Source organism: Nostoc sp. DedQUE09 (assembly GCF_034530915.1).
Taxonomy (GTDB): domain Bacteria; phylum Cyanobacteriota; class Cyanobacteriia; order Cyanobacteriales; family Nostocaceae; genus Nostoc.
In genome coordinates this window covers 1-57,671 of sequence record NZ_JAVRCE010000016.1, presented here as the reverse complement: position 1 = coordinate 57,671, position 57,671 = coordinate 1, and the positions used below count along the sequence as shown (strand labels likewise).

The 57,671-nt window shown below is 40.3% G+C and carries 47 protein-coding genes and 1 pseudogene; 21 read left to right on the top strand and 27 right to left on the bottom strand.

Annotated elements, in window-relative coordinates:
- Positions 1–590: 590 nt before the first annotated feature.
- On the top strand, positions 591–1,013 hold the full coding sequence (locus RMY27_RS12955; protein WP_322663732.1) for a lysozyme inhibitor LprI family protein: 423 nt from the start codon (positions 591–593) through the stop codon (positions 1,011–1,013).
- Between the two features lie 245 nt (positions 1,014–1,258).
- Here the strand turns inward: RMY27_RS12955 and RMY27_RS12950 are convergent, their stop codons facing one another.
- The 5 genes from RMY27_RS12950 to RMY27_RS12930 all read right to left on the bottom strand — a co-directional run bounded on the left by RMY27_RS12950 (position 1,259) and on the right by RMY27_RS12930 (position 5,373).
- On the bottom strand, positions 1,259–1,966 hold the full coding sequence (locus RMY27_RS12950) for an actin-binding WH2 domain-containing protein (protein WP_322663730.1): 708 nt from the start codon (positions 1,964–1,966) through the stop codon (positions 1,259–1,261).
- 42 nt (positions 1,967–2,008) lie between these two features.
- Positions 2,009–2,713, bottom strand: a complete 705-nt coding sequence (locus RMY27_RS12945; RefSeq protein ID WP_322663728.1) for an actin-binding WH2 domain-containing protein — start codon at positions 2,711–2,713, stop codon at positions 2,009–2,011.
- Positions 2,714–2,742: 29 nt separating this feature from the next.
- Positions 2,743–4,284, bottom strand: a complete 1,542-nt coding sequence (locus tag RMY27_RS12940; protein ID WP_322663725.1) for an FAD-binding oxidoreductase — start codon at positions 4,282–4,284, stop codon at positions 2,743–2,745.
- Between the two features lie 323 nt (positions 4,285–4,607).
- The gene (locus RMY27_RS12935) at positions 4,608–5,078 is read right to left on the bottom strand and encodes a hypothetical protein (RefSeq protein WP_322663723.1); all 471 of its coding nucleotides are present in this window, start codon (positions 5,076–5,078) and stop codon (positions 4,608–4,610) included.
- A gap of 22 nt (positions 5,079–5,100) precedes the next feature.
- Entirely contained in the window at positions 5,101–5,373 is a 273-nt protein-coding gene (locus tag RMY27_RS12930) for a pentapeptide repeat-containing protein (protein WP_322663721.1), read from the bottom strand.
- A 197-nt stretch (positions 5,374–5,570) separates the two neighbouring features.
- On the opposite strand from RMY27_RS12930, the gene RMY27_RS12925 reads away from it, so the two are divergent.
- Together RMY27_RS12925 and RMY27_RS12920 are read left to right on the top strand one after the other, a co-directional pair.
- Complete coding sequence (locus RMY27_RS12925) at positions 5,571–5,813, top strand: hypothetical protein (RefSeq protein WP_322663719.1); 243 nt, start codon at positions 5,571–5,573, stop codon at positions 5,811–5,813.
- Positions 5,806–6,066 (top strand): type II toxin-antitoxin system RelE/ParE family toxin, encoded by a 261-nt coding sequence (locus tag RMY27_RS12920; protein ID WP_322663717.1) that lies wholly within the window; start codon positions 5,806–5,808, stop codon positions 6,064–6,066. The genes RMY27_RS12925 and RMY27_RS12920 overlap by 8 nt, the downstream gene beginning before the upstream one ends.
- An 81-nt stretch (positions 6,067–6,147) precedes the next feature.
- Here the strand turns inward: RMY27_RS12920 and RMY27_RS12915 are convergent, their stop codons facing one another.
- The 6 genes from RMY27_RS12915 to RMY27_RS12890 all read right to left on the bottom strand — a co-directional run bounded on the left by RMY27_RS12915 (position 6,148) and on the right by RMY27_RS12890 (position 11,834).
- Positions 6,148–6,735, bottom strand: coding sequence for a Uma2 family endonuclease (locus RMY27_RS12915; protein WP_322663715.1), 588 nt, complete (start codon positions 6,733–6,735; stop codon positions 6,148–6,150).
- Between the two features lie 255 nt (positions 6,736–6,990).
- Positions 6,991–7,923, bottom strand: a complete 933-nt coding sequence (locus RMY27_RS12910) for a polysaccharide deacetylase family protein (protein ID WP_322663713.1) — start codon at positions 7,921–7,923, stop codon at positions 6,991–6,993.
- Positions 7,924–8,382: 459 nt separating this feature from the next.
- Entirely contained in the window at positions 8,383–8,721 is a 339-nt protein-coding gene (locus RMY27_RS12905) for a hypothetical protein (protein ID WP_322663712.1), read from the bottom strand.
- Between the two features lie 266 nt (positions 8,722–8,987).
- Positions 8,988–10,346 carry a Rieske 2Fe-2S domain-containing protein gene (locus RMY27_RS12900; protein WP_322663710.1) on the bottom strand — a complete coding sequence of 453 codons (1,359 nt, stop codon included), beginning with the start codon at positions 10,344–10,346 and terminating at the stop codon, positions 8,988–8,990.
- A 585-nt stretch (positions 10,347–10,931) separates the two neighbouring features.
- Positions 10,932–11,297, bottom strand: a complete 366-nt coding sequence (locus RMY27_RS12895) for a Lin0512 family protein (protein WP_322663708.1) — start codon at positions 11,295–11,297, stop codon at positions 10,932–10,934.
- 168 nt (positions 11,298–11,465) lie between these two features.
- The gene (locus RMY27_RS12890; protein WP_322663706.1) at positions 11,466–11,834 is read right to left on the bottom strand and encodes a Crp/Fnr family transcriptional regulator; all 369 of its coding nucleotides are present in this window, start codon (positions 11,832–11,834) and stop codon (positions 11,466–11,468) included.
- Positions 11,835–12,272: 438 nt separating this feature from the next.
- Here RMY27_RS12890 and ileS point away from each other — a divergent pair, with 438 nt between their 5' ends.
- Together ileS and RMY27_RS12880 are read left to right on the top strand one after the other, a co-directional pair.
- Complete coding sequence (ileS, locus tag RMY27_RS12885) at positions 12,273–15,224, top strand: isoleucine--tRNA ligase (RefSeq protein WP_322663704.1); 2,952 nt, start codon at positions 12,273–12,275, stop codon at positions 15,222–15,224.
- Positions 15,225–15,923: 699 nt separating this feature from the next.
- Complete coding sequence (locus RMY27_RS12880) at positions 15,924–17,075, top strand: histidine decarboxylase (protein WP_322663702.1); 1,152 nt, start codon at positions 15,924–15,926, stop codon at positions 17,073–17,075.
- 74 nt (positions 17,076–17,149) lie between these two features.
- Here the strand turns inward: RMY27_RS12880 and RMY27_RS12875 are convergent, their stop codons facing one another.
- Both RMY27_RS12875 and RMY27_RS12870 read right to left on the bottom strand, forming a co-directional pair.
- Positions 17,150–20,533 (bottom strand): EAL domain-containing protein, encoded by a 3,384-nt coding sequence (locus tag RMY27_RS12875; protein ID WP_322663700.1) that lies wholly within the window; start codon positions 20,531–20,533, stop codon positions 17,150–17,152.
- A gap of 564 nt (positions 20,534–21,097) precedes the next feature.
- On the bottom strand, positions 21,098–21,982 hold the full coding sequence (locus RMY27_RS12870) for a ParA family protein (RefSeq protein ID WP_322663698.1): 885 nt from the start codon (positions 21,980–21,982) through the stop codon (positions 21,098–21,100).
- A gap of 241 nt (positions 21,983–22,223) precedes the next feature.
- Here RMY27_RS12870 and RMY27_RS12865 point away from each other — a divergent pair, with 241 nt between their 5' ends.
- The 4 genes from RMY27_RS12865 (at position 22,224) to RMY27_RS12850 (ending at position 24,177) form a co-directional block, all read left to right on the top strand.
- Entirely contained in the window at positions 22,224–22,364 is a 141-nt protein-coding gene (locus RMY27_RS12865; protein WP_322663694.1) for a hypothetical protein, read from the top strand.
- A 138-nt stretch (positions 22,365–22,502) separates the two neighbouring features.
- Positions 22,503–22,913 carry a 2TM domain-containing protein gene (locus RMY27_RS12860; protein ID WP_322663692.1) on the top strand — a complete coding sequence of 137 codons (411 nt, stop codon included), beginning with the start codon at positions 22,503–22,505 and terminating at the stop codon, positions 22,911–22,913.
- A gap of 340 nt (positions 22,914–23,253) precedes the next feature.
- Positions 23,254–23,577 carry a phasin family protein gene (locus tag RMY27_RS12855; protein WP_094352173.1) on the top strand — a complete coding sequence of 108 codons (324 nt, stop codon included), beginning with the start codon at positions 23,254–23,256 and terminating at the stop codon, positions 23,575–23,577.
- A 78-nt stretch (positions 23,578–23,655) separates the two neighbouring features.
- Positions 23,656–24,177 (top strand): FKBP-type peptidyl-prolyl cis-trans isomerase, encoded by a 522-nt coding sequence (locus tag RMY27_RS12850; protein WP_322663690.1) that lies wholly within the window; start codon positions 23,656–23,658, stop codon positions 24,175–24,177.
- Between the two features lie 54 nt (positions 24,178–24,231).
- Here the strand turns inward: RMY27_RS12850 and dnaB are convergent, their stop codons facing one another.
- The 3 genes from dnaB to gloB all read right to left on the bottom strand — a co-directional run bounded on the left by dnaB (position 24,232) and on the right by gloB (position 28,655).
- The gene (gene dnaB, locus RMY27_RS12845) at positions 24,232–26,829 is read right to left on the bottom strand and encodes a replicative DNA helicase (protein WP_322663688.1); all 2,598 of its coding nucleotides are present in this window, start codon (positions 26,827–26,829) and stop codon (positions 24,232–24,234) included.
- A gap of 146 nt (positions 26,830–26,975) precedes the next feature.
- Positions 26,976–27,434 (bottom strand): 50S ribosomal protein L9, encoded by a 459-nt coding sequence (gene rplI / locus RMY27_RS12840; RefSeq protein WP_094352304.1) that lies wholly within the window; start codon positions 27,432–27,434, stop codon positions 26,976–26,978.
- A gap of 447 nt (positions 27,435–27,881) precedes the next feature.
- The gene (gloB, locus tag RMY27_RS12835) at positions 27,882–28,655 is read right to left on the bottom strand and encodes a hydroxyacylglutathione hydrolase (protein WP_322663686.1); all 774 of its coding nucleotides are present in this window, start codon (positions 28,653–28,655) and stop codon (positions 27,882–27,884) included.
- A 426-nt stretch (positions 28,656–29,081) separates the two neighbouring features.
- On the opposite strand from gloB, the gene RMY27_RS12830 reads away from it, so the two are divergent.
- The 8 genes from RMY27_RS12830 (at position 29,082) to RMY27_RS12795 (ending at position 39,198) form a co-directional block, all read left to right on the top strand.
- A complete protein-coding gene (locus tag RMY27_RS12830) occupies positions 29,082–30,446 on the top strand; it encodes a glycosyltransferase (protein WP_322663684.1) in 1,365 nt (454 codons plus the stop codon).
- 20 nt (positions 30,447–30,466) lie between these two features.
- Positions 30,467–31,639, top strand: a complete 1,173-nt coding sequence (locus RMY27_RS12825) for a glycosyltransferase family 4 protein (RefSeq protein WP_322663682.1) — start codon at positions 30,467–30,469, stop codon at positions 31,637–31,639.
- Between the two features lie 108 nt (positions 31,640–31,747).
- Positions 31,748–33,988: an ATP-binding cassette domain-containing protein gene (locus RMY27_RS12820; RefSeq protein ID WP_322663680.1), complete on the top strand. Its 2,241-nt coding sequence runs from the start codon at positions 31,748–31,750 to the stop codon at positions 33,986–33,988.
- A gap of 67 nt (positions 33,989–34,055) precedes the next feature.
- On the top strand, positions 34,056–35,291 hold the full coding sequence (locus RMY27_RS12815) for a glycosyltransferase (RefSeq protein ID WP_322663678.1): 1,236 nt from the start codon (positions 34,056–34,058) through the stop codon (positions 35,289–35,291).
- 24 nt (positions 35,292–35,315) lie between these two features.
- The gene (locus RMY27_RS12810; protein WP_322663676.1) at positions 35,316–36,275 is read left to right on the top strand and encodes a glycosyltransferase family 10 domain-containing protein; all 960 of its coding nucleotides are present in this window, start codon (positions 35,316–35,318) and stop codon (positions 36,273–36,275) included.
- A 3-nt stretch (positions 36,276–36,278) separates the two neighbouring features.
- Positions 36,279–37,259, top strand: coding sequence for an Npun_R2821/Npun_R2822 family protein (locus RMY27_RS12805; RefSeq protein ID WP_322663674.1), 981 nt, complete (start codon positions 36,279–36,281; stop codon positions 37,257–37,259).
- 3 nt (positions 37,260–37,262) lie between these two features.
- Complete coding sequence (locus RMY27_RS12800) at positions 37,263–38,153, top strand: Npun_R2821/Npun_R2822 family protein (RefSeq protein ID WP_322663672.1); 891 nt, start codon at positions 37,263–37,265, stop codon at positions 38,151–38,153.
- A gap of 16 nt (positions 38,154–38,169) precedes the next feature.
- Positions 38,170–39,198: an Npun_R2821/Npun_R2822 family protein gene (locus RMY27_RS12795; RefSeq protein ID WP_322663670.1), complete on the top strand. Its 1,029-nt coding sequence runs from the start codon at positions 38,170–38,172 to the stop codon at positions 39,196–39,198.
- Between the two features lie 58 nt (positions 39,199–39,256).
- Here the strand turns inward: RMY27_RS12795 and RMY27_RS12790 are convergent, their stop codons facing one another.
- The 3 genes from RMY27_RS12790 to RMY27_RS12780 form a co-directional block, all read right to left on the bottom strand.
- Positions 39,257–39,631, bottom strand: a complete 375-nt coding sequence (locus RMY27_RS12790; protein ID WP_322663667.1) for a hypothetical protein — start codon at positions 39,629–39,631, stop codon at positions 39,257–39,259.
- 26 nt (positions 39,632–39,657) lie between these two features.
- Positions 39,658–41,382: an AarF/ABC1/UbiB kinase family protein gene (locus tag RMY27_RS12785; protein WP_322663665.1), complete on the bottom strand. Its 1,725-nt coding sequence runs from the start codon at positions 41,380–41,382 to the stop codon at positions 39,658–39,660.
- A 483-nt stretch (positions 41,383–41,865) separates the two neighbouring features.
- Positions 41,866–44,487, bottom strand: a complete 2,622-nt coding sequence (locus RMY27_RS12780; RefSeq protein WP_322663663.1) for a M1 family metallopeptidase — start codon at positions 44,485–44,487, stop codon at positions 41,866–41,868.
- 1,085 nt (positions 44,488–45,572) lie between these two features.
- On the opposite strand from RMY27_RS12780, the gene RMY27_RS12775 reads away from it, so the two are divergent.
- On the top strand, positions 45,573–47,249 hold the full coding sequence (locus tag RMY27_RS12775; RefSeq protein WP_322663661.1) for a DUF3352 domain-containing protein: 1,677 nt from the start codon (positions 45,573–45,575) through the stop codon (positions 47,247–47,249).
- 207 nt (positions 47,250–47,456) lie between these two features.
- Here RMY27_RS12775 and mscL read toward each other — a convergent pair whose 3' ends face one another.
- Positions 47,457–47,888 carry a large conductance mechanosensitive channel protein MscL gene (gene mscL / locus RMY27_RS12770; RefSeq protein WP_322663659.1) on the bottom strand — a complete coding sequence of 144 codons (432 nt, stop codon included), beginning with the start codon at positions 47,886–47,888 and terminating at the stop codon, positions 47,457–47,459.
- A 323-nt stretch (positions 47,889–48,211) separates the two neighbouring features.
- On the opposite strand from mscL, the gene RMY27_RS12765 reads away from it, so the two are divergent.
- From RMY27_RS12765 to RMY27_RS12755, 3 genes are read left to right on the top strand one after another with little or no spacing between them, the layout of a single operon-like run.
- Entirely contained in the window at positions 48,212–49,132 is a 921-nt protein-coding gene (locus tag RMY27_RS12765) for a class I SAM-dependent methyltransferase (RefSeq protein ID WP_322663657.1), read from the top strand.
- The gene (locus RMY27_RS12760; RefSeq protein ID WP_322663655.1) at positions 49,125–50,093 is read left to right on the top strand and encodes a PrsW family intramembrane metalloprotease; all 969 of its coding nucleotides are present in this window, start codon (positions 49,125–49,127) and stop codon (positions 50,091–50,093) included. Before RMY27_RS12765 ends, RMY27_RS12760 begins: the two co-directional genes overlap by 8 nt.
- Before the next feature lie 32 nt (positions 50,094–50,125).
- Positions 50,126–50,683: a Uma2 family endonuclease gene (locus tag RMY27_RS12755; protein ID WP_322663653.1), complete on the top strand. Its 558-nt coding sequence runs from the start codon at positions 50,126–50,128 to the stop codon at positions 50,681–50,683.
- A gap of 60 nt (positions 50,684–50,743) precedes the next feature.
- Here RMY27_RS12755 and RMY27_RS12750 read toward each other — a convergent pair whose 3' ends face one another.
- From RMY27_RS12750 to RMY27_RS12720, 7 genes and pseudogenes are all read right to left on the bottom strand, one after another.
- The gene (locus RMY27_RS12750; protein WP_322663651.1) at positions 50,744–51,616 is read right to left on the bottom strand and encodes a 6-carboxytetrahydropterin synthase; all 873 of its coding nucleotides are present in this window, start codon (positions 51,614–51,616) and stop codon (positions 50,744–50,746) included.
- Between the two features lie 154 nt (positions 51,617–51,770).
- Entirely contained in the window at positions 51,771–52,472 is a 702-nt protein-coding gene (locus RMY27_RS12745; protein ID WP_322663649.1) for a J domain-containing protein, read from the bottom strand.
- 15 nt (positions 52,473–52,487) lie between these two features.
- The gene (gene cysK / locus RMY27_RS12740) at positions 52,488–53,450 is read right to left on the bottom strand and encodes a cysteine synthase A (protein WP_322663647.1); all 963 of its coding nucleotides are present in this window, start codon (positions 53,448–53,450) and stop codon (positions 52,488–52,490) included.
- 70 nt (positions 53,451–53,520) lie between these two features.
- The gene (locus tag RMY27_RS12735) at positions 53,521–53,958 is read right to left on the bottom strand and encodes an Rrf2 family transcriptional regulator (protein ID WP_322663645.1); all 438 of its coding nucleotides are present in this window, start codon (positions 53,956–53,958) and stop codon (positions 53,521–53,523) included.
- Positions 53,959–54,293: 335 nt separating this feature from the next.
- A complete protein-coding gene (locus RMY27_RS12730; RefSeq protein ID WP_322663643.1) occupies positions 54,294–56,033 on the bottom strand; it encodes an iron uptake porin in 1,740 nt (579 codons plus the stop codon).
- Between the two features lie 490 nt (positions 56,034–56,523).
- Positions 56,524–56,805 (bottom strand): 4a-hydroxytetrahydrobiopterin dehydratase, encoded by a 282-nt coding sequence (locus tag RMY27_RS12725; RefSeq protein WP_322663641.1) that lies wholly within the window; start codon positions 56,803–56,805, stop codon positions 56,524–56,526.
- A gap of 780 nt (positions 56,806–57,585) precedes the next feature.
- Positions 57,586–57,671 (bottom strand): annotated as a pseudogene (locus tag RMY27_RS12720) (photosystem II protein D2); the annotation flags it as partial.

Here is a 57,671-nt window from a genome sequence, read left to right as displayed (position 1 = left end):
TTTTTGAATTACTTGCTACGCTACACACATAAACAAAATATTTTATTTTTCATTTCGGGAGTTGCTCCTGTTACTCATAATGCCAGCAACAACGGCATACATAGATTTTGGTTTGATGTCGACATTTATCGATTTGCCCAGTCAATGTTTTTTGCGATGTGCTGAAATTGTGCTTTGTTATTGCTTTTGTGAAAAGCAGTTTTCAACAATATAAAGAATACAGTTATTTTAAGGATCAATGCAAGAGTTATATCGGGATTTGACGTATAATAAAAATATTTTAGACACAGATATCATACTTCTAACAAAATGCTTATTTTATTTTATGAAAAAAAATTATCTCTTTTCCTGGATGATGCAATAAGTATATATACTAGCGATCGCTTATTCCCTTCCTTTCGATTTCATGCAGTTGCTGTCTTGTTTTTTTAACCAAAACTCCATCGTGGAAGTGTATTGGTAGCCGGAGTAAAGGAAGATTCGCGCCAACCATGACACTTATTTGTGGAGCATATCACTCCCGACTCTGATTCTAAGTTCGACACCACGTAAAATATCAAATTTCTCTACTTAACAATCAAGATTTTGCTATGCGTCAATTATTACTAGTTTTTTCCAGTATACTAACCCTCAGCAGTTTAAATATTCCTGCGATGGCAATAGCAGGTACAACGCCTGATTTATCTGAGATGCGCTTAGTTCAAAAGCTCAACTGCAATAATCCTCAAACTCAAGCAGCAATTAATGAATGTACGAAGTTGTCTTATCAGAATGCAGATAAAAAACTGAATCAGGTTTATCAACAATTGATATCTACATTAGAAAGACCTAGAAAACAGAAATTGATTGCTGCACAACTAGCATGGATTAAGTTTCGAGATACCAATTGTGAGTTTGAAAGAAGCAGATATGAGGGCGGAAGTATTGGCTCTAGCATTTATTCTGGTTGTTTGGAAGATACTACAAAACTGCGTACCCAACAATTACAAGAATATCTGAAAACTGACCCTTAAGCTCAAAGCAGCCTAGAAGAAGCTTTTAGAGATTCGACTTGTTGCATGAATTTAAAGCCCTCACCCTAAATCCCTCTCCCACGCCTGGGAGAGGGACTTGTAAATTTGCATTTGTGCAAGAGGTTTATTGAGTCAGAGACTCAATGAATGCATTCCTAGACAGCAGCCTGGGAACGAGGAAGGACGAGGAAAGTTTTTAACTACTAGTTGTCACTGGGAACTAGAGTAATTATCTTTTTTTGAGATTAACGCAAACCTAAAATTTCGGAAATCGCCGCTACAATATCCAAATAAAAGTTGCCTTTCACCGCTCGAAATAACTCAAATTTTGAGTCAGGGGCACCAAAAAACGGTCTGAGAAACCATCCTAATTGCATACCAACAAAGGCATAAAGCAATAACCAGGATCTTAAAATAGTGGTGCGGGTTTTTTTACCAACTTCATCTTGTTGAGAAAGTAATTGCATTCCTTCATACAGGAATTTAACGCCAAATACGCCTGTAATGCCAAAAATAAATACATTCAGTAATTTAAAAAATTGATAAGAATCGGGTGTAGTTATTAGAAAAAATAGTGTAACTGGTGCCAAGCTAAATAAAAGTACGCTGATCACTGATACAGATGTGAGTAATACAACGAAATGCTGTAGAATACTGCTGCGAGAACCAAACAAAACATTAAAAAAGAATAATGTCGGGAAACAAATAATCAGTGTAATTAAATAGAATACCGGAAGCTTAATAGCACCAGATAATGCCTGTCCCCAACTGTGCGATGCACCGATAATTGCTCCATAAAGGGCAAAGAAAATAGAACTAGTTACGAACAGAGAACTAATTTTATTTTGTAATCTGACTCCCAAACGAATTTCTTCTAAGAATGATTGGCGATCGCGCAGCAAATTAACCAAAACACCAAATTGTTCTATCCCGCGAGTTTGCTTCTTCAGCATAATTGTATAAGTTGTATATTTTGTGAAATTACTAATGACTAATTAACGGAATCCAAAGAGATAGCTAAGAGATTTAATGACGCTTAAATAGAAATTACCTTCTCTTTCGCGGAATAGTTCAAAGACAGAACCAGGTGTGCCGAAAAACGGTCTGAGAGTCCATCCTAACTGACTGCCTACGAAAGCGTAAAGAAATAGCCAAAATTGTAAAATTTTCTGCCGGGTTTTACTACCTTCATCATCTTGTTCTAAAACTAAACTCGTGGCTTGATATAAAGACGAAACACCAATAAATCCAGTTATGGCAAAGATAAAGACATTTAACAGAATTAAAAACTGGTAATTATTGGTGGTAATTAAGAAAAACAACGTGATAGGAGCAAAGCTAAATAAAAGTACGCTCGTGACTGAAACCGCAGTTAAAACTAATGCTAAATGCTGTGCAAAACTCCGCTTGGAACCAAAAATGATGTTCGCAAAGAACAACGTCGGGATACAAATCAAAAGTGTGATTAAATAAAGTGCTGGGAGTTTAATGGCGGAAGATAAAGCTTGCATCCAGCTATGATATGCACCAATGATTCCGCCATAAGCGGCGATAAATAAGGAACTGCAAACCAGTAGCGAAATGATTTTATTTGGTAATCTCGTACCTTGGCGAATTTCCTCTAGAAATCCTTGGCGATCGCGCAGGAATCCAATCAGCACTGCAAAGTATTTGATTCCTGATGATTTCCGTTCCATCATGTTATCCTCACACCGATAAAATTCTAAGTTTAATCTGAGTAATCACCGCCAGAACCATACTTCCAAGCATCAATCAAACGATGCCAATAATATTGTTGTTCGTTCGGTTGATTCTTAATCCATGTTTCTAGCATTGGACTTAGCGAAAACAAGGCAGTGTATACACCTAAATTACTGTAATGTAACATCCAATCTAACAAACTTGCCAAACCTACTTGCGGAATTATCTTGGCAACTATTCCCGGATGGTATAAACCAGTTTTTAACAGTGTTTGCGTTAGTGCCGAAAATTGCACTATATCTTGTAAAAATGGTTTTAACACTGGCGTACGCAACTGTTGCATTTCTTGAAATACCGCTGAGAGTAATTGGTTAATTTGATCTGGAGCAATTTTTTGATTTACACCCACACTCATCGCCCTTTGAAACAACCAGGTAACAGTCAAACTTGGCTGATAGGGTTGCAGCAGTGTTAACGCTTTTGCAGATAGTTGTTCTGTTTCTAGCGCTTCGGAAATGCCATAAGTTAAACGCTTCAGGTGACGCACCATTGCCCCAAAACCACCAAAACTCAAGGGAGATTGACTACCACTGCTATCTCCTACTGGTAGAATGCGATTCCAAGGGGTTTTTAGCGGACTTTGGCGATAGGTGGGAAAGAAACCAAATAGTGCCCGTTGAAATTTCAGGTTGCTCAACTCCACTCCCTGATATTCTGGAAGAAGACGCAGATATTCCTCAAACATAGCTTCTAAACTCAAACGTTGAGGTTCTGCATCCATGTAGGTAAACAAATAAGTGGTTCTGCCATCTCTAGCTGGGAAGGCTTCCCAGAAGTATTGGCATTGATTCTGCAAGGATGTGAATGATAATAATAAATCGCCTGAGTTATTTTCTGGAAAACCTTGGGCGCAACTTCCGACAACCAAGCACAGCGCATCTGGTTTTTTGCCTTGGCGTGCTTGTTGGGTGATGGGTGACAAATGTCCCATCGCGTCGATTAATAAGCGAGTTTTGAATTGGTTATTTACCATCACACCATCTGGATGAACCACAGCTTCGGTAAAGGGTGTGTTTTCTAATAACTTTCCTCCAGCGGCGAGAAATCGAGTTTTCAAGGTAGCGAGTAGATAAACTGGATCTACGCCGATATTCAAGACATCCTCTACCAAAACTTCTGTACCGCCAGCAAAACTAACTCGCGCTGGGTTATATTGAGTGGCGATCGCACTTGCTAATTCTTCCTCTGTTAGCAAGTTTAATTCCACAAATACATCTAATTCTTTGCGAGAAATATTCCATTCTTGTTCCCTCCCCCGCAAAATTCCCCGTTCCAACAACGCCACCCGCAATCCCTTCACCGCCAAGGCGCAACCAATTAAAATGCCCAAAGTGCCACCGCAGATTAGGACATCGAAATCTACAACGCCTAAAGGCTGTTGACTTTCATTAACTAAGGTTGGTACTGGTGCGGAGTTTTCGCGCACAGATGTTAAGATGCGATCGCCTTGACGCAATCCTCCTAAAACATCGCCGGGTAATTGGGAAAGAATTTCTTCAGTTAAAGACATTTTGGAAAAATTCAACTCTACATTCCAAAACTACCTGACAATGAAGAAAGTAGCTGAATAAAAAGACCTCTCTCTGGTTTTATTACCTAAAAACGTCCGTCTTCGAGTCGGCTACGGTGTACAGATAAGTCTGAAGTAGTTTACGAATCTGGTTTTTACCCCACCCTAACCCTCCCCGTATGTATTGGGGAGGGAACTAGATTTCTTTTTCCCCCAATACATCGGGGGGATTAAGGGGGGTAATTCGACTTTTGTATAGTCGGCAAGGGAGAGAATTGAGCTTTAATTTAAGGCTGCCAGAGGTTTGTCTAACCCACGTTAAATTATCCCAAACCGAATAGTTTTGCGATCGCAGGCAATAATTTATTAGTCGATTCAACCAGAGAAGCAACAGCAGGTAAGCCTGTAAATATGCCTTTCAACATAGTGATGGCTGTTTTTGCCATCTTCTGCTTGGTGGATTCTTGAGGATTTTTACCCGCTTCTGCCAAAGTGTTCACCTGTTCTAGCGCTTCGGCTTTGTCTTCTTCTGACAAATATGTGGATTGGATGATTGCATCTTGCAACTGCGACAATAATTCTTTAATTCCTGGTTTCTCGACATCGGTTGCATCAGGTAACTGATTGAGGGCAATACTCACGTTACCGCTAATGGTTCCTAGATTAGCAATAGAATTATTGCCAGCGATACCGCTAACATTACTGCTGCCTTCAATATTGATGCCGCTGATATCAGACATGTTGGTATTTCCTTGTGTATAAAATTTCGGCTGCTTGAGAGCAGTATCTACCATATTTTCTAAACTAATAATGCGCTTATCTTTTTCTACCAGCAATAATTGCTGACTCTGCGATAAAGCTTTGATTTGATAGGGCGGATAAAACCAATAAGGCTGTTACTGACGCTGCACCAATTGTCCAACGGCGTTGTAGTCCGGCTTTGGCATGGCTGAAGTTTGCACCTGTTAAATTAGCATTGGTGAAGTTTGCCCCTCGGATGTCGGCATAGCTAAAGTTTGCACCCACAAGGTCTTGTCTACCTTTGAAGTTGCGTCCTCGGAGATTTTGACCGGAGAAGTCTAAAGCCATGTTCCACTTTACGGAGGTGAGTAAATTTTACTACACGCTCACCCCTGTAAATTCAGGAATGGTTAAATATATTTGTTAGTTGAGGATAAAAGGTGCAACTTCTAGGCTCAGAAGGTCATCATTGAGCCTCAGAAGTCAATAATATAATAAAGAAGGAAACAAATCGATCATAAATAGTGTTAAGTGTAGAAATAACTATGGAATCAAAGCAAGATGATGTTACTATTCTTCAGGAAGCTGAGAAGCGTTTACGGCGACTCTCTCCAGAAAGGCTGCGGATAGTGAGTGATTTTCTAGCTGATCTAGAAGAAAAAGAAGAAAATGAGGCGACAACGGAACTTTTGAATGTCCCTGGTTTTGAGCAAGCTTTGCATGAAGCTATGCAGGAAGCTGAGGCTGGGGAAGTGGTGTCATTTGACAGTATTCGTCGTCATGTATGAACTGGTACTGACTCGCAAAGCACAGAAGTTTTATCAAGAAGTAGATGCATCACTAGCGGAACGACTAAACCGTTGCTTTGACCAACTGCGGCAGAATGCTTACGAACATCCAAACATCAAGCGGCTGAAAGGTGATTTCGCAGGTCTTTTTCGCTATCGAGTTGGTGTCTGGCGAGTTGTTTATAAAGTGGATGAAGAACAGCAACTAATTACTATTTTACTGATAGCCCATCGGAGCGATGTATATCGGTAAGTGTTTAGTGTATCTCAAGTATTAATGTAGATATAGTCACAGATGTCTTTTACCGATAGCACATCGGTAGTAATTAAAAGTTCACTTCCCCCCTACCAAGACTTGTTCGGCACTCAAATCCAACTGTGGAAAAGTAAAAGAGATAATGCGTTCTTGTCCTCGGAATGCAACAGCATCATAGAACCCTTCTACTAGAGTGCATATTGTTACTATCTCTTGAATTGGGTCAACAATCCAATATTCGGGAATTTCCAGAACAGCATATTCAGAGCGTTTGCTGCGATAGTCTGTGGTTTGTGTAGATTCGCTGACGACTTCTACCACTAATGTGGGGGGAGTTTCATTGAGTTCGATAACAGCTTCTCGATTAGAAAGTGCTTCCCACTGCTGTGTTGGTAATACTACTACATCTGGAATTCGTGAGGTGTCCCAGCGTCCTCCACGTGGCGATCGCACTCCGACAGAAAACTTTTGTGCTGTCCAATTCTGGCCCATTTTGGCACTTTCATCATCAAAGCTTCGTTCTAAAAACTTAGAGATGCCACCGTGCTTGCCAGTGCCAAGGCTCATGGGAATTAATTCTCCATCTACCAATTCATATTGGGTATCCGTGCCATCGTTATACTTAAGATACTCTGCAAAAGTAAATTTTTTTGTGGTTGCAGTCATAGCGATACCTACGGCGGTCACTGAGCTTGTCGAAGTGCGGGCTGCGCCTATGCAATTCTCATCGATGACTCAATACAGTTATTCTACTTGCATTACAGGAAATCTTGGTGATAGCGTTCACTTATGTCATGAAGCGTCAACCAGCCCCATGTATCAATAAAAAGCTTAGTCGTCATAAACTCTTATCCTTTGTGGAGTGAAACAGCCCTGCTTCCCTCTGCGCTCTTAATGATAAGTCTTTAACCGAACACAATATCACTGATGATTAAGCTGTTGGTTTGGATGTTCTTGATTTGTTACTACAGGTGATACTGCTGTCTCCACACTTTCTTCTTGGGCTTGTATTTCTAGTAGTTGGGGAATTGTCACAAATCTATAGCCTTCGGCTTTTAAATCTGCAATCATTTCTGGTAAAGCCTTGACAGATTTGGAACGGTTGCCGCCTCCATCGTGCAGCAGTACAATTGCACCGGGTTTTGCATATTTCAGCACATTTTTGACCAGCCCTGGAACTTGAGGTGAAAGACGTTCAGCATCTCCCGATTGTTCTGACCACATCATGACAGCGTATTTCTCGTTTTTGGCATATTCAGCTAGTCCATTATTCAGAAAGCCTCCAGGAGGACGAAATAGAGTAGTTTTTACTCCAGTAGTCTTGTAGATGATTTCTGCTGTGCGATCAATTTCACTAGCAGCAGTAGCTACGTCCATGTGACGATACCAATGATGCCATGTGTGATTACCAATTACATGACCATCAGCAGCTACTTGCTTGGCAACTTGGGGAAAATATTTCACCATTTGCCCGATCATGAAGAATGTGGCCTTGACGTTATTTTTCTTCAAAATTTCTAAAATCTGTGCCGTATTTTTGGGTGCAGGGCCATCATCAAAAGTTAGGGCGATAACTTTTTCATTCGCTTTTACTTTCCCTTGATAAACGATTGTTCCCTGAAATGCCTTTGGCACTTGATTCATCTGGTCTGTTACTGGATTTATATTCTGTGCATCTGCACTCATCAGTTTGTTATGACTCGTTTTGGCACTCTCGCTTTTTGGTTTTATAATTCCAAACAAATGCTCAAATCCGCTTGTGGTTAAAAGCAAGCTGATACCTAAACTACTAGCACCAGCAACCAATGTAATAATTATTAGTTTTAGTAACAAAGATAATTTCCGACTAGACACATTAAATCTCCTCAAATATTAGTTATTGGGCATTGGGGATTGGGGATTGGTTTATCTCTGATGTTTCCATACCTTTACCCGGACTTGATATTACTCGTAGCCTCTTGTAATTAATATATCTACTGCTGAAAGAAAAAAGAAAACAATAAAATACCTTGAAACATTCCAGCTCAAGCTAAAGGATATCTCAATTTAATTTGTACTAATTTGCTACTATTATTAACCTGAATAAAATAATACTCAGTGGATTTAGCTGACTAGTAGAGTCAGCAATGATAGCAGTATAACCGTAACCTGGAGAAATGCTAGGTAGTCATTGACTTATATAGTCGAGGGCTTTGCAAATGCCAATATTCGTTATTTGCTTGCGATCGCTTCCAGCGGGCGGTTACGCCATCGCAGTTTTTGCTTATCCTTGTAGAGAGGCAGAAGGTAACAACCTACTACCTCATGCCCCCTTCAATCTTCGTCAAGGGCTGGGAAAGCTTCTTCAAGCTGCCACAACCGATCTTTATTTTCAACAAACCAAATACGAGTTTCTGGAGTTAATTTACTCCAAATGTCTTCAACAGGGATGTGAGGAGATGCATACTGGTACTGCTGACCAAGTGATTTGAGATTATCTGCAACATCACCGGGAATTCCGAATTGTTCCCAGTCAACTGTTATATGTCTTCCCGAAACTCCGGCTGTGGGGTCGAAAACCAGTTGTGCCGATCTGACTAAATCAGCAAAGTGTTTCGGTTTAAGTTTGGTGATTTCCTGAATTTGGAGTAATTCGTTATGTTCTTGAGACATGATCGCCGCAGTGGTAAAGATTAGTGGTGTATTGAACTTACTGCCAGAGATTTCTATCCCAATATTTCTTAGTTTAGCGCAGAGCCACTAACTCGATCGTGACTTAACCACACAAGGGGTTTGAGCAAATCTTTTGAGGTGAGCAAATTTACCACACATCTACCAGTACAATATCTAAGCTAGTAATGAAAAGTTTGTAGTAAGCACTTTAGTGCTTAGAAAATAATGACTAAAGTCCTTACTACGAATTGTTTTCAGTACTTATTTTAGTGACGAGTGTAGGAACGCTCAAAGCGAGTTTTGAGTGTATGAGCCATAACAGAGATGACAATTGCTGCTATAGAAACCGATATTGCTGCTATTTTGATTTTAGAATCATTTGCAAGTATCGCTACAGCAGCTAGAGCGATCGCTACTCCTATACAACCTTGTTTGACCCTATTTGTCACTTGATAAGCTCGATTGCAAGAACTACAAATAAGTGTATGTCGCGAAAATCTGTCTGACAAAATCGGCTTTGAATTCAACTCGCCATTCTCAACATTTTTCCATGTGGAATAGCCTTGATAAAAAGGCAAAGATGACCCAAATTTATCTAGCCACTTACGGAACTCAATCACTAATGTGTCAGATGTTTTTAAAGGCAAGTATAATTCTTTGAGACTTCTTCCTAATCGCTCAATTTCTGCCTGTTGTCCCGCAATCAAAGGCAAATCCTGCTCCAATATTTTGTTCGTATTCAAGTGATCGAGCCAGCGCGGCCTCAGCTTGACTCCCCAAGTCATGAAATTACGATAACCTCTAGCTAAAAGACGGCATCGCCCTTTACCTAAAGGAATTGAATACAAAGCTAGTCCAAATGTCCAATCTTTTTTTTCAATATAAGCAGTGTTCAGCACAAGACTTGGAGCAACAAAATCAACATACTTCCAGGGTTCATTTGATTTGTTAGCTCCCCGCCACCTGCCTTTAACCCCCTGAACCGAATTCTCTAGCACTTCCATTTCTAGCGGTTGGGCATTTTTCCGATTACCACCTCCTCTAGTGCCATTATGGCTAATAGCAACATGAGCAGGATCGATGACGTTTTCTACTAAATATGTTTGGTCGTAAGGCAGATCCAATGTAAAGTCTGCACACACAAATCCTGACTTATCTAAATCTGGCAAAATTGGAATAATTTCATCAACAGCAGTTTCTTTTTCGCCAGCCCACACCCAAATCATGCCTTGGCGTTCCACAACTTTAAAGGATGGCACGCAAGCATTGACTGGAATTTTTGCATCTGTTGCTAATTGAGGAATGTGCAGACATTGGCCATCACTGCCAAACTGCCAGCCGTGATATAAGCATTCAATTTTGCCGTCAATAATTTGTCCTTCAGAAAGTTTCGCTGTACGGTGAGGACAACGATCTGCTAAACAGATAAATTGTCCATCTTTGTTTTTGAACAAAACCAAAGGTTCATCGTACAACGAAAAGCTATGAGGGCGGTTAGCAGGTAAGTCTTTGACGAAAGTGACGGGATACCAGCATTGCCTCCAGTTAAATTCTTGCTTTTCCTCAAGTTTCTCAAAGGTAGAAGTTGGTGGTGTCGCCTGTAGTGTTTCTGTTTCTAATGACATATTTTTCTCCAGGTTTCTATTATTTTATACTTTGGGATTAGTAAATCTTTAGTCCCAAAGATAGAAAATTTCTAGGGTAAAACTTTAAAAATTAACAATGAGAAAGCATTCAGGCATTTTGAGTAAGTTAAAAGTAATTTTGCTTGCGGAAAATACTGAAATTAGTAAGCAAACTGGGGTTTGAATAAGTCAAAGTTCATTTTGCTTACGGAAAACACCAAAATGAGTAAGCATTCAGGCATTTTGAGTAAGTCAAAGGTCATTTTGCTTGCGGAAAACACCAAAATGAGTAAGCAAACTGGGGTTTGAGTAAGTCAAAGGTCATTTTGCTTACGGAAAACACCAAAATGAGTAAGCAAACTGGGGTTTGAATAAGTCAAAGGTGATTTTGAGAAAGCATTTAAGTATTTTGAGAAAGTAAACTAGGTATTTTTATAAAGCAATGATAATTTTTGCTCAAGTAATCAGCAAATATACTTGACAATTAAAAATTGTGTCTGCACAAATCTAAGTCGGCAATCAAATAACTTAATAACTTTTCTATAACTTGTAATTATTGATTTGTTTATAGAAGAATTACCTTAGCTACTCACTTTCGATCAGAACTGTAACAGCTGCGATCGCAATCAACATTTCGTCATTTTTATCGTTGAGTTCGGGAATCGCCCGCCCTTGAACGATCATCCCTCCAGATTCTACGGTGAGGGTTTTTCGACCAAATGGTAATACAGCGAGTACTTCTTCTTCTCTAACTTGTTCTGGGTATGGCACTGCTACCTGAACTTCTATAATCATTTCATTGGGATGACTTAAACCTGCAACTTCCCAAACACCGGGTAAGGCATTGTGAGCGATCGCATTTCGTACTGCCCTAGATGCTGCTACTGTTGGTTCTTGTCCATGCTGATCTATTCCCATCCCCATCTCAATAATCAACCGTTTACGTACCATTGCTACCTCCAGTAAATTTTGCACCTTTCACTACCAAAGGCAGCTATTCTAAGGGCAAGAGGCAAAATAAATACTGCATCTCTTCTCTACAAGACCCTTCGCGCAGAGTCCTACAATGAAACCCAGACATGCTAATTGCACCCTCCTGCCTCCTATTTGCTGCCTACTTTACAACAGACGTTGCAAGCGACTCAAACGCTCTGAGTAACTTCTCATCACCTCTATAGCAAACATGGGTGTTTCCTGAACGGCAAACAGAAACCCTTTATCATCAAGGAAAACCAGTTTGCTATCCACCTTGGCAATAGCTGTGTAAGTTCTATTTTTGACTCCTACAAGTACCCCAACACCAAAAACTTCGCCTGTTTGAATGGTTTCTACAACCTTGCCATTGACTAATATATCTATCTGTCCTTCCAAAATGCCGTACATATTATCACCAGGCTGTCCTTCTTCAAAAATGACTTGACCTGCTGAAAATGCTTGAGGGTCGGGTTGTTTTTGAAAGATACCGACTGTTACAACAGGACTTAACATTAGAGCAACCCCGAAATTCTTTGTTTTTGAACGAAATCTTTTGATAGCTTTAGGCGAACCCAGAAAAGTATACTACTTTCTGCTGATAAACTCTCAATCTCCGCAAAATTCCTGATTAGTCTCTTAATCGCCTAGAAACTTCTCCCTGGTTTTACTACGCAAAACCTTCCCTCTCGCTCGTCGGAGAGAGACAGTTTTACCCCACCCTAACCCTCCCCTTGGAAAGGGGAGGGAACTAGATTTTCTTGTTTCCCCCCAATGCATCGGGGGGATTAAGGGGGGTAATTTGACTTGTGTAGACCGTAGCAAAGTTGCGAGAGGGGCTGGGGGGAAGGTCAAATAATACTTATCAAACTCACGTTCAAATAGTGAATTTTGGATTTCAGGCTATCTTCTATAATTAGTAAAACCTGCACACCTAATTCTAGGCATGAGACTGTGACCGAATCAGGAAGTTACAAAGATACTGTCAACCTACCCAAGACTAACTTTGATATGCGGGCAAACGCCATCAAGCGTGAGCCAGAAATCCAAAAATTTTGGGAAGAAAATAAAATTTACGATCACCTCTTTGACAAGAACCCCGGCGAATTATTTATACTGCACGATGGGCCTCCCTACGCTAATGGCTCACTCCATATTGGTCATGCCTTAAATAAAATTCTCAAAGATATTATTAACCGCTACCAAATATTACAAGGGCGTAAAGTTCGCTACGTCCCTGGTTGGGATTGTCACGGATTGCCAATTGAGTTAAAAGTTTTGCAGAACATGAAGTCAGCAGAACGGCAAAATTTAACATCTTTACAATTGCGGCAAAAGGCGAAAGAATTTGGACTAGCAACGGTAAACGACCAGCGCCAAAATTTTAAACGCTACGGTATTTGGGGTGATTGGGAAAACCCTTATCTAACTCTGAAGCCGGAATATGAAGCGGCTCAAATTGGCGTGTTTGGTCAGATGTTCTTAAAAGGTTACATCTATCGCGGTTTAAAGCCCGTTCACTGGAGTCCTAGTTCTCATACCGCTTTGGCTGAAGCTGAGTTGGAATATCCTGAAGGTCACGTTTCCCGCAGTATCTATGCAGCTTTTGCAATCACAAGTTTGGCGTCAGCTGTAAAACCAGTGTTGGCGGAATATCAGTCAGATTTGGGTGTGGCTATCTGGACAACTACACCTTGGACAATTCCGGGGAATTTAGCTGTGGCAGTGAATGCAGATTTGAATTATGCAGTGGTGGAAGTGGAACCCCACCCCCCAAACCCCTCCCCGCAAGCAGGGAGGGGGAGTGAGGAAGTTTCTTCCCCCTCTCCGTTAACGGAGAGGGGGACTGAGGGGGTGAGGTTCCGCTATCTCATCGTTGCTGCTGATTTAGTGGAACGTTTATCTTCAACTTTGGGAGTTGAGTTAACTGTAAAAGCCACGTTCAAGGGGAATGATTTAGAACATACTACTTACCGTCATCCTCTATATGACCGTGAAAGTCCGATTGTTGTCGGCGGTGATTACATTACTACTGAATCGGGTACGGGGTTGGTACATACTGCCCCCGGTCATGGTCAAGAAGACTACATTGTTGGTCAGCGTTATGGTTTGCCCATCCTTGCACCAGTGGATGACAATGGCAATTTTACCGAAGAAGCGGGACAATTTGCGGGGTTAAATGTGCTGGGTGATGGGAATCAGGCGGTGATTGATGCATTAAATGCGGCTGGTTCTTTGTTGAAAGAAGAACCATATCCCCACAAATATCCTTATGATTGGCGGACGAAAAAGCCGACAATTTTCCGCGCCACTGAACAATGGTTTGCTTCGGTGGAAGGATTTAGAGAAGAAGCATTAAAAGCGATCGCCACGGTAAAATGGATTCCAGCCCAAGGTGAAAATCGGATCACGCCAATGGTGGCGGAACGTTCCGATTGGTGTATCTCTCGTCAGCGCGCTTGGGGTGTACCCATTCCCGTTTTCTACGATGAAGCCACGGGAGAACCACTGTTGAATGAGGAAACTATCAACCACGTCCAAGGAATCATCGCCGAAAAGGGTTCCGATGCTTGGTGGGAATTATCAGTTGAGGAATTATTACCCGAATCTTATCGTAATAATGGTAAGTCCTACCGCCGGGGTACAGACACAATGGATGTATGGTTTGATTCTGGCTCATCTTGGGCAGCTGTTGTCCAACAGCGTCCAGAGTTACGCTACCCTGCTGATATATATTTGGAAGGTTCCGACCAACATCGCGGTTGGTTTCAATCCAGTTTGCTCACCAGTGTAGCGGTAAATGACATTGCGCCTTACAAAACTGTACTAACTCACGGCTTCGCTTTAGACGAACAAGGGCGAAAGATGAGTAAGTCAGAAGGAAATGTAGTCGATCCAAATACAATCATTGAAGGTGGAAAAAATCAAAAAGTAGAACCGCCTTACGGTGCAGATGTATTGCGATTGTGGGTATCATCGGTTGACTACTCCGGCGATGTTCGCATTGGCAAAAACATCATTAAGCAAATGAATGATGTTAGAGGGAAGATTCGCAATACGGCGCGGTTTTTGTTGGGTAGCTTGGATGATTTTGACCCAGAAAAAGATGCAGTTCCGTTCGAGGAATTACCAGAACTTGACCGTTATATGCTGCACCGCATCACCGAAGTGTTTGAAGAAGTAACCGAAGCCTTTGAGAGTTTCCAATTCTTCCGCTTTTTCCAAACAGTGCAGAATTTCTGCGTGGTGGATTTATCCAATTTTTATTTAGATGTTGCCAAAGACAGGCTGTACATCAGTGCAAAAGATGCTTTCCGCCGTCGCAGTTGTCAAACGGTGCTGAAGATAGCAATAGATAATTTAGCACGAGCGATCGCACCAGTACTATCCCACACTGCCGAAGATATCTGGCAATATCTCCCTTACAAAACACCTTACAAATCAGTGTTTGAAGCTGGTTGGGTGCAGATTGAAGAAAAATGGCGTAATCCAAAGTTAGCAGAATTTTGGTCAGTGCTGCGACAACTCCGCACCGATGTGAATAAAGTGTTGGAACAAGCCAGGATAGAAAAACTCATTGGTTCTTCTCTGGAAGCGAAAGCTTTGATTCACATACCTGACAAACAATTAAGTGATGCTATCAAAGCCTTTAACCCTGTGAAGGGTAACGGGATTGACGAACTGCGGTATTTATTGCTGACTTCCCAAGTGGAATTATTAGATTCTGCTGAAGGATTGCAAGGATTAGAATATACAGCGCAGACAGAAGACTGGGGAATTGGTGTAGTGAAAGCAGATGGGCAAAAGTGCGATCGCTGTTGGAACTACTCTACTCATGTGGGAGAATCAGCAGAACATCCCCTAATTTGCGAACGATGCGTTGCAGCTTTAGCTGGAAAGTTCTAAAAGCAAAAATTCCACGGTAGGAGTGAAAAAGAATATAGAGACGAGCAGTGCTAAGTCTCTATTAGAGTTCTGTATAATATTATGTCCGGTTAGATTACTAGTTAAACCCGAATCACCCCATCCCCAACCCCTCCCCGCCTGCGGGGAGGGAGACAAAGCACAGCTTTGGCGGGGTGGGGTTCTTTTATTATCGCTAATTTGGCGGACATGATATAACGCCTATTTAATTTCTAGGAATGTCTTTTTAACTGGATGAAGTCTGCACAAGCGTAGTTCGCTTGTATAGGCTAGTACAGAATGGCGTAAATAAACATACCATTTCAAATGGCGCAAGAGCTTGGAATATAATTCTTTTGACTTTTGACTTCCGCCTTGCAGGACTAGTCATTTCCAGAAATTACGCAATGGACACAAAGTTAAATATTTAATTAAATTAGGTTGCGGTCAGCGACTTAAAAAATATTTTACGTAATACCCATTCTGGTTATTTCGTATTATGCAGAAGTTCTAAATGTAATATACTTTGGTAAAAAAAAATTGGGTATTATCACTGAATCCTTATCAGTGTTTTCACTGTATTATCTTCTGTGAAAGAGCTAAATAGATACATTGTTAAAAAAATCTAAAGGTATGGATTAATACGTATAATTTAGTTTAAAACATCCATTAACTCAATCAAAATTTAAGAGATACAGAGATATGTCAAATAAAGTTGCTAAGGAATTGGCTGATTTTCTGGTGCAAATAGAACAGCGATCGCAGCTTCATGCAGGCTATCCATATAATTTAAGTTGTGATTACAGTGCGATCGGCAAATTTTTCAATTTTCTGTTAAATAATGCTGGAGATCCATATATTGAACCAGATTTTGGTCTCCATTCTCGTAAGTTTGAACAAGAAGTATTATCTTTTTTTGCCCAACTCTATAAAATTCCAGAAAATCAGTTCTGGGGTTATGTTACTGCTGGCGGAACTGAAGGTAATTTATATGGAATGTTCTTAGCAAGAGAAATCTACCCTAATGGTATTCTTTACTCATCACAAGACTCTCATTACTCCATACCAAAAGCAGCAAAATTATTCCGCATCCAACACAATGTTGTTAACTCACAAATTAATGGAGAGATGAATTATGAGCATTTTGAAAAACTCATTAGCGAAAATCGTAATTATCCTGCGATCCTAAATTTGAATATTGGGACTACTGTCAAAGGCGCAATTGATAACTTAGACAAAGTTATCGAAATTTTAGAGCGCAATCAAATTAAAGATTACTACATTCATTGTGATGCCGCCCTTTCAGGATTAATATTACCCTTTCTAGATGGCGCTCCACAAGTTAACTTTCAAAAACCCATAGATAGTATAGCTATTTCTGCTAAATTCATTGGTTCACCCTTGCCTTGTGGTGTGGTTTTAACCAAGAAAAAATGGGTAGAAAAAGTTGAAACAGAAATTGAATATATTGGTTCATCAGATACAACCATTCTGGGTTCTAGGAACGGTCATACCCCTCTGATTCTTTGGTATGCAATAAAAACCAGAGGTTATGATGGATTAGGCAAAGAAGCAAAAACCTGTATAGATAATGCTCAATATCTTTTCCAACAACTTAAAATCAGAGAATATCCATGTATGCTCAATAAATTTTCCAATACCGTAGTGTTCCAAAAACCTTCTCAAAAGTTAATTAAAAAGTGGCAGTTAGCAATTTATGAAAATTGGGTACACATTGTAGTCATGCAAAATATCGATCGGCACAAAATTGATACTTTTGTTAACGAGCTTTTGTTAGAAGAAGGGTTACTTGATAACGTAGAAAATTTCCAGCTACAATCAGCGCTACACTAAAAATAGATTGTCAAGTGAAATCAATCGCCCAGTTTGGGAAGGTGTTTCTCTAAACAGAATTTCCTGCCAAGATTTTATCTTTTTAAAAAGTTTTTTCCGCACAAGTTAGCAGCAAGTAGTATTTCTACCTCTGCCCGTTCCATAGGTGGTAAGAAGAAATACCCTTGCCCATAATCACATTGTAAAGCCTTCAATTGTGCTAATTGGTCTACAGTTTCTATGCCTTCTGCTGTTACAGACATATTTAAATTATGGGCTAATGTCACAATCGCTCGAATAATTTCTAAATTTTCTCCTCGACTACCTATACTGGTGACAAAAGAGCGGTCAATTTTAATGGTTTTAATTGGTAGGCGATGTAGATAACTTAAGGATGAATAGCCAGTCCCAAAATCATCCATGTGCATCTCCACATTCAGCGCTGTTAATTGGGAAAGCACATTAGTAGCTAATTCAAAATTATCCATCAACAAGCTTTCAGTAATCTCCAATTTCAAAAAGCATGGCTCCAGTCCAGTTTGCTGCAAAATATGTTTAACCTGTTTAAACACATCAGGTTGCGTAATTTGTTTACCAGAAAAATTTACGCTAATCGTCAGAGGTTGTGAGGTAGGAAATTGTTTATGCCATTTGTGCATTTGGTAACAGGCTTCATAAAGCACCCATTGCCCGATACTCACAATCATTCCAGTTTCCTCAGCCAAAGGAATAAAATCTTGAGGGGAAATAAGTCCTCGTTCTGGATGATACCAACGTATCAGTGCCTCAAATCCAATAATTTTGCCAGTTGTGAGTGAAACAATGGGCTGGTAATTAAGGCGAAATTCTTCTTGCTTTAACAGCGCATTTCGCAGAGCAGTTTCTAACTCTAAAAGCAAAGCTGCACCCTCGTGCATCTTTGGATCAAAAACCTCATAACGTGCCTTACCAAGTGATTTGGCACAATACATTGCCACATCGGCATCGCGTAAAATCTGCGCTGCTTGCTCATAATCTGCTCTACTCAAAGCGATGCCAATACTAACATTAGTAAACACCCGATGCTCATTTAATTGAAATGGCAAAGCTAGCACCTTTTTAATTCGCTCGGCCACCTGTATTGCGGTGTTGATATCCTCAATTTCCTCAATTAAGATTGTGAACTCATCTCCACCAAAACGAGCTACTATGTCTTCCTCTCGCAGAACTGACTTTAGCCGATGAGAAATTGCAATCAAAAGTTGATTTCCTAGTAGATGTCCAAGGCTGTCATTAACAACTTTAAAGCGATCTAGGTCTAAGAATAAGACGGCAAATAAATAATTATTTTGCTGTTTAGACTGTTCTATTGCCTGCTGTACCCGCTCCATAAATAATCGTTGATTAGGTAATCCAGTTAGCCCATCATGAAGACTATTGTGCAGTAATTGTTCTTGTGCTTCTTGACGTTTAATAATGTCTTGTTGAAGTTGTTGATTAACTCTAATAAGCTCAATAGTGCGCTCTAGCACCAACTGCTCAAGTTGATAACGATACTGGACTAACTCCTCCTCTGCTAGCTTCCGCTTAGTGATGTCACGAACAATAACAATATACTCCCGTAGCAGAGAATTAAATGGCTGGGAAATCGTCGATTCAACAATTCGCAAACCTTGGTTAATTTTCAAGCTTTGCTCGCTTCTAGTAGACCATTGCTCCGGTTTGCCGCGATAGCATATTAGAAGTTGATTCAATTTTTGCCCAAGCAACTGCTGAATACTTGTTTGAAATAATTCTTCAGCAGCAGCATTTGTCTGAGAAATTGTCCCGTCTTCATCTAATACTAAAACAGTATCTGGAACGGTATCGAGAGTAGTGATAAATAGGTTTCTTGCTTGTTTGCGTGCTTCATCAATAGCAATAATTTGTGGTAAAGTTGTCCAACAAGCGATCGCAACCCCTGTAAAAGAAAGCGTCACCAATAAAATCGCCAAAAAAGAATTTTGAGGATGGTTAGAAAGTCTATCTAAAAAATCGCGAATAACCCAACTGATTGTGGCAGTAATACAAATCAATGATACTAAAACAATCACTTGTAATACTACAAAATCTGGATTATTTTTACTAGAGTTAGTATCGTAATGCTGTGTCCACCAATTTGGCTGTAATGGTGCAAATCTTAAGCGACGTAGCACTAAATCTCCAATCAGTAAAATAATAGGTAATAATAATCCCGTTAAGAAATCTCTCCAGTTCCAAGCTAAACCTCCCACTATTAGAACTATCGCTTCTACCAAGAAAAAACCGAGTGACCACCAAGGCCATAATATGTGTGGTTTACCACGACACATCCATAATCCCAGATGTAGACCCATAATAGACATGAGATAACAGGTACCTGCTACTGTGACAAGTTGAGATATATTTCCCAAATTTAGACAAAGCAAACTGAGTAGAAAGGTAACTAAAATAGCAGGAACAAGGACACCTTGACGGGAAACTAATGCAAATATAGGAGAAAGCTGTCTGTCTAAGGCAAGCTGGTATAATATCCGAGGAGAGTTGGAAACTGCTGTAGCAGAACTTAGAAGGCAAGATATAGTAATTAGAAGTGTTACTAGAAAAGGGGCAGATTCACCCCAAAAAGGTTTAGAAGCTTCTACTAGATTTAAAAACGCATCCTCACCTATTGTTGAATTTGGAGTAGAACACATCAATACCCAAGAACCACCTAGAAATACCGGAGGAATTAACCAAGCAGCTAGGGTTAAAAACTTTAAAGTTTTATATGGATGGCGACTATCAGCAATAAAAGAAGAAGTGGTTTCACAAGCATAAATTGAATAACTAGCTAGAAAAAACCATTTTGCCCATTCTTGAAAGCTCAAGCTATGTGTGCTAGTTGGAAGAAAACTAAAATTAGCAGATGAGAAGACTAACCATAATACGCCTTCAACACAAAATAATAACAGTAATAAAATTGCTGGGAATACAAAAAATAAATGTAGAAGCGCCAAAGCACGGGTGCCACTGAACGCTAAAATAAAAGGAATCGCTGTAAATAAAATTTTTAATAAAGTTTCTGGACAAGAAATACCTAATGGTTCAAAATTGACTTTAATTAGGTTGGTGAGAATAATCGCATACAGTGCAGGTGCTGCTGCCCAGCTAAAAAAGTATCCTAATGCTACGTAACGTCCTAAGCCAGGAAAGTTCTTTAATAGCCTTGTCGTATAGTTTGGCGTTCCTCCAGCAACATCTGACCAATGCCTACCTAGACTTTGTACCTGTAAGTTAAGCAAAAAGGAAATAATCGTGCCAAAAAACCAAACTAAGATAGCTTTCGGCCCTAACGCTGCATGAATGATAGGGGCAGTACCAATCCATCCAACATGACCAGTTAACCCGAAGCCCCAGGTTTCGAGATAACTCAGAGTCCGTGGTAGGCGCATTAGCAAGTGCTGATTGTTCTCCGCCCGTGCAGAATCGTTAATAACCATTGTTTCTTAGTGAAATTTACTGACCTTTTCACTCAATAGCTGAATCTCACCAATTATAGCTTCCGTATAACTGCTGAACTTAAAAAAAGGATAACTTATTTGTTACTGAATTGGGGATTTGAGATTTTAGATTGACCTTATGCCTAAAGAGTTTTCTTGAATAGAGAATTTTAAATTGGGGATTTGAGATTTATTTCATATAGCTTGTTTCTCACCGAGTAAGTATAAATTCTCTTTCTTCAGGTCTTAGAAAAATTGAAAGGTTCAGATTTGTGACCTACTTAATAGACATAGATATCTCCAAAAATAAATTATTCATTACCTGAAACCCTTGTAAAGACGTAGCATCCCTACGTCTTTACATATATATCTCTAATTTAATAAATCGGAAATCATGTTGTTCATCAATAGACCTCTTGCAAAAATATATTTTTGCACTCTTAGGGAAAAGGAAAAAGGTTAAAGGGAAAGGATTTTGAGTTTCTTTACCCTTTTCCCCTTCCCCTTATCCCCACCTTCCCCTTTACCCCGACAAATGCCAAGAAGTCTAATGATTAACTAGAGCTATAGCTTTTGCAACAATTCTTGAGTTAACTGAAAGAAAGCTTTTGAACCTGCTGATTGGGGAGCATTTAAAACAGCAGGTATAAAACTATCAACAGCCTTAGCAACGTTGACATCAACTGGTATTTGTACCTTACAAATTTTTTCGACACCGAAATCTTCTACAACGCGGTGCATGACTTGTTTATAGTATCTGCCAGTGAGCAGGTTAGCGCTGGACATGCTAAATACAATTCCCAACATTTTTATATCTATCTTAGTTTCATGTCCGTGACTATCTTTTAATTGGGCAATCCGTCTTTCTAGCAGTTGAATACCTACTACAGATAATGGTTCTGGTTTCGCAGGAAGTATGTAGAAATCACTGGCAGCTAAAGCGCTACGAGTAAGTAAATTATAGCCAGGGGCGCAATCGAGAAGGATAAAATCATATTCTTGACTTACTGGTTTTAAGATGTTATTAATTAAAACTCTTTCAAAGCGATTCCAAATCGTTTCAAAGTCCTGTTCACCCAAAGCAGTAGCTTGTTGATGCAGCATTTCTGAAACAACAAATTCATCATATAAATCGATGTCTCCCGGTAATAAATCTAGTCCGGGAAGATTACAAACCTGGGATTGAATAATATCCTGAATTGTAAGTTTTGCTTGGGGGTTTGGATTGATAACTTCGTCTATCAGATACCTAAATGTCTTACTTTGTTTACGAAGCTTGGCAAAATCTAAAGGCGACATCAGACTGAGTGTGGCACTAATTTGGCTGTCTAAATCAAGTACAAGCACCCGCTTGCCATGATTTTTAGCTAAACAGGTAGCTAAGTTGACGGTGAGGGTGGTTTTACCAACACCACCTTTCATATTGGCAGTAGCGATTACATATCCCATTGATTGAGTCCTCTATTGACGCATTCCCACTTGTAGTCTGTCAAGAAATAATTAAGGGGTGCGGATTGTTTTCTAGTTAACGCTAAAGCACAAACTACGAACCGATCAAATCAAACTTGACAGACTACTAGGTAGCGTACACCTCTGCTGATATCTTAAATCTTCCATTAAATTTAATATTTTCGGAAATTCAAAAGAGTGATTTTAGCGATGTCTACTCGATAGAGGCAGCAATATGTAGTTGGATGTTTACCTGGAATCGAGCTACCAGCCTTCTTTACTCCATAATGAAAATCTTGGGCTGAATGCTGTAACAGCGATCGCTCTCATCAAAGCAATTATAGAGGTATTGACAAATACAGTAGCCTTAAATCAATTGTGAGAAAATAGTAGTGTTGTGAATATAACTAAGTATTGGGTGCAAAATGTGGATGCATTTGCTAATTGAATTGAACGAAGCCGATCGATAATTTCGTGAAATCAAAGGCGCATTTACACACAAACTTATAAGGTAATTAAAATGACTTACGATTCAGAAGATGTAGAACAAATCCTGCAAAAAGCACTCACTCGTAAAGACAAAGGTGAATTTTCACGAGAACAGCTTTTAGAAATGGCATCTGAGTTAAATATTTCTTCTAATATTTTGGAAACAACAGAACAAAAGTGGTTAGCTCAACAAGAAGAAGAACGTTCACGACACACATTTAATGCTTTCCGACGCAGAGCCTTTTGGTCAAACTTTGTTTCTTTTCTGGCGGTGAATTTATTCCTCATTATTTTAAATTTAATCACTAGTCCTAGTTATTTTTGGGCTATTTTCCCAGTATTAGGATGGGGGTTAGGACTCTTTTTTCATTGGTGGAGTGTTTATCAAAGTAAATCAGAGGATTACGAGATTGCTTTTCAGAAATGGCGTACACAAATTTAACTTCTTCTTTAACGATCAATCTTAGATATTTAGCGATCGCTGTTGTCTAAATTTGTACCTCCTTCTAGATAAAATCTTCCCATGAACTACTCACATTCACCGCCAGGGGTGAGTGTGAGCTTTGTAATTTATAGGGAATTGCCTCTGACTTCGCAAAATAGGTAAATTTGGGCAACCTTAAACTTAAGGAGTTGTGTAATCACGCCCTTTGATCCTTATCCTTGTGCTTGCCAATTTGCCAAAATAGAGCTGTAGGCTAGAATAACTACGCTTTAAGAAGCTTGATTGCCTAAACTCAGGAGCAAGGGTCGGCTAGTTAATAAGATAAAAGGAAGGCAGTATGGATAACAACAACTGGTTACAACAGCTAATGATGGTGGGTCTTGGTACAACGTCTATAGTCGCAGAAAAATTGCGGCAAGTCAGCGATGATTTAGTCAAAGACGGTAAACTGAATCCTGAGCAAGCTAAGGCAGTAATAGATGATATTGCCCAGCAGTTAAAGTCGGAACAGGGAAACTTCGATGTGCAAATGCAACGGCAAATGCGAAATATGATGCAGGATTTGGGGGTGGCTCGCCAATCAGAAGTGGACGAGCTGAGGGGTAGAATTGACCGTTTAGAGCGTCAATTACGCGATTTAGAAAATAAGCTTTGGCGTTAGAATGCCCTTTCTGATTTAAACTAAATGTGTCCTGTTGGTAATCTTTTTGCCAGGATACCTAAGTAAGGAGAACTGATTTTGAAACCAATTTTCCTCAGCGTGGCGTTCATGCTGGTGTGTGTTGTGCTTTTGGTTGTGGGGCAAGTAGGCAGTAAACAAAATACTGCCATTGCTGCCGAGTTAACCCAAACGCCGCCAGTATCCACAACTGTAACTGAAAACAATATCTTAATTGCGAGTAATACTATGTCTGATGCTAATGCCGTAACCACTCCTTCTGGATTAAAGTATGTGGAGTTAAAAGAGGGGACTGGGGCGACTCCTAAACCTGGACAAACGGTTGAAGTTCACTATGTCGGCACTCTAGAAAATGGTACTCAGTTTGATAGTTCACGCGATCGCGGCCAACCCTTTAGCTTTAAAATCGGTGCTGGACAGGTAATCAAAGGTTGGGATGAAGGACTTAGCACCATGAAAGTAGGTGGTCTTCGTAAGTTAATCATCCCATCTGAGTTAGGCTACGGCGCTCGTGGTGCTGGTGGCGTGATTCCACCCAATGCAACTCTAATTTTTGAAGTGGAATTGCTGGGAGTTAAATAGGAATTGGGGCATTGGGTATTGGTTTTTCCCAGTCCCAAGTCCCAAATTCAATAGCTAAATTTTTAAATTTTGAAACTTTGTAAACTGTGGATTAAACAAAAGTTTCGCAGTACCTGTAGGGCCGTTACGATGTTTAGCTATAATTACTTCTGCAATGCCGCGATCGGGAGTATCGGGAGAGTAGTACTCGTCGCGGTATAACATGATTACTAAATCCGCATCTTGTTCGATCGAACCGGATTCTCTCAAATCAGATAACATCGGACGCTTGTTAGTGCGTGCTTCTACCCCGCGACTCAACTGAGATAAAGCAATAACTGGTACAGATAATTCCCGTGCTAAACCTTTGAGTTGACGCGTAATTTTTGATAATTCTTGTACGCGATTATCACCTGCCCCTTCCATCAATTGCAGGTAATCTATTACAATTAATCCTAATTCAGTTCCTATTTCAGCTTGCAGTCTTCTTGACTGACTACGCATTTGTGTAACTGTAATATTTGGCGTGTCATCAATATAAATTGGCATCTCGGAAAGGATACCAATGGCACGGCTTAAAGGTTCCCACTGCGTTTGACTCAGGCGGCCAGTTCGCAAATAACTACTTTCAATTTGTGCTTCACTAGCTAATAAACGTTGCGTCAGTTGCTCTTTTGACATTTCCAAGCTAAAAAAAGCAACTGGTAATTTATAAGAAGCGGCGATATTATGAGCTAGATTCAGACAGAACGCGGTATTGTGAACACAGATATCATTGGCGACAAAATTGTGTGTTTCTGGGATTGTTAAGTCATAAACTTGTTTGCATCCCATCGATTCAATCGAAACTATTTCATCCCAATACACATCACTCGCTGCTAACTGTTGAAGTGGCGAATTTTCTAAAGTACTTGCTAATATCCAAAGCCTTTCTCGTGTTAAAGCACGTTTCCCAACATGGATATTTGAATATCCTTGAATTCCGGCACGTTGAGCTAAAAGAGTCCAAGGTTCATTACCTTTAGCTGTTGTTATCTGTTCCCAAATTTCTATTGGAATGAGGTCACGATTTGTTTGATATCTCTTTTTAGCTATTGCATCTGCGACCTTAGTTAATGCCTCTTCTTTGCCAAAAATACCAATTTCTGAGATAAAATTTTTGATACTCTCGGCATCAGTAATATCTAATTGCCAAGCTTGTCTGTGAGTGTCTTTATATTTCACAGAGCGTTTTTTCAGACTGGCAATAATTCCAAATCGCAATAACAAATGTTGTATTTGTCTAGCTAATTTTTCGCTGACAGTACAGTAGCCTAACTGCGATTGACCGCTTGTAAGTAATGCAGCCCATCCATCGGTTGCAAACAAACGATTGAGGAATAAGGAAAGTTGCGATCGCTCCAATTTAAAAATAGCTTGCGGAATGATTTTGGCATCAGCTTTTTTGCCCCATAGTCCTATGTTTTCCAACCATGTTGTTAAAGGATTCTTTTGCCCTTGAGACATAGCTGCATAGAGTATTGGGGTGCGTTCACTCCTAATTTCTATCCTAACTTTCAACTTGGGTGAAAAGCTGGTAACAGCGTATGTGAAATCATTTTGGATGCGAGAGTTAATATTAGTAAATTCTGGTGTTGAATCTGTTAAGCACCCATCACCTATGAAATATGCCAATAATTTAACTTCACACTCGCGGATAGTTTCTGTACCAAATACATTAAGTTTACGAGCTACAGCAATTTTATCCCCTACTCTTAATTCTGAAAGTTGTCGCCATCCATTGATGGTTAAATAAGGATGGGTGATAGTACTTTCAATATATCGTCCTAAACGAGTAGTAACACTAAAAACTGGTTTAATGCCGTCATTAACAAAGGCTGAAGCTTGAGTTAAATGAAACTTCCAATCATTTCCTAAAGTTATTAACTCAGCTTGCCGACGATGGTATATTTCTTTAATAGTTGAGATACTCCCGTCACTCAAAAGTATTTCCACATTTTCATGCAAACATTTCCCCATTGATGGTCTACCAGCGATAATAATCAAATCTGAACGCTGAAAGCCGCTAGTCATGGCATCTAAATCATAAAATCCGCAGGGAATTCCAGGTAAGGCAATACCTTGGTTTCTATCTTCAATATCCTGGAAATTATTAATTAGAGTATCAGAAATGTGAACTAAACCCGATTGGGGACGCTCTTGAGTAACACCGAAAACTTTCTGTTCTGCTTGATCTAAAACTTGTGGTAACTCGGTTTCTGTTTCGTAACCAAGATGTACAATTTCATTGCCAGCTTTAATTAACTGTCGCCGCAGGTATTTTTCCATCACTAACCCTGCTAAGGCGTCAATGTTCACGGCTGACACTGTACGGTCTACCAGAGTTGCTAATTTATTTCTACCACCAATGCGGGCTAGCATTTCATGGTCGGTCAGCCAACTTGTGACTGAGAGTAAATCTGTGGGTTTGCCTTGAGTGTGGAGCCTCACAGCCGCTTGATAAATATCTTTGTGAGCGCTAATGTAAAAAGCTTCGGGAAGGAGGCGATCGCTAACTCGACTAATCGCTTCTGGATCTAGCAAAATACCCCCCAAAATCGCTTCTTCCGCCTCAATATTTTGTGGTGGGAGGCGATCGCTACCATCGCCTTGAAAACTCAATTCTTCAGCCATAAACGATTTTAGTTTTGAGATTTTGCTAGAGACGCGATTAATCGCGTCTGTACAGGAGTTAGGAGTTAGGAGTTATTCACTTTTACTTCCCTTGCTCCCTCATCCTCATCCCCCACATCTTTGCGTCGCTTTGTCCCTCTCCTGAGTTAGCTAGCGACTACTTGAATATCAACTTGCGCCGCTACTTCCGAATGCAGCTTAATTTCGGCTTGATAAGTACCAAGGTGGTTAATATCGGGGATGGTAATTCCACGCCGATCGATTTCCTGACCGGTGGCTGCCTTAATTGCATCTACAACATCTTGGGTGGTGATAGTACCGAAAATTGCTTCGTTTTCACCAACTGGCTTGGCAATTGTCAAGCTGCCAACTTTTTCTAAAGATTCTTTTTGCTCAAGAGCTTGTTGTCTGAGTTCTAATTGCCGTTGACGCTCTTGTTCACGACGACGCTCTACTTGCTTGAGAATACCAGGGGTGGCATTGGTTGCCAATTTTTGGGGAATCAGATAGTTACGAGCGTAGCCAGGAGCTACTTCCACTAAGTCACCAGATTTTCCCAGCTTGCTGATATCCTGATTTAAAACTAACTGCACGCGTTTCGCCATCGTTTTTCGTTTTTCCTGTAAAATATGATTAATTTGGGTGGGTTTAAGCAGCATAGCTCACTAAAACAGTGCTTTTAGCAGTATTGAGCCAGTGCTGAGTAAATAGTCCTCAATAACGAGTGTTTTTTCAGAACTTAGAACTCCTGAAATGAGTATATTGTCTCAAGTAGCTTTGCCCATACCCTAAAGCTTACAGATCCTAGCGAAAGGAAGGGTGCGATCGCAACTATTAGCGCTAGAAAGTTGGATAAATGGGATGAGGGAGCAGAGGAGGCAGAGGAACAGAGGAGCGGGGGAGCAGGGGAGCAAAAGATTAAAAGTTAAATTCTTTACTTATCCCAATGCTCTTCAGGAGTGCTGAGTGCTAAGTGCTGAGTTGTGAATCTCACTGATTTACTCGGAACTCAGAACTCGGAACTCGGAACTGTTTTGCCCAATGCCTAATGCCTAAAAGTTATTTTTCATTTCCCGTATCCGCGCAAAGGTTTGCACTCCATCACTACCTTTAACGGTTGATTGTAATGATGGCTGATCCCAACGTAAAAAGGGATTTGTTCGCTTCTCCATTCCCAGCAGCGAGGGTATGGTAGCTTCTCCTCGACTACGGTAAGTTTTCACTTCATTGAAACGTCTTTGTAAGTCGGCATTGTCGCCATCCACAGTTAGGGCAAATTGCAGATTTCCTAAAGTGTATTCGTGGGCACACCAGATACGCGTATCATCTGGTAAAGAGCGCAGTTTGCTTAAAGAATCCACCATCTGGGTTGGTGTTCCTTCAAACAAGCGACCGCAACCGCCAGAAAATAAGGTATCGCCGCAAAATAAATCGCCTGTCTCACCAGATTTTTCGGGGGGAAAGTAGTAAGCAATGTGAGCGCGGGTATGTCCGGGAACAAAAATAACTTCAGCTATGCGATCTGCAAACTGGACGCGATCGCCTTGTTTCAAAAACACCTGCTGTCCCGGAATTCGCCCGCGATCTTCGACGCCACCGTAGACTGTTAGTTGCGGGAAGTGTTCTATTAATTGCTGATTTCCACCTATATGGTCATTGTGGTGGTGTGTGTTGAAAATTGCCACCAACTCAGCTTTTAACTGTGCAAGTTGCTTTAGTACTGGTTCAGCCTCTGCTGGATCGACAACAGCAGCAATTTGTTGCTGGCGATCCACCAGCAAAAATATGTAATTATCTGAGAGTGCCTCAAGCCTGATTACTTCCATTACTTAATATCTCCCTTTCCAGTAAATACTTTGGAATTTATCAGCAATCTTAAATATCTCAGTGAGAAAAGGTTGAGAAAGCCCATGAATACTATGATAGTATACAACCGTAATAATACTTAAAATACACTAAGTAACTATAAATTATAATCTGGGCATATCAGTAAAATTTCTCTGGGAGGAAGTGTAAAAGCTAAGTTAGATTTATTCTGTTATTTTTGCCCTAAATTTTCTGATTTACTCAAAAACCCAAAATTCAGTAATCAAAAAATTTTTATTTGTACATACTTACTAACTCTTAATACAGAACTTTATAGATTTACTTTGGGTTATTTATAAAAGATAGATGTTAATAACGAAAACATAGAATAATCAATCATGGTAAAAAAAGATGAGCTTTCCAATTTTTTCTTTGCAGGTTCATAGATGAAGCTAATCCATACAACTAGCTGGTATTTTCCAGATTCATCAGGTGGTGTTGAAGTATACTTAGATTCACTACTGCATGGCTTACAAGTACATGGACTAGAAAGTGTTGTTGCTGCTCCTCAACAAGGTAAAGAGGAAGATACTTACGAATACAATGGCATTTCAGTTTATCGTTATCCTGTTTTTCCTAACCCCAGTAAGATACAGGTACATAAACAGCTACCCCACGGAGGCTTTAAAACTTTTGCTAATTGGCTAGAAAACAATCGAGCCGATGTATACCATCAACATTCATGGCGATTTGACTGCGGTTTACATCATCTTGCTCTCGCCCGCCAGTTAGGGATGGCTACTGTTGTCACCGCCCACATGCCTGAGCCTATATGTCTGCGTGGTACAATGATGCGCTGGGGCAAAGAACCTTGCGATGGGCTGATTGATTCTGTTAATTGTAGTCAATGCTTGGAAGTACCAAAGCAAGTAGCACCTTGGATGCTCAAGGCTTTAAGCCGAGTCCCCTTGGATGTTGGGGTAGCAGCAGAAACAAAATTACTTACCTCTAAAAGTTTTAAGCTACGCCTACTTGGTAAAACTCTTGGCATTCCTACTCTAGTGTCTCAACATAGACGCAATTTGATGCAACTAGCAAAACTAGCCGATCGCATTGTTGTAACAAGTAATTGGCAATACAATGCTTTTGTTGCAAACAACGTTCCTCCCGAAAAACTTACTGTTTCTCGGCAAGGTGTTGCTAACACTTTCAAACGCGAAGTAACACCAAATAAACTACAAAACTCTACATTAAAAATCGGCTTTTTGGGTCGCTGGCAAGAAACTAAAGGGGTACAAGTTTTAGTAGAAGCGGTACATAGTCTACCGAATGATGTATCTGTAGAGTTAATTATTCATGCTACTCATCCGGGGAAATACGGTGCTGCCAATCGTGAAAAAGTTATGGCGATCGCGAGCAGCGATCGCCGAATTCGGATTGCTGAACCACTTTCACGCGAAGCAGTACCAGAGGCATTAGCAGGCTTCGATATCCTCGCAATACCGTCGCAGTGGTTAGAAACTGGGCCCATAGTTGCTTTAGAAGCACAAGCTATGGGTATTCCCGTACTCGGTTCAAATTTAGGAGGAATTGCTGAGTTAGTCCGTCACGGCATCGATGGTTGGTTAGTTCCAGCAAAAGATGTCCAAGCATGGGCTGAAGCGATCGCGACTTTAGCCAAAGACGCCGATTTACTAGCTAAATTACGTCAAGGTATGCAGCTAGTACGTACAATGGATACTGTTGCTTCAGAGATGCTGACAATTTACCATGAAATTTTAAAATTTTCTCAAAAAAACTTTGTATCTTGATGGACTGATACCTTATTTATATGAATAAACAAAATAAAAAATTAAAGGTTTCAATCCTCACGCCTAACTTTTCTAAAGGTGGAATTGACAGAGCATATTTGCTAAGTCAAATTTTTAAGAAATTAAATTATGAAGTAGAAGTATTAGGATTTTTATTTGGAAAAAATATTTATCCAGAGCCACCATCCGATCTAGCAATTTTCTGTCTACCAGGCTGCGATTATCCACAATTATTCGGTTCTGTCAGGCAAATTTTAAATAAGATAGATGGAGATATTATCTGCGCTGTTAAACCAAAACCCACAAGCTATGGAGTAGCTTTAATAAACAAAATCAGCAGCCATAGACCAGTGATTTTAGATATTGATGATTGGGAATTAAGTTGGTATGGTGGCGATGAGTGGCAGTATCGCCCTAATTTGAAACAGCTAGCTAGAGAACTTCTAAAAAAAGAAGGTGCTTTAAGGAATCCAGACCATCCACTTTACTTAAAGTGGATGGAGTCATTGACCAATCATGCTGACGCTATTACAGCAGATACTCAATTCTTGCTGAATCGTTTTGGTGGTATTTATATACCCAATGGCAAAGATACTTGCTTATTTGATCCCCAAAAGTACGATCCGCAAATCAGTCGCCAAAAATATGGTTTAGCTGAATACCGCGTTCTCATGTTCCCTGGTGCGCCTCGACCGCACAAGGGTCTAGAGGATGTTTTAATAGCACTTGATCAGTTACAAGAATCCGACTTTAGGCTAGTAATTGTTGGTGGTAATCCTTACGATAACTATGATGAACAGTTGATTGAGCGCTGGGGACAGTGGATTATTATGCTGCCTCAAACGTCAATAGAACAAATGCCAGAAGTAGTGGCTGCGGCCCATATTGTAGTAGTTCCTCAACGAGATACATCTGTAGCAAGGGCACAATTTCCGATTAAACTCATGGACGGTATGGCAATGGCAAAGCCAGTTGTAGCAACACGAGTAGGAGATATTCCCGAAATTTTAAATGAAGTTGGTTATTTAGTCGATCCAGCTTCTCCAGAACAAATTGCAGAACAAATTAAATTAATCTTTCAGGATTTAGAGGCAGCTAACGAAGTAGGTAAAAAAGCGAGAAATAGATGTTTAGAAAAATATAGTGTAGAGAAAATGGCATCTACTATGGAGTCGATAATTGCCAATTTATAACCAATAAATTAATTGTTCCAAAGTTGATATTCAGCAACTCAAAGCATTAGCTAAAGCATTAATTTATAAATTATGTTAATACTAAGTAAATCAAAATGATAAAAACCAATGTCTAAAGGTAAACTAATCCTAAGATTCGCCAAACCCTATCCAGGTTTAATTATCCTAACGATGCTGTTAGGATTTTCTGGTGCTTTATTTAATGGTGTCGGTGTGACTTTGATTGTGCCAGTAATTTTGAGAATTGTTGGACAACCTGTAGATTTAACTGGTTTTCCTCCGATTCTCAAAGCTGTGATGTTTCCATTTGATAATCTTCCCGAAAATTCTCGGAATTTGGGAATGGCTGGAACAATTATATTTATAATTTTATTAAAAAACTTATCTAGTTATTTTAGTATTTTAACATCGAGTGTTTTCACTCGGAGATTAAATGCGGATATTCGCGAAGCTAGCTTAGAGTTATTGCTAGATATTGATATAGACTATTATTCAAAAACGAAAGTAGGCGATATTATTAATCGCCTTGGTTCGGAAACTGCCCGCACTTCTAGTGCTATCGGGAGTATTATCAATTTAATTATTTTAATAATTACAATTTTAGTTTTCGTTTGTTTATTATTAGCAATTTCTTGGCAGCTAACAATCGCAGCAACAATTTTGTTGGGTTTTATAACATTAATAAATCAATACACAATTAGTAGAGCGAAACAATTTGGTCAACAACTATCAGAAATGTCTACGTCTTATTCAATCAGTGTTTTAGAAACATTGAATGGAATTCGTTTGGTAAAGTCAACTGCCAATGAAGACAGAGAATATCAAAAGATTACCAAATTAATCCGCGATCGCGAAAAAGCAGATTTTCAATCTCAGGTAAACTCCCAAGCGATCGGGCCGATAAGTGAGGTGATGGGAGTTATAGCCTTACTTATGATTGTTTTCTTGAGTAAAACTTTCTTTGCCAACCAGATTTCTTTCATTTCAACAGTACTACTGACATATTTATTAGTATTACTGCGACTCCTGCCTTTGGTTTCTCAGTTAAATAGTCTTCGTAGTAGCTTTGCCAATAGTGCTACTAGCGTAGAAATAGTAAGTGAGTTTTTAAGTCGCGATCGCAAGCCGTTTATGAAAAACGGTAATGTTATCTATACAGAATTAAAAAAAGGAATAAGTTTTAATTCACTTTCCTTTGCCTACCCTAGTCATGAAAAGTTAGTACTAAAAGATGTAAATTTATTTTTACCCCGTGCTACAACTCTCGCTTTGGTAGGTGGTTCTGGTGCAGGTAAGTCAACCTTGGCTGACCTCTTACCCAGATTTTACGATCCTATATCTGGCAGTATCTCTCTCGATGGCATAGACCTGCGTGATTTTGATATAAAATCTCTCAGATCAAACATGGGAATTGTTAGTCAAGATACATTTCTCTTTAATGACTCGGTGCGAAATAATATTGCTTATGGAAGACCTGAAGCTACAGAAGATGAAATTATCTCAGCAGCCAAACGAGCAAATGCTTATGAATTTATTGATAAATTACCTCAAGGATTAGACAGTCAAATTGGCGATCGCGGCGTCATGTTGTCTGGTGGACAAAGGCAAAGATTAGCGATCGCTCGCGCCCTGCTGCAAAATCCGGAAATTTTGATTTTAGATGAAGCCACCAGCGCTTTAGATACCGTTTCTGAACGCTTAGTACAAGCTGCACTCGACGACTTAAGTCGCGATCGCACAACCCTGGTAATTGCTCACCGCCTTTCCACAGTCCAAAAAGCCGATCAAATTGCCGTATTAGATCAAGGACAGGTGGTAGAAGTGGGAACCCATGAGACACTTTTACAAAAAGGGGGTTACTACTCACGCCTCTATTCAATGCAATTTGCCGATCAGACTGAAGTTTCAACCAAAACTAATCCCAGCTTTAACCGCATTTCTCACGAACTGCGTACAAGGCTTAACTCAATGATTGGTTTCCTCGGACTATTAGTTGACGATCTAGTAGACAATTCCCAAGAGCGCCAGGAATTAATTGACCAATCATACAACTCAGCCTTAAGAGTTCTCAACGCCATCGATCTCTTCAGCGATGTAGTGAACCTGAAAATTAACTGGCAGTTATCGTCAGATATAAACCAAAATCAAGATGAACATAACCAGTATCAAAACTTTAGTCATATTTCGGATGAGTTTCGCACGCGTCTCTACCCTCTCATTAGCTCTCTGCGCTTGCTAGCCGATAAATTAGAATCCGAACCCCAAAAACAAAATCTATTAATTGCAGAATCTTATCAATCTGCTATTTACCTATTAGATGTATTAAAACTTTTTGAAAACAAAGTTTAATTTTAGCTAATGTCAGGAACAAAATTACTTATACTAAAATATTGAAAAACCTATCATCCCCAAAAAAATGATAAACTCTTCAAAGAAAAATCAATATATTTTTTACACCGGAGAGCTATCATTAAAACCGGACACAGCACACGAAATTCATGATGTTCTTTGTGCCGACGCAGCAGCTAACTTAGGGTACTCCTCAGTTTTAATTTATCAAGATAAAAACAATTCTTCTGTTAATCTACTATCCCTAATTTATCCTTATAAACCTAAAAAACCCGGCAAACAATTTATAGAATTTTACGATGTTCAAGAAAAGCTCAAAGTTGCGGCATTGCCAATGCCTTGGCCTATCAATCGAGTAGGTGGTAAATTTACTAACTCTAGTACAGTAGTAACTAAATATTATTTACCAGTTCATATCCTACCTCATACTAAAGTTGTGCACACGCGAGATTGGAACTTTGTTAAAGCTGCGGTTAAAAATAAAGTCCCTACTATCTATGAACGTCACTACTTTCAAGACCGAAAATTTGAGCAAGAAATTATCCATAGTCCCTATTTTAAAATAGCCATAACTCAGTCAGAACCCATCCGGCAAAGCCTAATAGAAAATGGAATGCCACCGGAAAAAGTTGTTTGGCTACATAACGGATTCAATCAATCATTTTTAATCAGACAGCCCGAAGAAGCCGAAAGATGGCGGCAAGAATTGCTCATAAATGGACGGAAGCATTTAGCTGTCTATTCAGGCGCTTTGTATCCTTTCAAAGGAGTCAACCTCTTAATTGATTCTGCTAAAGAATTGCCAGAAATTCAGTTTGTAATCACAGGAGGAACAGAAGCACAAGTACAAGCATATCAACAAATAGCCAGAGATAAAAATGTCGAAAACGTTAAATTCTTAGGCTGGATACTTCCACGAGAACGATTAGTCAGCTTGTTTCAAGCAGCTGATATTTTAGTTCATCCTCACTGCGCTGGAAAATCAGCAGATTTCACGAATCCAGTTAAGTTTTTTCAGTACATGGCTGCTGGAACTCCTATCGTTGCAACAGACATTCCACCTTTAATGGAATTCAAAACATCACCTTTGATTGCCAGTTGGTGTACACCAGATAACCCGCAAAAACTTGCCCAATCCATTCAACATACTTTAGAAACCTATCCCAGAAAAATAGAGGGTTATGCAGCTAGTATAGATTTTGCCCAGCAATTTTCTTGGGAGAATAGAATTACTAAAATATTAAGCTACATAGAAGAAGATCGGCGTCCACCAATTTTAGATAACGATACAAAATTTAACTGAGAAATAACCGAATAAATACGATTTATGACTATTAAAACTGTTGGCATGATTAGCAGCTATTCAGGCCTTGCTAAAAATAAAGATTGGTTATGGCAACAAACTCCGCACTACTTTGGTGTTTGGAACAACATCCAAATGTTGAAAATGGCACAAAAGCCAGACTTTATGTTGCTATATCAATTTGATTTTCCCCAAGCACCGCCACAAAAATCTTGGTTAGATAGTTTTCGCAAACAGCAGCAAAAACCAGTAGTAAATGTTGAATCTCTACTGCGTGGTGTCAACAAAGAGCGGATTATTTATTTGCTCAGAGAACCGCCTTTAGATGAGGTTGTAAAAATAACTAATCATAATTATCAAGAAGCCCAAAAGTATTGCGGCTACGTTTCTGGCCCCGATGATTTTGCTCCCGTTCCTGACTATATGCCTGCGATTTGGTATCACTCAAATTCATTTCAAGATTTAAATGAAATGCCACCACCCCCAAAAGTTGCCCCATGTAGTTGGATTACTTCGGGAATTAGCCGCACAGCCAATCATCGCCAGCGTTTAGATTTTTTACAATCTTTGCAATCTAGTGGCATGAAATTTGATTTGTATGGGCGTAACTTACCAGAATGGGCGAACAGTTCCGGAGAACTAAGCAATAAATGGTATGGTATGGCACCATACTATTACAATTTGGCAATTGAAAACTATGCTGATAATAATTGGTATGTGAGTGAGAAACTTTGGGATAGTTTACTTGCTTGGTGTTTACCAATTTATTATGGTGGCCCGGCTGCTGATAAATTACTGCCACCGGGTAGTTTTTTGCGGTTGCCCAGTTTAGATGAAAAAGGCATTGCCTACATCCAAGAAGTGACAGCTACACCTGATGCTTGGTATGCTGCCAAAGATGCGATCGCAGAAGCACGTCAAATCATTTTACACAAATTAAACCTGCTTAACTGGTTATCAAACTTTGTTGAGAAACACTCATAAATTATGAATGGTATTTGTACCCTTGGCAATGATTATGTTTTCGATCAACTGGTGGCTTTGCTCAACAGTATTGATGTTATCTTAGGGCCAGAAACTCCTGTTTGTATCTATCCTTTCGACGATCGGACACAACGGATTGCTGACGAAATAGCTAAACGCCCTAATGTATTTCTTTACGATGACCAAGAATCAATCAACCGCTGGGATCAATTTATGCTCGCAGCAGCGCCAGAACGATTGAATCGGAGTAAATCCCGTCTTTATGGCGCTCACCGTCGTTTTTGCGCTTTTGATGGGCCATTCGAGAAGTTTATCTATTTAGATGCAGACACCTTGGTAATGAACTCACTAGCGACAGTGTTTGAAAAGCTAGAGAGTTATGATTTTGTAGTCTACGATTTCCAATTTACAGACGTTAGTAAAATATACAATGTTAATTCTCCCAAATTACTAAAAGTTTTTGAGCAAAAGCGCATTGATTCTGAAATATTTTGCTCAGGCTTTTATGGAGCCAAACAAGGACTATTTGCCTCTGAAAAAAGAGATTGGTTAATATCACATTTACAAAATGGGGAGTCAGAAATTTTGTATGGTGGTGCTGGCGAGCAACCATTAATCAACTACATGGTAATGAGGTCTAATCTTTCTATTTATAACTTTGCTCGCCAATTGCCAGATCATGAAAAAACAGGATGTTCTGCTAGCTCCAAACACTTCGAAGAACGAGAACATCTTCTTTACGATCGCGGTAATAGACTAACTTATCTCCATTACATTGGGATTCCTCCTAATATAAATCAAGCAGTCTGTGCAGGAGAAAATATTGACTTTCCCTATCGAGAGTTATTTCTCTATTATCGTTACTTACACGAACCAGAAAAGCGTCCAGTATTTAACAATCCTCCTAAAAATTATAATGACACTCCAGTACCAAATTTACTTACCAGAGCTTTGCAAAAACTTAAGTTAATTAAACAAGGATAATTTATGAGTAGTGGTATTTATATCGTTGCCAATGACCGCGTTATCGATAATGCTATTGCTCTGCTCAATAGCATTCGTTACTATGACCCAGAAGTTACCGTTTATCTCATACCTTTTAATGACAATTATCACAAGGTCGCAGAACAGCTTGCTAGCTTACACAACGTCCAAATTTTCCCAGATTTAGAACTTATTGATACCTTTACCAAACGCATCGGCGAAATTTTTGACCGAGATTTCCTTGCCTTACCCAACAAAATGCGTAAATTGGTGGCGTGGTTTGGGCCTTTAGATGAATTTATTTATATTGATACGGATATTGTCGTTTTTGAAAAAATTGCCGACAATTTGGACAAACTTTCAGAAGTCGATTTCTTCTGCTGTGATTATCATCATGCTAATGAAAAGCTGCGAAATATTTTTTCCCCATTGGTAAAAGAGCAGCAAATTTTTTCCGATGCCCAACTTCAAGATGTTTTCAACAGCGGTTTTTGGGCTTCCAGAAAAGGAATTATTACCGAACAACAAATGGATGAAGCTTTACGCGAGTGTGCAGCACATCGCGAATATTTTGATTTTTCTCAAGGAGTTACAGACCAACCAATTTTAAATTATCTTGTTCTCAAACTAATTTCTAAACGTGGAAATCTCGTTAAAATTCCTGGGGGAGGGCCTGGTAGTTGGGCCGGTTCGCGAAATTTCCAACAGCAAGATTACGCCCTGTATGACCGAGGACAACGACTGAAATATCTCCACTGGGCTGGTACGCGGATGAAAACTGGTAGTCCCTATTGGCAATTGTGGGAACACTATCGCTATCTCCATGAGGGTAAATTTGCCTTCATCCCCAAACTGACTCGCCGTTTATTTCCCTTTGTTTCTGCGCGTACTTAATATTAGGAGTATCCCAATGATTGATGGTATTTACACCTTAGCGAATGATGTTGTATATGACCAACTAGTTGCTTTGCTCAACAGCATCGAAGCTAATGCTGGTAGAGAAATTCCTGTTTGTGTAATTCCATATAATGACCAGCTAGAGAAAGTAAAGGCAGAAATTGCATCTAGAGATAATGTTACTTTATTTGAGAATTCTGATTCCATAGCCTACTGGGAGGACTTTGGCTCTCGTATTTGGAAAGCTCACCCAAGGGCGTTAAAGCTATGGCGAGAATATGGTTTGCCAGATAATTATCGCATAGAAAGGCATCGAAAACTCTGCTGTCTAGATGGGCCATTTGACAAGTTTATCTTCTTTGATGGAGATACCTTATTAATGAAATCACTCGATGATGTTTATCAAAAGTTGGATGAATATGATTGGATTACAAATGACTTTCAATATAGATCCGATTTGAATTATATTTTCAACTGGACAGAAGATAAGCTAGCAGAGATTTTTCCTATAGAAGATATTAGGAATCAAATTTTTTGTTCTGGTTGGTTTGCTTCTAAAAAGGGTGTTTTTAACGATGCTAATTTAGCAAATCTACTAGCAAACTTAGAAGCAGGTGAAGCTGATGCACTGGCATGGGCAGATTCCGATCAAACAGTTCTCAACTATTTAGTTTTACGTAGTGGAATTTCTTACTACAATTACGCTTATCACGGTAAAGCGACTGGTTGTCATTGGACTTCTAAATTTGATGTTGTAGATAATATTCTTTACGACCAAGGGCAAAAATTGACATACTTACACTATATGAGTGTATCTTCTTCAGCTTTTACGAGGCTTTGTGGGGGGGAAGATGTTGATATTGCTTACCGCGATGTTTTCTTATATTATCGCTATTTAAAGTCACCTGAAAAACGTCCTCAAAGCTTTAAGCGCCCCAGCAAGCTAACACTTCTGCAAAAATCCACTAGTAGCTTTATTCAGCAAAGAATAAACAATATTAAGCTGAAGTATCGCAACTTCAAGCATAGAATTGCTCAATAGACATTTAAGAGAGTTTCAGACTCTCTTGAATGTTAAAGTCTTAATTTCCAACTCTTTTTTAAGAAAAAGAATCTAAATCTAAAGATTGCATACCTTCGCGTTGTATAAAGGCCATCATACTTCCCAACTGCAACCAAACTAGCAAACAAGTAAATAGACTAATTGGTAGACCGACTTCTAAAGCCAAGGATGGGGGAAAGCCAAATATCTCTAAGCCTGAAGACATAAATAGACAAGTACCGCCTGTTATGCCGATAAATGGTACAAGTAATTGTTTTAATGAGGAACGTGGCTGAGTATTTTCTGCTCGTTCGCTTGGCCAGTTCTGCACAATTACTTTTAAAGTACCAGATAATGCCAAACCAGATGTTAATGCTATCAAAAAGCCAACAATTAAGAGAAAGTAAGGCGGTTGCTCAGGAAAATAATACATGAAAACTCCTAATTTATAAAGGTTTTTTACTTTTTATTTGTTGACTGGTTCTCAGCAAAAGACCCAAGTAATGTCGCTTTTGGCAGGATAGCGGCTGCTCCTTCTCTGGATAACTCTGTTAAAATCCCGATCGCTACATTTAATAAACGATCCGGTTTTAAGTCATCTTTAACCAAGTTCCACAGGCGTTGGATATCTTCAGTGTGCAAGCGGTCATCTTCAGTCAGAGCAAGCACCAACTGTCGCCTTAAAAACTTGCCTTCTTCCGATATTAAGTATTGGAACCCCATCTGCGCTGTGGGCAATACATCAAAGTTGTTATCGGTACGAGCGATCGCAATCAAATTCTCTAACCGCTGCCACTGAAATTTACCATCTTTGAACAACACATTCAATAATCGTCGCCGTAATTCTGGCGATTCTCCTGTCAGTAACCGCCGCGCTATATAGGGATAACCCACTTCAATAATTTTGAAATCGGGGTTAAGGCTAAGGGCAATACCTTCTTGGGTAACTAGAGAACGAATAATCAAAGCAAACTTTGCCGGAACTCGGAAAGGATACTCATACATCAGTTCCGAAAATTCATCGGTAACAGTTTTGAAGTTAAAATCTTTGACATTTTTGCCAATAGCGTTTCCTAGCACCGCTTCTAGTGCTGGCACTATCGGGCAAATATTCGTATCTGGAGTCAGAAACCCTAATTTTACAAAGTCTTCGGCTAAGTCGGTATAGTCTTTATTCACCAAATGCACTAGTGCATCGACCAGCGTTTCTTTGGTGCTTTCTTCCAACTGATCCATCATGCCGAAGTCAATATAAGCCATACGACCATCGGGTACAGCAAACAAATTGCCAGGATGAGGGTCAGCATGGAAGAAACCATATTCTAAAAGCTGTTGCAATCCTGATGTAACACCAATTTGGATGATTGCTTCTGGGTCTAAACCTGCTTCGCGGATGTGTTGAGTATCTGTTAGCTTGAAGCCGTTAATCCATTCCAGGGTTAAAACGTGGGTATTGGTATAACGCCAATAAATGCCTGGAACTTTTACTTGTGGGTCATTATGGAAGTTGCTAGCAAATTTCTCGGCGTTGCGGCCTTCATTAATATAGTCAATTTCTTCAAATAACTTCGTGCCAAACTCGTCCACAATTAGAGTTAGGTCGTGACCGAGATTTAAAGGCAGCCAAGGAGCTAGCCAACCTGCTGCCCAACGCATTAGATATAGGTCGCGTGTAATCACTGGGTGTAAGTTGGGGCGTTGCACCTTCACGGCGACTTCTTCGCCGCTAACCAGACGACCCCGGTATACTTGACCCAAGCTAGCAGCAGCAACTGGGTGAGGTGACAGTTCGCTAAAACTTTCGTGAATTGGACGGCCTAGTTCACTTTCGATAATCTGGTAAGCGATCGCATTATCGAAAGGTGGTAACTGGTCTTGTAACTTGATCAGTTCTTCTAAAAAATCTTTGCGTATCAGGTCAGGTCTGGTGGAGAGAGCTTGACCAACTTTAATAAAAGTCGGGCCGAGGCGGGTGAGCAGTTCTCGTAACTGGATAGCTCGTTTACCCTTGTTCTGCTCAACTTTGTCTTGCCACTCGTCCCACTTCAGACTGAGTATAAATCCTGCAAAGGAGGAGATAATTCTCAGCAGTCGCCCCCAGGCTATCCACGGACGATAACTATAGTAGCGAGCGATCGCATCTGGATTATAGAGTTTTAGTTGAGCAGGTTGATACTGACCCACGCCTTTTTTTGCCTCTTCAACTGAAAAATTTACAATTATTGTTTTTCTCCTGACTTACAAGTTAGTTGTAAGTTCAGGATAGCGGTAGTCTTCTGTCTAAAATAACTAGAACTCTACCCTTTGGGGTAGCGATCGAGGCGATTTTAGCATCTGTTACTGCCTAGATTTATTTATCTTTTTCTTAATTATACTTTATAAAACTACAACTATTTATCCAACTTTTAGATGATTTTATCTTTTCTTAACTTTAATTTATATAAATACAAATATAAATATCTACCTATATATGCAAATTGAAACTCAGTAACCGCTCATAACATAAAGATCCCCGACTCATAACATAAGTCGGGGATCTTGGTACTATGTTTATTTATCCCTGTGATTTTAAGTGGAAAATAAAATTACAGCATCAACTAAAACCTTGGTAATTGGTAATAGCTTTGCCACAATTACCAATTACCGATTTTTAATTATCATGTAATGCTATTTAGATTTGGCCTCCAAGTTTTCTAAACGGCTTCTCAATTCCTGATTTTGTTGTTTGAGTTGGTCGAAATCTTCACGCAGTTGACGCAGAGTTTTTTCTGAACCAATATTCTTTTGCACCTTAGAAATTTCTTCTTCAGCAGAGCGACGTACACGCCCATCAGCTGTTTGTTCAGCTAGCGATCGCAAAATCCCCACGGCTTTGGGTGTTTCCATTTGTCCTAATGCTGCTGCTACCGACACTTGCGTTAAAAAGAAGCTTTCTTTGGCTAGTTCTGTTAATTTTTCTAAAATCCGTTCCAAATTAACTGGACTTTGACCTACAGAAATCTTTCCTAAAGCGCGAATTGTGGCTAAACGTAGGGGTTGTGGCACACCGAGTTTGGTGTATTCTAGCAGCAGATTTAAAGCTGCTTCCGAGGTTTTGAATTCAGCTAAACCAGCGATCGCCCCACTTCGCACGACTTCATTCCAACCCGCCTTTTCTTCTAAAACGGATTTCAGCAGCTTTAAAACCTTGTCTTCCTTAGGTTTTTCTTCTAAGTTTGCCGATGCGATCGCCCCGATCACACGAGAAGCCGCTGCTTCCACGTAATAACTAGGATCGCCCTTTTGCACTAACCCTCTGATAACTTTATAGCTTTCAGCAGTTTTGATTTGAGTAAGTGCTTCCACTACAGCTCGTCGCACATAAGCATTTTTATCTTTTAACCCAGCAATTAAGCCATCAAAAGCTTGATCCAAATTGATTTGGGCTAGTTGTTTTGCCACTTCCACCCGCACACCCCACAATGGGTCATTTTTTAGCGATGCAGACAGTGCAATGATAGCTTCTAGCCCACCTTTTTTCGCCAAAGCTGCTGCTGCATAACTACGCGAAATCGGGTCTGGATCGAATTCTAACTGTGCTTTTAACTCCGCGATTGGATATTCTAAAGCTACTGTTTTTAGGTAATGATTTCCAACATCAAAGCTAATAAATTGGGGTTTATTTTCTAGGGGAAAGTAGAAGCTTTGTTCGCGTTCATTCACACGGACGGTGAAAGTTTTGAGTGCTGAGAATGAAGTGCTGAGTTTTCCGTTACTCCTGACTTCTCCTTGTTGGGTATAGCCAAAACCAATAGGTATTTTTAAATCAAACAAATCCTTACTGCCATTTTTACCTTCATCAGCTTGGGTTTGAGTGACTGTAATTTTTGCTAAATTAGCATCTCCATCCCAAGAGTAAGCTACTTTAAAATCGGGATGACCACCACGATAAACGTATTGGTCAAACAGGAACAAAAGATTACGTCCGGTTGCCTTTTCAATCGCCCTGAGTAAGTCTACTGTTTCTACGGTTTTGTGGGCATTATCTTGGACAAATGTTTGAATTGCCTGCCAAAACAACTCATCTCCCAATTGGGCCCGAATCATGTGATAGACACAAGATCCTTTTTCGTAGATGTGGCGATCGTAAAGTTCAATAGCTTCTCGGTAAACGTGCGTTACCATTGGACGGCGATAACGGCTGCTGTCTTCACTTAAGTAACGACGAGCTTCCAATAAACGATAGTAAGCTGCTTCTTCTAGACTATATTCTTGTTCTGTCCACATCACCTCAGAGTAAGAAGCCATCCCTTCTTTAATCCAAGCATGGGACCAATGCTTAATCACCACCAAATCACCAAACCACTGGTGCGCCAGTTCGTGAACGACTAAAGCTTCGGTGTTGCGATTATCTAAGGCGGCACGTTCATCCAGCAAACATCTATCTGTTAAGAGTGTTGTGGAGGTATTTTCCATGCCACCAAAAATGAAGTCATCGACGCAAACTTGGGCGTATTTCGGAAAAGGATATGGATAACCATACTTTTGGCTCAAAAATTCGATCATTCGCGGAGTTTTTTCCATGCTGCGTTTAGCATCTTCCTCCCGTCCCTTTTCCACATAGTAGGTGACAGGTTTACCCTTCCACTCATCTCGAATTTCAGCAAAATCGCCTACTGCTAAAGTCATCAAGTAGGTAGGATGAACTTGTTGCTGTAACCAATGATAGACTTTATAATCACCATCTTCTATGGTGTCAATTAATTCACCGTTGGAAATTGCCACGAGAGGGTTGGGAACGCGGACACGAATTTCCGAAGTAGACAGTTGTCCTGGATAGTCAAAGCAGGGGAACCAAAAGCGAGAGTCTTCGTCTTCACCTTGAGTCCAGACTTGAGTAGGCTTGTTTGGGTAGTGCTTATCTGGTTGAATAAAATAAATACCGCGTTGCGGTTTTGCCACTGAGTAAGCGATCGCAATCAGCAAGCGTTGACCAATCTGGGTTGCCTGAGAAAGTTGAATAGAAAGCTGTTCCCCGTCATAGTCAAAATTTTGTGGCACTTCGTCCACCTGCACAGACTCGATATTTAGGTTGACAGCATCCAAAGTCAAACGATCAATACCATTACGGATTGGCAAGAGGCGAATGCTACAACTGCCCTGATAGCTTTGCTTGGGTATATCCAAGCTGAGATCGAGAAAAATATGCTCTACCTGTCCGGGGCGATCGGGGTTGTAGTGTGGTCTTGCTCCCGGTAACTCAAAAGGTTTGTGTCCGTTATTATCTGTATCAAAATAAGACTGCGACATTGATGCTTACTGACCTTGTAATCCTGAAAAGTCTGGCTTGGTTGGATGTAGTTAAGTAAAATAGCGGTGTTTGATGTATTTCCCAAATCAACAGGGCATTATGGAGGTGAGAACTCCCCTTTGGGATTGGGAGATTGAAATTAATCTCACCCGAACTTCCGAAGATCGGCTACCGATCCTGAGATTTTTTCTATATCCCTGCCGCACTTACTTTTCCTGATGTTCTGCACTTTTTTGGCATTGAGTCAAGAGTCTCTTCTCCCTCTATAGATTCTCATTAAGTACAAATACTCCTAATTATTTTTATAACTTAGGATAGCTTGCTGCTAAACACGCTACTTTGTTTAAAATGAACAGCATATCATTTGCAAATTCGCTCCTCATCTGATTGAAGTATTTTTGAGAGTAATTTTAGACCGCTAATTTATAGGATTACTAATTTTATCAGTAAATACCAACTGGAGTTGAAACTAGATGTAGGATACCAGTTGCGTAAGAGTAAAATAATCGATTTTTGTCTCCGTAAAAACTCCCATACTGGCGAGTGCCTGTAAAAGTCGCTCAGAGAGTACGCTTGTAGATTGATTTTGCGTTTCCCAAATCTTCTTAACTTTTTGAACAAATCGGCAAGCGATCGCTAGCTTGTTTGCTGTATAGATGGACTGGGAGATCCAAGTACTATAGCAATCTGAAATCATTCCTAAAGAATCAGATTCCCAACTTCATAAGAGTTGTCGGGAATCTCAGCCTTGCAATTTTTACAAATCAGATAGGATTGCTATGTATTTAATTTGCAAAAACCCATTTGTAATGAAAAATCACTTTTAAGTTGGATGTTTACTGATTGAGACATGACATTTAACTGAGAATTTTTATGATTAATATCTGATTCATCATGGATGTCAAAAGCAACAATTTTCTGCAAGTGGGAGGTAGATGTGCAACTTCTCAATCAGCGTGCTGCTGAATCCTTTTGTCATGGGTTAGTCTAGCGATGGATTAGCGGAAATTATTATAAATCCGAAAACTCTACAGTGACACTTGTATAAATCTCGGTGACAATCTGAGCAAAAGAGGATAACAAAATGCCTGAAAGTAAATCAAAATTTCTCATTCCTGCTGTTGGTGCTGCCGTCGTTGTCGTAGGAAGTATAGCGGCTTATACGTACTTTAAAGGCTCACCAGGAGGTACATCAGACGCTCTAGGTAGCGCTAAAGTAGTACCTTCAACAGCACTGATGGCAACTTATATTACTACTGACTCTGAAGCCTGGGCAAAATTACAGCAGTTTGGCACTCCAGAAGCACAAAAGTTAGTGGCAAAAGGTCTGGAAGATTTCAATAAGCAAATTTTTAGTGACAGTAACGTTTCTTATGAAAAAGACATAAAGCCTTGGGCTGGTAGTGTGATGATTGCTGTATTGCCACCAAATCCTGTAAAATCGGCACAGTTAAAAGTGCCCTCTGGGACAACTAATGTACCAACAAATTTACAGCAGGAATCAAATATCTTGATAGTGGTGGGAATCAAGGACAAACTCAGTGCGTTAAATTTTGCAAACAAATTGAAGTCACAAAAAGGGGTGAAATTACAGGAATCTGACTATCAAGGTCAAAAAATTATCGAAACTACACAAAATGGCAAGCCGACGTATAGCGTTGTTTTAAATGATAGTCAGTTGGTATTAGCCCCCGAAAAGCAAGCTGTAGAAAAAGCAATTGACACGTTTAAGGGACAGTCTTCTTTTGCCAATAAAGAAGGTGCTAGCAGCATTCTTAAAGGAGTGGATCTTAAAAACAGCCTCGCCCAAATTTATGTACCAGACTATGCCGGAATGATACAGCAATTAACTGCTGGAAATCCCCAGGCAAAGCAATTACCCCCACAAACCCTGACGCAACTGAAGCAGATAAAATCTGTGGTAGCGGGTGTTGGTGTTGATGATGCGGGAGTACGGGTAAAAGCGATCGCTAATTTAGATCCGCAATTAAATAAATTTCAGTATCAATCAAGTCCTGGGAATATAGTCGGGCAATTTCCTGCTGATACCTTTGCTCTGATTAGCGGAAATGGCATCAGCCGTGGTTGGGAAGTGCTAGTAGAGCAGTCAAAAGATTATCCAGAAATGAAGCAAGCTCTGGAACAAGCACGAGGACAACTGAAATTCGCCAATATAGACCTAGATAAGGATATTTTTGGCTGGATGAATGGGGAATTTGCCTTTGGTGCAATTCCATCAAATCAAGGAGTATTAGCGAGTGTTGGTTTTGGAGGTGCTTTAGTATTTGATACTAGCGATCGCAAAACTGCCGAAGCCACCTTGACAAAATTGGATACCCTTGCCAAAGCCCAACAAATCAACGTCGCCAACAGAAATATCGGTGGTAAAAATGTAACTGAATGGCAAATACCCCGACAAGGAGCTTTATTAGCACATGGTTGGCTAGATCAAGATACTGTATTTGTAGCTCTTGGTGGCCCAATTGCTGAGGTTGTTAGCGATCGCAAAAATCCATCTCTCGACACTAGCGACGCCTTCAAAGCCGTGACTGGTTCTTTGCAAAAGCCCAATGGCGGCTATTTCTACCTAGATATGGATAAAACTAAAACTGTGCCCCTGATCAATAGTTTTGTATCATCTAACGCCGATACTATCACTATCCTAAATTCCATTCGTGGTCTTGGTTTTACTGCTATTAGCCCCGATAAATCCACTAGTGAATTAGAGGTATTGTTAGCTCTCAAGCCTACTGCAAAGTAGGGCATTAAAGTAGGGCATTGGGCATGGAGTATGGAGTATGGAGATTGAATATTTCTCCCTCACTTCCTCATCTCCCACCCTACGGGAAGTTAAAGCTACATCTTCCTCAGTCTTTTTCTTCTCTACGAGACGCTGCGCGTAGCTTGCTTCCCTGTAAGGGTACAATTAATTTTGAATTTTGAATTGATTTCTCCTTCATCTCCCTACTCACAAAACTTGATTATTCCGAGATTCCAAGTTTTGGTTCAGCCTATCTAAGGCGCCAGTCAATCTTTCTTGGGCTACAAGGTTAGGATCTGGCAAGGGTTCATCGGCTACTTCTTCTTGTCTCTTGAATTTTTGTAAGGCTCGAATTGCCACAAATAAAACTAAGGCAATGATTACAAAGTCAACTATTGCGCCAAGAAACTCACCAATCTTGATTCCTGGACTAATGGTGATTGTTCTCCAGTCTTTGCCACTAAAACTAACCAAGGGATTAATCAATGGCATGATCACATCTTCAACAAAGGAAGTGACAATCTTGCCAAAAGCACTACCAATGATCACAGCGATCGCCAAGTCAACTACATTGCCTTTAAGGGCAAATTCTTGAAAATCTTTTAAAAAGCCACTTGCTCTTCTTCTTGCTCTGGCCATATTTAACTCCAATAAGCGAACTTACTGTACTTTTCTTTATAAATTGCACTCAGTTTTTTGCCATTCTTGTTGAGACAAATGTTGCTAAGTATGAAAATTTTACCAGTCTTGAATAAAATTCTCTGATAAAAATAAAATGTAACCCAGCATCATTCAAATATTCTCAGAACTTTGCTGCTCTGCAAATGTCAACTTTCTATAATATTTGTTGCATGGGGCAAGCCAAAGGAGGCAGACTGCCGTTATACAATTCAATTCATTTCTAGACTGCTGTCTAGCAACTATGTCATAAGTAGAAAAGGCTGTTAAATGCAAACTAATTTATGACTGCTGCTGTAAACACTAATCCTGGTTTAGCTTCCCGCTTGGTAAATGGCATACTGGCAATTCAGCCTTTAGCTAATCTAGCCAAGCATCAAGCTAGACAAATGATGATTAAACGTGCCGAGAGAATTGGTGTGCCTTGGACACAAGAAGTTGAAACACTACAGGCGCATGATTGGAAGGCTGATTTAGCTCAAGTAGAAAATCCTCAGCTTTCATACCCAGAATACTATTTGCGGACATTCCATGCCTACGAAGGTGGAAACCTCAGTTGGAAAGCCGCTTGCGAGTTGGAAGTTGCTGCTCGTACTGTCCATGCTGGAATTTGGCAAGATGCTGGAGCAGAAGGAGATGCTAAACTGCGCCAAAGTTACCACGATATCCTCAAAGCGCAAATCCCCAATCAACCCCAAGACATCTTAGATTTGGCTTGTGGTGTGGGTTTGAGTACATTTACCATGCAAGAAATTTATCCTCATGCCAAAATTACAGGCTTAGACTTATCTCCCTACTTCTTAGCCGTTGCCAATTACCGCGCTGGGCAACGTCAAGCTAAAATTAACTGGCTTCATGCCCAAGCTGAATCTACTGGGCTACCTGATGCCTCGTTTGATTTAGTTTCCATTTTCCTGATGTGCCACGAATTACCCCAATCAGCAACCCGACAGATTTTAGCTGAAATGCGGCGCGTGTTGCGTCCGGGTGGCTACTTGGCAATTATGGATATGAATCCCAAATCTGAAGTTTACAAGAAAATGCCAGCCTACATTTTGACCTTGCTCAAAAGTACTGAACCTTATTTAGATGAATATTTTGCTTTAGACATTGAGCAGGCTATTGTTGAGGCGGGTTTCCAAGCTCCCACTATCACCAACAATACCCACCGTCACCGTACAGCGATCGCTCAGGTGAGTGGTTGATTTATCTCTACTGTTGTGGGCAGCAATACCACCCTTACTGCTGCTAGGCTACTACTACTGTCGGATACCATTTGCCCCACCTCTGTTAAAGTTACTGATGTTCTTTATCATTGGGGCAATATCTGGTTTTTTAGCCCTTAGACTCGAATGGGATTTTGAAAATTTAGCGAACTCTTTTGTAGGCTGGCATCAGATTAAGCGATCGCTTCTTGGTACAGCCTTGCGTCAGCTTGTGGAAATAGGCCCAATTGAAGAAGGCTGCAAGTTGGCTGCGGTTGTTATCCCAAGCTACTATCTGCAACGCAAGTATCGATTACTTCACTCTAGCGTTTTCCTCTTTGCGATCGCTGTTTCCCTTGGATTCACTGCCGAAGAGAACTGGATTTACTTTTTCCACGGTACAGCATCAGTTTTTGAACGTACTATCGGCACGCCAGTCCATGCTATGTTTTCTGCACCTTGGGGATATGCATTAGGAATCTATATTTCTTCTAAAAATCGCTTAAATCGAGACAAAAAATTTATTTTTAGGGCTTGGCTAAATTCTGTAATCTGTCATGCTCTAGTGAATGTCCTATCTAGTGCTTGGGGTTATTCATTACCCCTACGTTTCCTAAGTTACGGTTTATTTCCGTTTCTGTTGTGGATGTTTTGGCGGCTGGAACAATTACTGCGAAAAGTGCAAGGTAAACCTGTAATTACCCTGATTTCAGAACGTACAATCCAGCGCCGTTACTGGCAGAGGAGTTTAGTGTTGTTTGCCCTCGTGCTAGGTGGAAATGCTATTTTTGGGTTGTTTCTCTTAGTCAGGACTGTTAGTCCTTTGAGTCCGTCAAAGTTTTTTGACACTTATATTTTGTGGTTTATATTTAGTCGTTTTTTACTAAATCTCTTTTTTGGAGTTTTAGCGTGGGGCATTTATCGCTATTTGCGACATTCCGTCCGTCGTCGGTATTTTTAAAATATGATTTAGGAAAAGGCTAGGTGGTTTCTATGCAAACAACTCCAGTGCGTTGGACGACTGCTGATCTAGAGCTATTTGCTAGCGATCGCAGAAATCGCTATGAGATTATTGATGGAGAACTATTTGTGACTAAAGCGCCTAACTGGGATCATCAAACGAGTTGCGTCAATATTGCTACAGCTCTTAAGATTTGGTCAGATGAAACTGGTCTAGGTAAAGCTGCGATCGCACCTGGAATTATTTTCTCAGATTCGGACAATGTGATCCCTGATGTAGTGTGGGCAAGCCATGAACGCTTAAAAAATTTACTAGATGAAGCTGGACATCTCACAGGCGCACCGGAGTTAGTAGTAGAAGTTTTATCTCCCGGTGAAAAAAACGAGAAACGCGACAAAGAAACAAAGCTAAAGCTGTACTCAGTACAAGGAGTTCAAGAATATTGGATTTGCGATTCTGTACAAAAGAAAGTTGAGGTTTATCGACGCGAACAGGCTGCATTAAAGTTAGCAGCTACCTTATTCAATCAAGATGAACTGACAAGCCCTTTGTTACCTGGTTTTAATTGCTTAGTAAGTAAACTTTTTTAGCTGGGCATGGGCATGGGGATTATATACATTCCCTATGTCCTATGCCTAATTTCCAATTAGCTAAACTTGTGCTAGTACTGGTTGATTCACGGATGCGCTGACTGAATCCGATTCAGACTCCGTGCAGTAGATTTCACAGGAGTTATTCGGACTTTCAATCAATTTTACTTTGTAAAGTTTAGCTCCCAATTCCTGAATGGGCGATCGCAGTAAGTTACTAATGTAAAGTGCGATATTTTCAGCAGTGGGTACAACTTCGGCAAAATAGGGAATATCTTTGTTTAAAAATGTGTGATCGAATGGCTCTACCACATAATCTTCTACCACTTGATTCAGGGCACCTAAATCAATAATCATGCCAGTACGTGGGTCAATTGCCCCTTTGACAGTGACTTCTAGATGGTAATTATGTCCGTGACCGTTAGGACGAGCGCACTTACCATAAATCTCAGTGTTTTCTTCGTTACTAAGGTTAGGATGAGCTAGCCGATGGGCGGCGCTAAAGTGAGTACTGATGGTGAGGTAGGCTTCCATTGCGTTTCCCATATAATCTGCCCAAAGTTCAGGATGTTCAAATAACTGCACACGGACTAGAGGCAAATGAGGTGCTAGCCGTTGCCAGATAATCCGTGCAATATTCTCAGTGGTAGGCAGAGTTTGTTGAAATTCTGCCCACACATCATTGAGATAAGAGAAGTCCAATTGACTGGTAACTTCCCGTTTAATTACGTGTTTCACATCAGACAAGTTCAGCACCATGCCATATTCATCCAATTCCCCGGCTAGGGAGATAAATAAGACATAGTTATGCCCGTGTCCCGGAAATCTAGTACCAGCACCAAATTTCTCAATATTCTCGGCTTCACTCAGTTCTGGCAACCAATAACGATGACTTGCTGAAAACTGGGCGCGGCGATTAACAATGCATTGCATGAGTACACTATTAGCAGAATTTAAAATTTCTTAATCTTTTTCTGCTTCCAGCATAAACTAATTCCTAAGTTATGTGTCATTAGTCATTAATCATTTGTCCTTTAACATCCAGTGATATTGACCCATGCCTAATGCCCAATGCCCGAACCAATGACTATGTAACAGACGCTTGTGCTTCACAGTGCAATCTCGTAGCTATGCGGAATAGTTCATGACCTGTGTGTAAATAACGCTCATCGTAGTTTAAAGGAAAGTAACCTAATTCATCGAGTCCATCTCCTACTTGATCGAGGCTGTAATAAAGGTGAGCGGCTGTTCTTGCGAGACTAGGGGGATTTGGCAGGGAGCGAAAAGTAGTTTGTGCCTGCTTGAGGTCATCTCGACAGGTTTTTAAGTATTCCTGAAATTCATCTAACAACTCATCATCAAAGGGATCGGCAGCTAATTGCTCCATTTGTTCTTCTAAAGAATAAAGAATCGTACAAAGCAAGCGATTGACTGGTTGGTAAACTTGGCGCAGCCATTCTTCAACTTGCTCGTCAACATCACGTCCGGTTTTTCGTGTGGTCTGGTAATGCTGTTGGGCTGATGCTGTACGCTGTTGGCGATCGCTATTTAATTTTTGGGAGTCATCTTGCAGTTCTTGGTCATAATTGCGGCGATTTTGGTTGTCGCCTAAGACTTCATAAGCTGCATTGATGCGGATAATTTGCTCGCGATCGGCTGTTTCCTGATTACTGTCAGGATGAAACAACTTAACCAAGCGGCGATAAGCTTGCTTAATCTCCGCTTGGCTTGCGCTTGGACTAACTTTGAGAGTTTCGTAATGGTTAGAAACGTGCTTAGAATTGACCATTAATTCAATGTATTGTTAACTGACGCTAGCGGCCAATCTTGCCTCTAGGTCTTGGAACAACGGTGTACTCAAATACCTCTCACCAAAACTGGGCTGAATCATCACAATTAAACGTCCCTTATTTTCTTGACGTTGGGCGACGCGAATTGCTGCACATAAAGCTGCTCCACTGGAAATGCCAGATAGTAGCCCTTCTTCTTTTGCCAAACGCCGACTATAAGCGATCGCTTCTTCATCGGTGACGGTAATCACTTCATCAATCAATTTTATCTTTAATACTTGGGGAATAAACCCAGCACCAATTCCCTGGATTTTGTGGGGCCCTGGTCGTCCCCCAGATAAAACTGGGCTATTGGCTGGTTCAACTGCGATCGCCTTGGAATTAGGCTTGCGTTCTTTAATCACTTCTGCTACACCAGTGATCGTACCACCTGTACCCACTCCTGCCACAATTATATCGACTTGTCCATCGGTATCTTCCCAGATTTCTTCTGCCGTAGTTTCCCGATGCACTTTTGCATTAGCTGGATTGCGGAACTGCTGCAACATATAGGTATTTGGTGTAGTATTAACTATTTGCTGCGCTCGTTGAATTGCCCCACTCATACCTTCCATTCCTGGTGTTAGTTCCAGTTCTGCCCCGTATGCTCGCAACATTGCCCGACGCTCTCCACTCATCGTCTCTGGCATTGTCAAAATTAATCGATAACCCTTTGCTGCTGCTGCCATTGCTAGGGCAATACCGGTATTTCCAGAAGTGGGTTCTACCAATACTGTCTTCCCAGGAGTAATTAGCCCTTCCTCCTCTGCGGCGTTAATCATACTTACCCCAATCCGATCTTTAACTGATGCCGATGGGTTCATACTTTCCAGTTTCACCACAATTTCTGCAACACATCCTTCTGTTTGAGGAATCCGGTTTAACTGCACTAGAGGGGTACGACCAACTAGTTCTGTAATGTTACGAGCTATTCGCATAAATTAGTCCTTAATTATTAATTATTTGTTATTGGTCATTAGTTATCAAAAAATGACAAATGACTCTTGACTAAATGTAGTACATGACATCTAATTGCCGCCGCGAATCTCTTTTTTCGCAAAGATCCTGGAGCGTATATTTTTGTAAGACTGAATTTGCCGCGCGACTTGCTTCTTGCCAAATTTCTTCTATAACTGAACTGTCTATGCTTTTGGAATTAACGTTTTCTTCACCAGCTCGCGCCTCTAAGCCTTCTAAACATTCCAAAATCTCAAAAAGGATGATTTTTCGGGGTTCTCGCGTTAATAGATAGCCACCTTTTGATCCACGCTGACTTTTAACTATACCGCCACGCCTCAAGGTTGCTAGTAGCTGTTCCAGATAGCGATCGGGTATGTTTTGTTGTGCTGCAATTTGTCGAATTTGCAGCGGTTCGCCGCTTTCGTAATGAGCGGCCATCTCTAATAAGGCGAGAATTGCGTATTCCGATTTACAGGATAGTTCCACAAGCAGCAATAAGTTAGGGGTAGAAATTAGGAGTTAGGAGTCATTAATCTAGAATTCAAAATCTCAAATTGGTAGAGTTAAGATACTACGCGATATGTAGCTTTATACCACCAACTTCTACTAAAAAAGCTCGCTCAGAGAAAGCTGTTCGCGGCGTAAGTCACTTGTAGAGTGGGCATTACTCTAGTCTATTCATATCAAACCCGCCATAACTCCTAACTTTTCTATTATACTCCGGTTAACTACTGGGGTTTATCCATTATTACCGAAAACAAAAACCCCACCTCATGGCGGGGAGAAATAGAGTTCAAAATTGTCAGTAGATAATCAACACTCTAGAAGGTGAAAGTAGTTCTGAGCGTACCGATAATAGCATCATCGTTATCGCTGTTTTGACCAGGAGAGGTCAACCAGATTACACCAGGGGTTACAGAGATATTATCCGACACACGATACTTGTAGAAACCTTCAACATGATAGGGTATATCATTGTTGCCCCCAAAACCTGGGCGGTTAAAGGAATAGGGTTCTGCACCAGCAAAAATCCCTAAAACGTTACCTTTTTTACCGAAATCAGGTAAGGCTACCCCTAAACCATAGCTCCAAGCTTGATAATCATCATCTGCACCTACACCTGTGACGTCATGGTAAGAGACGAATCCACTAATGGACAGTTTGTCGCTAGGTCTAAAGGCAGCCGACACACCGTAGGAGTTGCTGCTAGCTGGGGTTGCTACACCTCCTGCAAGACCTGCTGCATTACCTAAAAAGTTAGCTTGTCCAGTACCTACATCAAAACCTCCAGTATTTCCGTCTGTACCAGAGTCGAATAAAGCACCACTTGCGCTATATCCGTGGACGTAGGTAGCAGCTAAAGCTATGCGATCGCCAACACTAAAGTTCAACTGTCCGAGAGCTGCATAGTCGCCGTTGGTCAGACCTGAACTAAGAGTAGGATCGTTAGCTTGTGATGCTAAGTAACCCGCAGTGATTGAGCTATTTCCTAAAATACCTTGACCTTTACCAAGGGGTACATTGAGCGCTATACCAGCACCACCACCAATCCGATAAATGGGACTTTCAGTAGCAAAGGTAGATAAAGCGCCGTTACCGCCGTCAGTGTTGTCAAAAAAGTAAGGGTTATTGACAGCAGTATAATGGCTGTGTCGTCCACCACTAGCTGCGAGATAAACTTGGGCTGGACCTATAGGAGCTTCATAGGTCAAACGGTCTATCCTGACAGAATTGTTACCAGTGCTACTAACTTCAAAGGTTTGTGTACCTTCAGCAGTATTGATAGCACCACCAGCGTTATCAAATTGTGTAAAGGCTGTTGCATTACCAGCTGCGAGACGGGTATGTAAAACGTCTCTACCAGTGAAGCTGGTTTGCAAGTCCAAACGTACCCGATCTTGGAAGACAGTATTATTGTTGTCACCAGTGGTACCTCCAAACACATCAGTAACTGCAAAAATTGCTTCACCGACTAGTTTTGTGGTGGTGGAGAACTGATTCGCTTCCAATTCAGCAGTCCGCGCTTCTAAGGAATCTACGCGACCGCGTAGGGTTGCCAATTCTGCGGAAAATTCTTCTTGCAACCGTTGTAAGGTGGCTAAATCTTGTTTTGTTACCAAGTCAGCTGTTGCAGTGGCGATCAACTCGTTAACCCGATCCAAACAGGCATTCAAACCAGCGGCAAATTCATAACGGGTCAAAGCACGATTACCACGATAAGTGGCATTCGGATAACCTGCAATACAACCATAACGCTCAACCAAGGACTGCAATGCTTGGAATGCCCAGTCGGTAGGTTGTACATCGGAAAATTGGGAAACCGATGTTACTTGAGACTGAGAATTACCTTGGTTGCCTTCGTTGCTGTAGCGATTAACTTGATCTATGGTTGTCTGAGCCAATATTTCTGGCTGTTGGGCAACTTCGCTTACACCTAGTTGTTTAGCTGCTGATACTTGTGTGGTTGGGTTTGGGGCCGCCATTGCTGTTGCCGAAACTAACAATGTTGCTCCCAAAACTGCTGGGCTAACCACTAAGCATTTCCACAATAGATTAGACATCTTAACTTTACTCCTCACACCTTGTTTAGATAATTGGTTTCGTTGCACCTAATTCTCAAAAATGCGACATCTCATTGAAACCTGTGAATGAGATATAGTTGCCACTACTACAATTCTAGTTTTTGCAAAGCTAATAAACGATTAATTTTGGGTTAAAAACTTATGTGATTAACTTATGCAAAAACATATCTTTATATCATAACATTATAAAACATCTGATCTAGATGGCAAGATTGGAGCGATCGCCTTAATAACTGTCACACATACTTATCCAAATATCTAAGCAGGGAGTAGAGTTTAGGTCATTCGCTCTCTACGCAGGCTAAGTTGCTGAAAGCTTTAGACACTTAGCAGTTTGCCATCAAAAATCACTTCTAACACTTACTCATAGTATAAATCTCCTACCACTTAGAACGCACTGGCTCGGCTATACAAACTTTATATGCCAGTGACTTGCTGTTGTCTGTTGCAAGATGTTAGAAGAAATCACTTAATTGATCTGGGAAATCACCCGTGCTACATCAAAGTCTGGCTGCGTCAATCCGCCTGCATCATGTGTTGTAAGTGTAATCTTCACTTTATTATAGGAAATCTCTATATCTGGATGATGTCCGGCTGACTCAGCCGGCTCAACCAGTTTATTGACAAACTCAATAGCTTCAATAAAATTTTTAAATGTACGGGTAATGTGCAACTTGGAATCTTTAACAGTCCAATCTGACAAAACCTTTGCCTGTTCTTGAATTTCCGCTTCGGTGAGTAGTTGTGCCATATTAAGAAATTCCTACTTATATAGTTACAACATTTTGCATCTGACAAAGGCAAACACCTTTTATTCTCCACACGGAAAATATGGAAGGATAAATTAAGCCACAATAATGTGTATGTCTAGGTTTAAATCAGACTTGGCAGATAGACACTATTTCGAACATTTGGTCATACTCCAAGGTTTAATACAAGATATTTATTCTTTTTAAGAAAACTTAATTAGGTTGCTTTTATCCACGGCAGCGATCACTATCTATCTTTTAAAAGTAACCATTGATAAAACAAAAATTACCTATAAAAAACTATCCGCCCTGATTTAGATCGGATGATCTAAGTCAGAGCGGTCTAGCGGGTCTTCAGGTTGCAACCAGACTGCCGGAAGGAACTCCGAGCTTGCCTAGCTAGTTGAGCTAACTTAGTATCTCAAAGATAACTAAGGCTAACTTTTAGAGAACAGCCCCGGCACACAGCCGGCTAACTGCAACCTGATGACCCATGCATTTACTACTTTCTATCATGGGCATCACCTCCTTATTGCCTAAGCGGTCTTAGTTTTAAAAGGGCAGAGTATTTACTCTGGGTTTATAACCTTCATCTAACATAACACATAAATTTAGAGATATTAACCAATATATAAAAAATCTCCCACCTTTTTGATGGGAGATTACTGGAGAATAGTGAAAATTGACGCTTTATTGGCTGATTACAAGGAGATTATTTTATCTGGGTGTGTCAATTTTCGCCAACCACAACCCTAATTCAAGTCATGGTCAAATTTGAATTCTTAGAGAGCATTACCGCGAGGTAGAACTTCTTCAGGGAATACAAATTGTTCGTGGGGTTGATCTTGAGGAGCCATCCAAGCGCGGA

Bases quoted from the DNA above. Each gene is read 5' to 3' on its own strand.
- RMY27_RS12955 (WP_322663732.1), top strand. From the start codon at position 591: ATGCGTCAATTATTACTAGTTTTTTCCAGTATACTAACCCTCAGCAGT.
- RMY27_RS12950 (WP_322663730.1), bottom strand. From the start codon at position 1,966: ATGCTGAAGAAGCAAACTCGCGGGATAGAACAATTTGGTGTTTTGGTT.
- RMY27_RS12945 (WP_322663728.1), bottom strand. From the start codon at position 2,713: ATGATGGAACGGAAATCATCAGGAATCAAATACTTTGCAGTGCTGATT.
- RMY27_RS12940 (WP_322663725.1), bottom strand. From the start codon at position 4,284: ATGTCTTTAACTGAAGAAATTCTTTCCCAATTACCCGGCGATGTTTTA.
- RMY27_RS12935 (WP_322663723.1), bottom strand. From the start codon at position 5,078: ATGGTAGATACTGCTCTCAAGCAGCCGAAATTTTATACACAAGGAAAT.
- RMY27_RS12930 (WP_322663721.1), bottom strand. From the start codon at position 5,373: ATGGCTTTAGACTTCTCCGGTCAAAATCTCCGAGGACGCAACTTCAAA.
- RMY27_RS12925 (WP_322663719.1), top strand. From the start codon at position 5,571: ATGGAATCAAAGCAAGATGATGTTACTATTCTTCAGGAAGCTGAGAAG.
- RMY27_RS12920 (WP_322663717.1), top strand. From the start codon at position 5,806: ATGTATGAACTGGTACTGACTCGCAAAGCACAGAAGTTTTATCAAGAA.
- RMY27_RS12915 (WP_322663715.1), bottom strand. From the start codon at position 6,735: ATGACTGCAACCACAAAAAAATTTACTTTTGCAGAGTATCTTAAGTAT.
- RMY27_RS12905 (WP_322663712.1), bottom strand. From the start codon at position 8,721: ATGTCTCAAGAACATAACGAATTACTCCAAATTCAGGAAATCACCAAA.
- RMY27_RS12900 (WP_322663710.1), bottom strand. From the start codon at position 10,346: ATGTCATTAGAAACAGAAACACTACAGGCGACACCACCAACTTCTACC.
- RMY27_RS12895 (WP_322663708.1), bottom strand. From the start codon at position 11,297: ATGGTACGTAAACGGTTGATTATTGAGATGGGGATGGGAATAGATCAG.
- RMY27_RS12890 (WP_322663706.1), bottom strand. From the start codon at position 11,834: ATGTTAAGTCCTGTTGTAACAGTCGGTATCTTTCAAAAACAACCCGAC.
- RMY27_RS12880 (WP_322663702.1), top strand. From the start codon at position 15,924: ATGTCAAATAAAGTTGCTAAGGAATTGGCTGATTTTCTGGTGCAAATA.
- RMY27_RS12875 (WP_322663700.1), bottom strand. From the start codon at position 20,533: ATGGTTATTAACGATTCTGCACGGGCGGAGAACAATCAGCACTTGCTA.
- RMY27_RS12870 (WP_322663698.1), bottom strand. From the start codon at position 21,982: ATGGGATATGTAATCGCTACTGCCAATATGAAAGGTGGTGTTGGTAAA.
- RMY27_RS12860 (WP_322663692.1), top strand. From the start codon at position 22,503: ATGACTTACGATTCAGAAGATGTAGAACAAATCCTGCAAAAAGCACTC.
- RMY27_RS12855 (WP_094352173.1), top strand. From the start codon at position 23,254: ATGGATAACAACAACTGGTTACAACAGCTAATGATGGTGGGTCTTGGT.
- dnaB (WP_322663688.1), bottom strand. From the start codon at position 26,829: ATGGCTGAAGAATTGAGTTTTCAAGGCGATGGTAGCGATCGCCTCCCA.
- rplI (WP_094352304.1), bottom strand. From the start codon at position 27,434: ATGGCGAAACGCGTGCAGTTAGTTTTAAATCAGGATATCAGCAAGCTG.
- gloB (WP_322663686.1), bottom strand. From the start codon at position 28,655: ATGGAAGTAATCAGGCTTGAGGCACTCTCAGATAATTACATATTTTTG.
- RMY27_RS12830 (WP_322663684.1), top strand. From the start codon at position 29,082: ATGAAGCTAATCCATACAACTAGCTGGTATTTTCCAGATTCATCAGGT.
- RMY27_RS12825 (WP_322663682.1), top strand. From the start codon at position 30,467: ATGAATAAACAAAATAAAAAATTAAAGGTTTCAATCCTCACGCCTAAC.
- RMY27_RS12820 (WP_322663680.1), top strand. From the start codon at position 31,748: ATGTCTAAAGGTAAACTAATCCTAAGATTCGCCAAACCCTATCCAGGT.
- RMY27_RS12815 (WP_322663678.1), top strand. From the start codon at position 34,056: ATGATAAACTCTTCAAAGAAAAATCAATATATTTTTTACACCGGAGAG.
- RMY27_RS12810 (WP_322663676.1), top strand. From the start codon at position 35,316: ATGACTATTAAAACTGTTGGCATGATTAGCAGCTATTCAGGCCTTGCT.
- RMY27_RS12805 (WP_322663674.1), top strand. From the start codon at position 36,279: ATGAATGGTATTTGTACCCTTGGCAATGATTATGTTTTCGATCAACTG.
- RMY27_RS12800 (WP_322663672.1), top strand. From the start codon at position 37,263: ATGAGTAGTGGTATTTATATCGTTGCCAATGACCGCGTTATCGATAAT.
- RMY27_RS12795 (WP_322663670.1), top strand. From the start codon at position 38,170: ATGATTGATGGTATTTACACCTTAGCGAATGATGTTGTATATGACCAA.
- RMY27_RS12790 (WP_322663667.1), bottom strand. From the start codon at position 39,631: ATGTATTATTTTCCTGAGCAACCGCCTTACTTTCTCTTAATTGTTGGC.
- RMY27_RS12780 (WP_322663663.1), bottom strand. From the start codon at position 44,487: ATGTCGCAGTCTTATTTTGATACAGATAATAACGGACACAAACCTTTT.
- RMY27_RS12775 (WP_322663661.1), top strand. From the start codon at position 45,573: ATGCCTGAAAGTAAATCAAAATTTCTCATTCCTGCTGTTGGTGCTGCC.
- mscL (WP_322663659.1), bottom strand. From the start codon at position 47,888: ATGGCCAGAGCAAGAAGAAGAGCAAGTGGCTTTTTAAAAGATTTTCAA.
- RMY27_RS12765 (WP_322663657.1), top strand. From the start codon at position 48,212: ATGACTGCTGCTGTAAACACTAATCCTGGTTTAGCTTCCCGCTTGGTA.
- RMY27_RS12755 (WP_322663653.1), top strand. From the start codon at position 50,126: ATGCAAACAACTCCAGTGCGTTGGACGACTGCTGATCTAGAGCTATTT.
- RMY27_RS12750 (WP_322663651.1), bottom strand. From the start codon at position 51,616: ATGCAATGCATTGTTAATCGCCGCGCCCAGTTTTCAGCAAGTCATCGT.
- RMY27_RS12745 (WP_322663649.1), bottom strand. From the start codon at position 52,472: ATGGTCAATTCTAAGCACGTTTCTAACCATTACGAAACTCTCAAAGTT.
- cysK (WP_322663647.1), bottom strand. From the start codon at position 53,450: ATGCGAATAGCTCGTAACATTACAGAACTAGTTGGTCGTACCCCTCTA.
- RMY27_RS12730 (WP_322663643.1), bottom strand. From the start codon at position 56,033: ATGTCTAATCTATTGTGGAAATGCTTAGTGGTTAGCCCAGCAGTTTTG.
- RMY27_RS12725 (WP_322663641.1), bottom strand. From the start codon at position 56,805: ATGGCACAACTACTCACCGAAGCGGAAATTCAAGAACAGGCAAAGGTT.